Below are 57,671 nucleotides of genomic sequence, written 5' to 3'. Positions count from 1 at the left end.
TCAAGTGTTCATATATGGATTGTCCAACGGGAGTGCCGCTCACGCATAAATCCTCCATTTGACCAAAATTAGCTAGCACAAGTACGCCTATTGTGTATGTGCCATGGGAAAGGCCAATGAGGCGGGAGGAAGATCCGATACCACCTTTCAATCCATAACATACCATTCCTCGACCAGCTCCAATCGCCCCTTCTTCGAATGTGTCTGATGCTGTCTCAATCGCTTTATACACATCTTCATTAGTAACCGCAGATTCTCGAATATGATTAATGAGCATGTCATTGCATTCACCTACTACAGGATTCACTGTCCCTGTTGTTCTACCAATGGTTTGATTATGCTCTAATATGTATTTTGTAAGCCCCTCAGTAGCTGCTCCAACACTTAACGTGTTCGTTAATAAAATAGGAGTCTCGAGAGTTCCTAACTCGCTTAATTGAACAGTACCCACGGTTTTACCAAAACCATTAAGAACATATGAAGATGCAATTAGCTTCTCTTGAAACGTATTTCCCTGGTGAGGGATGATCGATGTAACGCCTGTTTTCCACGCTTGATCATCAATCGTTGCATGACCCACCGTTACACCGGCCACATCCGTTATACTATTGTTCTCACCAGCTTCTAAACGACCTATCTTTACTCCGTAATCACGGATCCTTTTTTTGTGATGCAAAGACTCACTTCCTTTACCATGCTTTCCTTACCCCTTCTTCATTTAGTAGTAAATTCCTTTATTTCTTGTTGCAGTTGGTTGTTCAAACTTTCCGGTGAAAGATAATTTGTTTAGCAGCTACAGCGAGTTCAATTTTACTCAAAGCTTCACAGTGAGATTCTTTCATGTTTTCTTCCGTTGAAACAGGAGGGGTCGTTAAAGGTTCTGCAAGGTCCCAATTGGTAAACCAATCTTCTGGGGAAGGGGGGTGGTGTTCTATTATTTCCCAGGCTATGTTTAAAGGTGGGCTGTAAATGCGGGCAGCACCTTTTCGCAATTGGCACCGTTCAAGTTTAATAGAAAGCTTTCCTGGAGGAGAGTCGCGAATAGTATGGAAGAGGTGTGGCCAATAATCTTTTCGTGATCCGGTGTGAGGGTGTTTCTGAGCCCAGTGAACAATGGAGCGTAACCGCTTAGAGTTGGAGAAAAGGGTTGCATAAAGCTTTTTTCCAAAATTGATACGACTTGATATGGAAGCGAATTGATGAACGGTATGTCCACCAAAGTGAATTTCGTTTTGTTTCTTCTTGTTGGCATATGGAAATAAGATTTGAGTTAAACCGAGCCATTCTTGTATTTTAAAATCTAAGGTATCTAAAACGGCTTGTTTAAAAAATGGGTTATGGATGACCCTTTTCTCAATATAGTGTTGTTCATTCATGATTAGTGCAGTAGACAAAGTGGAACGGTCTTGTTTCTCTAGAAATGAGTTCCATATAGGCTCCATAAATCGGGATACATTAAAGTGTGTTAGTAAATGAAATAGGGATTGATTATGTTGAATGCTGTAGTGATAGAGAAGGAGTTGAGGATAAGCATCTTGGAAGATTAGCCAATTTGCTCGTTCTAAAAGCCTGAAATAGTTCTTTTGTTCCTTCTCTGATAGAAGTTTAGACAACCATTCTCCCTTTAAGTCGGTCATACTCCATCCACTATTTCTTGAAACAAGATGAGCTAACAAAGCCCACTCGATTTCAGGATAGGCGTTATAAAATGATAAGTATTGATTCGTTCGGGTAATATTCGATTCATTGTGAGTTTGAGTAGAGGCAGTGATTTCGTCTATAATGTTCTGTTCAAATGCTGTTAAAGATTGAATGGAGTTGTGTAGCAGATCGTCTTTGATTGTCTTCATTTTTAGAGCATTCATCAAGTCTTTTGTAGAGGCTTTAGGTTGTTTTTTCCATATTGGATGCAAAGACATCTCCCCCTATAAACAGTTGCTATTCCATATGTATGGCAATTTTTAAAAAACATGAGTAAAACTAGTTTGTGAGACGAATGTACTATTTGATAGTCTAAAGTAGGATTTACAACAAATCTATATTTTGGTTTAATATGGATAACTTTATAACTCCGCTCCTGCTCTAGTAATAGATTCAGATAAACGTATTACTAGTTTTTATTTCACTTTAATGCAAACGCTTTCATTTTAGTTGCACTAAACTATCTTTTTCACTGTCTTAATCTTATAGATAGTGGATGTGAATGATTGTTTTAAATGAAAGCGTTTGCACAAAGGGCAGTTATAAGGAAATTCATTCATGAGGAAGGGGAGGCTTTATGAAGAAAGCTTTCAGAATAGGAATTGTAATGGTTTTGCTTCTAAGTATGGCACTAACACCAGGAGTTACATACGCTGTGAAAGATGCAGAAGGTCATTGGGGTGAATCAGGAAGTGAACGATGGAACTCACAAGGAGACCATCACTTAGTAACACGTGCAGAATTCTATCATATTTTGAATCACACCTTTCAATTTACGGAAACAGCTGATATTCCATTTAACGATGTGAAAGGGGACTGGAACGAGAGTGTAGTATCAAAAGCACTTGCGGCTGGTTATGTGGAGGATACAACAAAGCCTGCTCTTCGTCCGAATCAGCCCATTTCAAGAGAAGAATTTGTGAAAGTGATGGCGCATGTTCTCGAAATGCAAACAGAAGGAAAAGGTGAATCTGTTACGTTCAAAGATAAGAAACATATGAGTACAGCAACACGTGAAGCGGTTGGAGCAATGGTAGAAGTGGGATATATGAAAGGCGTTAACAAAAATAAGTTTCATCTTTCTAAAAAGGTATCAAAAGATCAGTTCATTGTCGTACTTAATCGCATCTTTGAAGAAGTATACAGTGAGCAGGGTACTTACGCAGATCAAACAATAGAAGGGAATCTATTGGTGGCTTCAAATGAACTTTCATTAAACAATATTACCGTCAAAGGAAATCTCTATCTCGCTCAAGGTGTCAATTTTCCAAATGGGGTAGTAGTAGAGGGAGACATCATTCGAGTGGGGCCAGGGGATTATGAAGAACAATCAGAAGTACCAGAAGGCACCCTTCGTATTCACTTCCAGAATGATCAGGAAACGTATGAAGACTTAGGTGTGTGGATATGGAACGATGTCGCTTCACCGACAGAAAATTGGCCTAAAGGAGCTCTTCCTTTTGAAGGAACAGACGAGTACGGCGCATACGTGGATATTAAATTAAAAGAAAATGCACAAAATGTTGGTTTCTTAGTTGTAAATCGGGTAAGTGGAGAGAAACAGCTAGAAGATCAGAGCGTACAACTTACAACGCCCGAAAAGAATGAGGTATGGGTGCAACAAGGAGGTAAAAAGGTGCTCCCTTATGAACCAATTGAACTTGAAGAAAATGAAGTTCGTATTCATTACGTTCGAGAAGATGATACGTATGATGATTTAGGTCTTTGGGTTTGGGAAGATGTTAAAGAGCCAAGTAAAGATTGGCCAATAGGCGCCTTATCATTTGATGGAGTGGATGAGTACGGGGCTTATGTAGACGTAACATTGAAAGAGGATGCAGAAAAGCTTGGGTTCCTTGTACTTAACAAGGAAACTGGAGACAAAGAGGCAGGAGACAAGGTGTTCTCCTTACTGGATCAATACAACCGTCTTTGGATAAAAGAAGGAGATGACACGGTTTATACCTCTCCGTATTGGGAAACTCCAACAGGACTTGTATCAGCTGAGGTACTCTCACAAAACAAGCTTCTGTTAAGTTATACAATGACGAAAGGGCTAACAGAAGATCAGTTAAAAGAAGCGATCACTATTGTGGATAAGGAAGGCAAGGAAGTAACGGTTGAAGGAGTTTCAATCGTTGATGAAACAACTGTAAAATTGGATGTTTCCATTACACCTGACATGGCACCATTCGAAGTTACGTTTGCTGGTCGTACGGTTTCAGCAGATGTAGGTTGGCGAATGATCGATGAACTTTATTCTTATGAAGGAGATGACCTTGGTGCTACGTATGAAAATGGTAATGCCACATTGAAACTGTGGGCACCAACGGCAAGTAACGTGGTTGCCACATTTTATGATAAAGAGAAATGGGATAAATCCATTGGCCAGATCCCTCTGACAAAAGGAGAAAAAGGCGTTTGGAAGGTAGATGCAAAAGCATCTGATTTAGGGGTAGAGGACCTTAGAGGTTACTATTACCAGTACGAGGTAACGAATAACGGAGAAACGAAAACCGTTTTGGACCCTTATGCCAAGTCTATGGCTCCGTTTACTGTAAATACGAAGGGAGAAGCGGGACCAGACGGGGACAAGACAGGGAAAGCGGCTATCGTTGATTTAAGTCAGACAAATCCTGAGAACTTTACCCATGCAGATATTCCAGGTTTCAAGAAGCGAGAAGATGCAGTGATATGGGAAGTTCATGTAAGAGACTTTACGTCTGACCCATCTATTTCAGGAGAGTTAAACAATCAATGGGGCACATTTAATTCCTTTAGTGAAAAGCTAGAGTATGTAAAGTCATTAGGTGTTACACACATTCAAATTCTGCCTGTAATGGCCTGGTATTACGGGGATGAAACAAGAATGGATGAGCGAGAGCTCGAATATTCTGCGGCGAATAATTCGTACAACTGGGGTTATGATCCTCATAACTACTTTTCGCCAGATGGGGCATATTCTGAAAACCCTGCAGACCCAGAACAAAGAGTGAAAGAGCTAAAGCAAATGATCCATGAAATTCATGAAGCAGATATGGGTGTCGTTTTAGATGTCGTATATACCCATATGGCAAAATCCGATTTTCTAAACGATATTGTTCCAGACTATTATTTCTATCAGGATAGCGATGGAAATTTCATTGGAGGATTTGGGAACAATCTAGCAGCTAATCATAAAATGGCTGAGAAGTTAATGGTTGATTCTGTGAAATATTGGTTTGACGAATATAAAATTGATGGAATGCGTTTTGATATGATGGGAGATGCCTATAACGAGTCGATCCAAAATGCTTATAATGCAGCTGCAGAAATTAACCCTGATGCTCTCTTCATCGGTGAAGGGTGGAGGACCTTTGGTGGTGCAAAAGCAGAACCCGCTTTAGAAGGGCAAGGTGCGGACCAAGACTGGATGGATGAAACAAATGACGTTGGAGTGTTCTCTGATGAGATGCGTAACGAATTGAAATCCGGATTTGGCTCAGAAGGAGAACCGCGTTTTATCACAGGTGGTGCTCGCTCAATCGATACAATCTTTAACAATATCAAAGGGCAGCCATCCAACACACCAGCAGATGATCCGGGTGATATGGTGCAATATATAGCAGCCCATGACAACCTGCCTCTATACGATGTTATCGCGCAGTCGATTCAAAAGGACCCAAGCGTTCCAGAGAATCATGAAGAGATTCATAAGCGCATTCGTCTAGGAAATACCATGGTATTGACTTCACAGGGTACCGCGTTCCTCCATGCTGGCCAAGAGTATGGAAGGACAAAACAGTGGTTTGGTGAAGGAGTACCTGAACAGAAGTATCATGAGTTTACAGATGAAGATGGGAATCCGTTTGGATACTTTATTCATGATTCCTATGATTCATCTGACGCCATTAACATGTTTAACTGGGACAAAGCTACAAACGAAGAAGATCATCCAGTAAGTACAACAACAAAAGATTTTACAGCTGGATTAGTTAAATTGCGTCAGTCTACAAACGCTTTTCGATTAGGTGAAATGGAACTGGTTAATGAAAATGTAACAAGGGTTGCTGCGCCTGAAATCCAGGATGAAGATTTAGTTGTGGCCTACAAAGCTCAATCAACAGATGGAACTGGATCCTATTATGTGTTTATTAATGCGGATAGCGAGACCCGTAATCTTACGTTGGATACAGACCTGACTAAAGGCACAGTTCTTGTCGACCATGATGAAGCTGGAACTCAAGAAGTACAAAGCCCGAGTGGATTTACATTAGCAAGTGACTCCATAACATTAGATCCTTTAACGACTGTTATTGTGAAAGTAGAAGAATAAAAAAGAAAGCCAACACCCTCGTGGTGTTGGCTTTTGTATTATTGGTTTAAAACATGGTTAATTGCCTTGGCTACGCCATCTTCTTTATTGGTCGCCGTGACCCACTGAGCCTCTTCTTTGACGATATCCTGAGCATTCCCCATAGCTACACCGTATCCAGCCTCGCGAATCATAGCCAGATCATTGACGCTGTCTCCGACTGCCATTACTTGATCCATCGTTAAATCTAACCAGCTTGTCACTTTTCGAAGCGCAGTAGCTTTGTTAATCCCTGCTGGGTTGACTTCAATATTCGTAGGACTTGAATTCGTAACTTCAAACGCGTCATTGTTCTCTAGTTCGCTTAGAATGGTTTCTCTAAGCTCTGGGTCCTCAAACTCAAACCCATATTTCAGCCATTGATAATCTTCAACTTCCTTTTCAAAGGGCTCATGACTGTTGAAGCGTCCTTCTACAGTGGAAGACCAGAAAAATGCGTTGTGCTTATTGGTCAGGTCCCACAGGTGTCGAACATCCTTACCACTTAAAGGGTTACGTTCCACAAGGTTGAAGCTTTCATCATAAATCTCACCGCCGTTAATTGTAATGAGATATGCTGATTCACCTAATGGTTCTATAACTTCCTTGCAATTGGGTAAGGAACGGCCCGTGCTAATTACAACGTGAATTCCTTTTTGTTTTGCTTTGTGAATAGCCTCTTTATTGGCTTCAGAAATTTCATGGTTAGGGCTTAACAAAGTCCCGTCCATATCTAATGCGATTAATTTGATGTCTTTATGTTCCAATGTAACGCCTCCTATCTTAGCCCCTTCATTTTAATATAAAACGATACAAAGGAGAACCTTGGGGTTAGTTTGGTTTCATAAAGCGGTAGTACTAAGCCTGAATTAGCTCTCCATCCCCCTGCCTCAATATAGGGGAATTTGTTATACTAGGTTGTAGATTAAAGAAAAGCCGTTGCTCTGTTTGAAGGGGGATGGCTCTTTTTATGGAACGAATAAAGAGGAGTGACCATGATGTCAGTCAGCCTTGATCAGTCTATCAGATTAGATGGTCAGTTTTATCAAACCTTAAAAAAAGAGAAAGAATACAAGTGGGAAACAACACAGTGTATTGAGAACACAGTGAAGAATTTAGTAAAAGAACGTACAAGCTCTAATCGTCCGGGTATGCTGCTTGGTAAGGTACAATCAGGAAAAACCCGTACGTTTCTAGGGATTATGGGGCTAGCTTATGATAACGGATATGATCTTGTTATCATCCTTACAAAAGGGACAAATGCATTAGCCAGACAAACGTATGTCCGAGTGCAACAGGAATTCGCTTCTCCCATCCAAGATGATCAAATGCGTGTATTTGATATTATGAGCTTACCTGATAACTTAAGGAAATGGGAGCGCCGCCAGAAGCTTGCGCTCATTGTTAAGAAAGAAACCAAAAATATGGATCGATTGAAACAGACTTTGTTTGAGAATTATCCTGATTTGTCTTCTAAGCGGATCCTTTTCATTGACGACGAGGCAGACTTTGCAAGTGTTGCCTATCAAAAGAATACAGAAGCTAATATTCAAGAGATGCGCGTTATTTCAGGGAAGATTGACGAGTTACGTGAAGTTCTCACATCAACTTCTTACTTGCAAGTAACGGCAACACCTTATTCTTTGTACCTACAACCAGAAGAGCGACGAATTCATGAGAATAAAGTGTTCCAACCTGTTCGCCCTGCTTTTACTGAGCTCGTGCCTGTTCATGATCAGTACGTAGGTGGAGAGATGTATTTCGAGAAGTCTAAAGATGACGATCACTTAGCATCTTACCTTTTTCATGAGGTAGACGACCGGGAGCTTGAAGTAATGAAGAAACTGGACAGGCGCAGAATAAAACTTAATGAGCTTCTCTATCAAAAAAACATTAACAATATCAGAGAAGCATTCGTTAACTTCATCGTGGGGAGTTCAATCCGTAGGTGGCAGCAACGAAAAAGCGGACTTCGTATGGAGAAATATTCATTTATGATTCATACGGAGAGGGGGAAAATGGCCCATGCCTGGCAAGAAGAATTGTTAAATCGGATGGATGCTCAACTTAAAGAAAGCGCTCAAAACGATGATCCCATTTTTCGGGATCTTATAGAAGCTTCTTATAAGGATCTCATTTGTTCTGTTTCTAAAGGGGAAGGTCCGAATCCCTCTTTCCAAGAAATATTTTACGAAGTTCGGAAGGCTGTATTAGAAGAACATGTGGTCAGTTCCGTTGTTAATTCAGAAAAGGATGTGAATGAGCTTCTTGATCATACAGGGCAGCTCCAACTAAGAGCTCCGATGAATGTGTTCATAGGAGGACAAATATTAGATCGTGGAATTACAATTGGAAACTTAATCGGCTTCTTCTATGGACGTAATCCAAAGTCTTTTCAACAAGATACCGTTCTTCAGCACTCACGTATGTATGGGGCTCGGCCAATTGAGGATGTGGCGGTAACTCGCTTTTACACGACTCGGAGTATTTACGACGTTATGGAGCGGATTCATGAATTTGATACAGAGCTTAGGGAGTCCTTTGAGCGAGGTGGACATGAGCAGGGGGTAGTGTTTATCCAGAAAGATTCGATGGAAGAGATCATACCATGTAGTCCTAATAAGATCCTTTTATCAAATATAAGAATGATGAAACCTCATAAACGTATGTTACCTATTGGATTCCAAACCGGCTACAAAACAAACATCCAAAAGACGGTCAATCACGTAACAAAACAGCTTGAGAAATGGCGTGTTTCTGCTGTTAAACACAAGGGAGAAGCGTTTCTCATACCAGTAGAAGCGGCGAGTGAGATTCTTGATCATATCCATCAGACGATTGAAATGGAACATGGGTATGAGTGGAATCTAGAAGATTATCAATCTATGCTTCATTACCTTTCTAATGAACACGAATCTACGGAAAAGGGGTATGTGTGGATTGTCATGCGTCAAGGTCGTCAAATTAAACGACTAGATCAGAACGGGCGCTTTGAGTCATCTCCAGATACTCCAGGAAATGGACAAGGAGAGCTTGCTGTAGCGCGTAATGTGGCTACACATGTCCCAGCTCTTATTCTTCTCCATCAGCAAGGAAAGAAAGAACAAGGATGGAGAGGAGCTCCGTTTTGGTGGCCTGTTCTTGTGGCACCAAAAGAGACAAAGACCGCCGTTTATGCAAGTAAAACCGTGTGAGGAAATGCTGTAACGAATTCGCCACACAATGCACACAACTTTGTCACCAGTATCTATTGAGATCCCCCCTCTTTCGGAATATGATTAAGGTAGAGTCAGTCATCTGACGACTGACAAATAAAATGGCTTATTCATAGAGTGTCGAGTTTTATATAAAGTGAGGAGGAATTCGTAATGCTTGTATTGAGTGCATTAAGTGCCATCATAGCTCCGTTTATCTTTTTAGTTTTACTCCGCATGTCAGCTGTAAAAGGAATGTTGTTTAGCGCCATTATTGTAATCCTTTTATCTTTTACAGTATGGGGAGTGGGGAGTAATGTTATCTTAGCTTCTATATTGCAAGGCACTCATAAAGCTTTAACGATTCTTCTCATTCTGTTCGGGGCCATCGTGCTCTTAGAAACGTTACGCGGGACAGGAGCTGTTACGCGCATAAATCAGGGGTTCCGAAATATTTCTAAAGATATGAGAGTTCAAGTAGTCATTGTGGCTTTCCTTTTTGGTTCTTTAATTGAAGGGGCCGCAGGGTTTGGCACACCAGCTGTAGTTACAGGTCCTTTAATGGTAGCCTTAGGATTTACACCGATGGCGGCGGCAGCGCTTGCTCTAATTGCCGACAGCTCAGCCGTATCCTTTGGGGCAGTAGGTACACCTGTTCAAGTTGGGCTTAGTAATGTGCCAGGCGCTGACCTCCATTTCTTTCAAACAATAGCCGTGAAAGTTACTCAAATTGATCTCTTAGGGGCAACCTTTGTTCCATTTATATTGATTCTCATATTAACCATTTTCTTTGGCAAGGGAAAAGGGTTTAAATCTTCCGTACCATTGTTACTATGGTCTTTAATGATTGGGTTAACGTATTCGATTTCAGCTCTTTTATATGCTACCTGGTTCGGTCATGAATTTGTATCCATATTAGCAGCATTGACAGGGTTAGTCGTTGCTACAGTAACTGCCAATAAAGGGATCTTGCTCCCGAAAGAAGAGTGGAAAGAAGCATTACAAGAAGATTTTGAAGAAGATGAAAATGCTTCTCCTATGAGTTTACTAACTGCCTGGGCTCCTTACCTAGTTGTTGTAGCACTATTATTGATTACACGCATTGTAACTCCAGTTAAACAATTTACGCTAAATGTTTTAGACCTTTCCTGGGAAGGTATCCTCGGATTTGAAGGGATCTCATCTGGATGGCAAGTCTTATATTCTCCTGGAACAGTTTTAGTAGTAGCAGCTTTAGTAGCTTTAGTCATTCAGAGAAAGTCTTTTTCAACATTTGCGAGCGCTTCAGTAAAAGCTGTTGGTTCAATCAAAAACGCTGGATTAGCTTTACTCTTTACATTAGCATTGGTGCAAGTTTTCACGAATTCCGGGATTAATGGCAATGAATTAGCAAGTATGCCTCAATACATCGCCAAGTCACTTGCTGGGGGATTTGGTTCCATGTGGATCTTTGTCGCTCCATACCTTGGAGAGCTTGGCTCATTCATTACAGGAAGCGCAACAGTTTCAAACCTAACCTTTGCACCAGTTCAGCACAGTATTGCAACGCAAACCAATATGGATAGTAATATTGTTCTTGCTGTGCAAGTGATGGGTTCTTCAGCCGGAAATATGATTTGCGTCCATAACGTAGTAGCAGCATCCGCAGTCGTAGGCCTGGCTGGTAAAGAAGGAGATATTATCCGAAAAACCCTAGGACCAGCACTTCTCTACGGTGCCTTAGCTGGATTAGGCGGGTTTATTCTTTTATCCTTATAACTGTTAAAGCGATCCTTACAAAAGGATCGCTTTTATTTGGCTCTAAGGAAGAGGCTCGATATTGAGATAAGGTCCGTTGCTATAAGAGTGCTAGGGCAGGCTTGGGGACCACTCGCTTTCCTGCGGGGAGCTGGGAAGCCTCCTCAATCGCTACGCGCTTTCCGGGGTCTCCCCTAGATTTTAAAGTGCAGGAGTGGTGCCTAGGACCGTACGGATAAGTCAGCTTTTTGGAAAAGGCGATTAGCCTTTGTAAAAAAGATGACTTATCTCGCTAGGTCCTCCACTCCGGAACTGGATAGGCTCCTTACCCCGCGGGAGTCTCGCAGTCCCCAAGCCTGCCCTGACGTTAATTAGGTGAACGGACCTGCTTATTATAGTTGCTTTTAAGCCCCCTCTCCCACAAATATGATTCGTTTCCGTCTCTCCCTATTTGGCAAAGGTGGGCCTGGAAATTGCGAGACTCCTGCGGGAGAAAGAGGTCGACGAGACCCCGCAGGGTGGTTTTCCCGAGGAGGCTCGACAGCTCGCCCGCGGAAAGCGAGTGATTTCCAGGCCCACCTTACGCTCCATTAAAGTTGACGGAAACCTCTTCTCAGCTTCGAGTCTTCAACAATCCAGCTCTATTCACACAAAGCCTTTCATCTCAATTAAAGAAATTTCAAGAAGTTATTGAAAACACTTCCATTTTCCATTACTATGTTTCTAAAGCAGGTCATCTGATGACCTGCTTTTTAATAAAATAAATTGAAAGCGCTTGCGTAATTTAAATCGATCAGGGGGAATGTGGGAGATGCTTATTTTGGCGGCACTGAGTGCCATTATTGCACCGTTTTTGTTTCTCGTTTTGCTACGTATGTCAGCAGTAAAAGGAATGTTTTTTAGTGCTATTATTGTCATTTTATTAGCTTTGACCGTTTGGGGAGTTGGGGGAGAAGTGATTATTGCTTCTATTCTCCAGGGGACACATAAGGCATTAACGATATTATTAATCTTATTTGGTGCCATTGTGTTACTAGATACTCTCCGAAACACAGGAGCGGTCAGTAGGATTAACAAGGGGTTTCGAAGTATATCTGGTGACATGAGAGTTCAAGTTGTCATTGTGGCTTTTTTATTTGGTTCTTTGATTGAAGGAGCTGCAGGGTTTGGAACTCCGGCTGCTGTGACGGGACCTTTAATGGTTGCGTTAGGATTTACACCTATGGCTGCTGCAGCATTGGCGCTTATTGCGGATAGCTCAGCTGTTTCATTTGGTGCAGTAGGGACGCCGGTTCAAGTTGGTTTAAGTAATATACCTGGTGCGAACCTATCATTCTATCAAGATGTGGGTGTTAAGATCACTATGATTGATCTGATGGGGGCCACATTTATTCCGTTTGTTCTCGTGTTTATCTTAACCTTTTTCTTTGGAAAGAAAAAAGGCTGGTCCAATGCTTTGTCTTACTTACCATGGACGCTTTTAGTAGGAGCGACCTATTCCTTATCAGCTCTTTTGTATGCCTCTCTTTTCGGACATGAATTCGTATCGATACTAGCATCGCTAACAGGATTAATAGTAGCAACAGTGACAGCTAAAAATGGAGTCTTATTACCAAAAGGGGAGTGGAAGGACGCTCTAGAAGGTGGCTTCGAGGAAGAGAAGGACCAGTCTAACATGGGTCTTCTTAGAGCGTGGTCTCCTTATGTAGTAGTGGTTCTTCTTCTATTAATCACGAGAATTATCCCTCAAGTGAAACAGTTTACGCTCAATGTCTTTGATCTATCTTGGGAAAATATACTGGGGTACGAGCAAATTTCCTCAGGGTGGCAAGTTCTTTATTCACCGGGCACGGTTCTCATTATAGCGGCTTTATTAGCTGTTGTAATTCAAAGAAAATCATTTAATAACTTCACAACTGCAGCTGCAAAATCCCTTGGCTCCATAAAAAGTGCAGGCCTTGCGTTACTATTTACTCTAGCTCTTGTACAAGTGTTTACAAACTCTGGGTTGAATGGGGAAGATCTTTTAAGCATGCCGCAGTACATTGCACAATCATTGGCAGGTGCTTTTGGCCCGATGTGGATCTTTGTGGCACCATTTTTAGGTGAATTAGGTGCCTTTATCACGGGGAGTGCAACAGTCTCAACCCTCACCTTCTCACCTGTTCAATATAGCATCGCAAATCAGACCGGCTTAAATACAGACGTTGTTCTTGCTGTCCAAGTCATTGGCGCAGCGGCAGGGAACATGATTTGTGTTCATAATGTAGTAGCAGCTACTGCGGTCGTAGGGTTGACCGGGAAAGAAGGAGACATTATCCGTAAAACACTCGGACCTGCCATCCTTTATGGGGTGTTAGCTGGAATAGGCGGATTTATCCTTCTCAACATTTTGTAAAAAAAGAATGGGTGTAATGATACCGGTTTCTTTCCAAATTCAAGGATTTCCATTAGAATAATGGTAGGTTTTACTTGAAGTTGGAGGATGACATCATGGAATACAAACAAATACGTGCTAGAAAAATATATGAAGAAGTTGCAGACTCGTTAATAGATATGTTGAGAACGGGAGATTTACAGCCCGGAGATCGATTGGATTCAGTAGAAAGCTTAGCTAAAAGCTTTCAAGTAGGTCGCTCTGCCATTCGTGAGGCTTTAAGCGCTTTAAGAGCCATGGGGCTTCTTGAGATGCGTCAAGGAGAAGGGACTTTCGTAAAGCAATTTGACCCTTCTAGGTTTTCAGTACCGGTTTCTGTTGCTTTCTTAATGAAGCAGGAAGACATTAAAGAATTACTAGAAGTACGTAAAATACTAGAAATAGGTGCTGTAGAATCAGCAGCTACACATTATACCAAAGAAGATCTCGATGCTATGCAACAAGCGCTAATTGCAATGGAGCAGGCAAAGGGTAACGGTGATTTAGGCGAAGAGGCGGATCTAGAGTTTCATTTAGCGATCGCTCATGCTACACATAACCAGATGTTAATTAATTTAATGAACAGTGTTTCAGAGATTATGATGGAAACGATGCGAGAAACGCGTCGATTATGGCTTCACTCTGAGCAAAAGACAACAACACTGCTTGAGGAACACCGCAAGATCATGGAAGCCATTCAAAACCGAGATAAAGAGCATGCAAAATCACTTATGTTTGAGCATCTCACGAAAGTTGAGCAAGCCTTAAATCAATTTATAAACAAATAGAATGTCTAATACAATGGCTTCTTTTGGGTGAAAGAGGCTTTGGTGTTACCTAGTCATCAGATGACCTGCTTAATTGAGGCGGGCCAATCACCAGGAGGTAATGAAAGATGAAGGTTTCGTTATTTATCACGTGTTTATGCGATGTAATGGCCTCGGATGTAGGAAAGGATACAGTGGAGATTTTAGAACGGTTTGGTTGTGAGGTGGATTTCCCAGAGTCACAAACCTGTTGTGGCCAGCCTGCCTACAATAGCGGTTATGTGACGAAAGCTAAAGAATCCATGAAGCAAATGATGAAAGCGTTTAAAGAATCTGAATATGTAGTGAGCCCTTCTGGTTCATGTGTAGCAATGCTTCATGAGTATGCTCACTTGTTCAAAGATGATTCAGAGTGGAGGGAAGTAGCACAAGAATTAGCTGATAAATCTTATGAACTAACGCAATTTTTAGTAGATGTATTAGGGGTTGAAGACGTAGGTGCTACTTTCCCCGGGAAGGTTACTTACCATCGCTCATGCCACATGACCAGACTTTTAGGTGTCACAGAAGCGCCGTTTAAGTTATTGAAGAATGTAAAAGGACTTGAGCTTATTGATTTGCCTTTATGTGAAGATTGCTGTGGATTTGGAGGAACCTTTGCGGTTAAACATTCAAGTATTTCAGAACAAATGGTTAAAGAAAAAACAGAGCACGTGGTTGAAACAGGGGCAGATTACGTTATAGGTGGAGATATGGGGTGCTTGATGAATATCGGAGGACGTCTAAGCCGTGATGATCGTCAGGTTACAGCTCTTCATATTACGAAAATCCTAAATAGTCATTAAGGAAGGAGGAAGATGTATGGGGATTAAGATTGGAAATGCACCATTTAGGGATCGGGTTCAAGAAGGAATTGAAAATGACTTTATGCGAGGCGCCGTTTCCTCCGCTCAAGGTCGGTTTCGAAGTGGGAGACTAAAGGCAGCTGAAGAGTTAGGGGATTGGGAAGACTGGCGTACGCTAGGGGAAGAAATTCGCTCTCATACGCTTCAGAATCTGGACTTTTATTTAGAGCAATTAAGTGAGCAAGTTTCAAAACGCGGTGGGAAAGTATTCTTTGCGCAAACAGCTGAAGAAGCGAATGAATATATTCAAAACGTTGTTAAGAAAAAAGAAGCGAAGAAGATTGTAAAATCAAAATCAATGGTGACAGAAGAGATCGGTTTAAATGAAACGCTTGAGAGAGCCGGTGCTGAGGTGGTAGAGACGGACTTAGGCGAGTGGATCTTGCAAATGGATGAAGACCCTCCATCTCATATCGTTACTCCTGCCCTCCATAAGAATAAAGAACAAATTCGAGAGACCTTTGCTAGTAAAAAAGGGTATAAAAATTCCGACCTTCCAGAAGAACTTGCAACCTTTGCTCGTGAACAACTGCGAAAAGAATTCTTATCAGCTGATGTGGGAATTACAGGCTGTAACTTTGCTGTTGCCGAGTCAGGGGCTGTTACGTTTGTGACGAATGAAGGAAATGCAAGACTTGTTACAGCTCTCCCTGAAACGCAAATCTCTGTTATGGGGATGGAGCGCCTTGTTCCAACTTGGGAAGAACTAGATGTCATGGTGAGCTTGTTAACGAGAGCTGCTGTCGGTCAAAAACTAACAAGCTATGTAACTTCTATAACAGGTACGAAGCAGGAAGATGAAGTAGATGGTCCGGAAGATTATCACCTTGTCATCGTTGATAATGGGCGATCAAGGATTTTAGGAACGGAATTTCAGTCTGCTTTACACTGCATTCGTTGTGCGGCTTGTATTAATGTGTGCCCCGTTTACCGGCATGTTGGAGGGCATTCTTATGGATCCGTTTACCCTGGACCAATTGGTGCTGTATTAACGCCATTACTAGATGGATACGAGGACCATAAAGACTTGCCATATGCTTCTACTCTGTGTGCTGCTTGTACAGAAGCCTGTCCAGTTAAGATTCCATTGCATGAACACTTAGTCAGGCACAGGGAGATTATTGTAGAGAAAGAAAAGAAATCACCTAAATCAGAAAGAATGATGATGGACGGTTTTGCAAAATGGGGGTCTCACCCGGCCGCCTACAAACTAAGTACGAAAATGGCAAGAAAAGCGTTAAAGCCATGGACGAAGGACGATGTCATTCAAGATGGTCCGGGGCCGTTAAAGGGATGGACAGATGTTCGTGACTTCCCTGCGCCAAGTGAGCAGACGTTCCGTGCATGGTTTAAAACGAGACAAAAGGGAGGCCGTTCCTAATGAGCATTCAAAACCGCGAATCGTTCTTAAATAATGTGGCAGATCAACTTGGGAGAAAAAGACGTTCTAAAGGAGTCACCCGTCCTCAATATAGTGTTGAACCGCAGTGGAGGGTATTTGAAGGTGCGACTCAAGATGAACTGGTAGATAAGCTTGAGGATCAGTGTCGCGTAATCCATACCCATTTTAAGCGTTCAACGATGGATACCTTAACGGAAGTCATTTCTCAATCGATTGAAGAAAATGATGGCCATGCTGTTGTAGCAGCTGACGATCAAAGAAATGACGAGTACGGGCTCACTTCTTTTTACGAAAACCTACATGATGAAGGGGTTGCTTTCCATTTATGGGACCCATCTAGTGGCCGAGAGAATGTTCATTTTGCCGAACGAGCGGATGTTGGGATTACATTCAGTGATGTAACACTTGCTGAGTCAGGAACGGTTACCCTTTTTAACCACCAGGGGAACGGGCGATCCATCAGTCTCCTACCGAGAACTTATATAGCTATTATACCTAAGAGTACGCTTGTACCCCGTATGTCTCAAGCTGTGAGACATATTCATAAGGCCCATGCCGATGGTGTAGATGTCTCATCTTGTGTAAGTTTTATCACCGGACCGAGTAACAGTGCAGATATTGAGATGAACCTGATTGTAGGTGTACATGGACCAGTAAAAGCCACTTATATTGTGGTTGAAGATATGTGAGATCGCACAAACGAAAGGGGACCTCAATATGATCAGCGTAGATGCACGGGAGAAGCTTAAATCGATAGTAGGGAACGAAAATTATCAAGATTCAAATGAAATGAAATTGGTGTACTCATACGATGCTACACCAAACTTTCAATCGCTTCCTGATGCGATTGTCAGCCCTAAAAATACGAAAGAAGTCAGTGAACTGCTTAAAACGTGTAATGAATACCAGATACCAATCGTGCCGAGAGGGTCAGGAACCAATCTTGCTGCTGGGACGTGCCCGACAAACGGAGGGATTGTTGTTCTGTTTAATCATATGAAAGACATTGTTGAGATCGACGAGGATAACTTAACCGTTACTGTTCAACCTGGTGTCATTACATTAGATATGGTGAATGCTGTTGAAGAAAAGGGCTTTTTCTACCCTCCGGATCCAAGTTCGATGAAGATCTCAACAATCGGCGGGAACCTCATGGAGAACTCTGGCGGCTTGAGAGGTTTGAAATATGGTGTAACACGTGACTATGTATTAGGTCTTGAAGTTGTGCTTCCGAACGGCGATGTTGTTCAAACAGGTGGAAAGCTAGCAAAAGACGTAGCGGGTTATGATTTAACTAGACTCTTCATTGGGTCTGAAGGAACGCTTGGTATTATTACAGAGGCGACTTTAAAACTTATTCCAATGCCAGAAGCGAAGAAAACTGTTTTAGCTGTGTATGAGGACCTCGAATCTGCTGCGAGATCCGTTTCAAAAATTATCTCAGATAAAATCATTCCAACTACGCTCGAGTTTATGGACCAATCCACTATTAGAGTAGTCGAAGATTTTGCGAAAGTAGGACTTCCTGTAGAAGCAGAAGCTGTTCTCCTTATTGAGCAAGATGGTCCTATAGAAGTAGTAGAGCGTGATATGGCTCATATTGAGAAGGTTTGTAAAGATATGAATGCGATTAGTGTACAAGTCGCTCAATCTGAGGAGGAAGCAGATGCGCTTCGGACGGCACGCCGGTCTGCATTATCTGCTTTAGCCAGGTTAAGGCCTACTACAATCTTAGAAGATGCCACAGTGCCACGATCTGAAATAGCCAAGATGGTACATGCCATTAAAGAGATTGAGGAAAAGCACAATGTAACGATTTGTACATTTGGGCATGCGGGGGACGGGAATTTACACCCCACGTGCCTGACAGATGCAAGGGACCACGATGAATTAAAACGAGTTGAGCAAGCTTTTGAAGATATATTCGTAGAAGCGATTAAGCTTGGCGGAACGATTACAGGTGAACATGGGGTTGGCGAAATGAAATCTCCTTACCTTGAGCTTAAATTAGGAGAAGCTGGTGTGAATGCTATGAAAGGTATAAAGCAGGCTTTTGATCCTAATAACATAATGAACCCAGGTAAGATCTTTGCGAAGGATGAACGAAAGCGAGTCGTGATAGGATGACCACAAAGGAAAAGCGTAAACAAAATGTTCAACAGTCGTTTGAAGAACGTATGGAATATGATGAACTGCTGAATTGTATGCGATGTGGCTTTTGCTTGCCAAGCTGTCCGACCTATCTTGAAACCAACCGTAATGAAGCAGCATCGCCCAGGGGACGAATTGCCCTTATAAAGGGAGTTGTTGACGGGGTTATTGAGCCTGATCAAGATTTTGAAGACCAGCTTAATATGTGTCTTGGGTGTCGGGCGTGTGAGCCAGTCTGCCCATCAGGTGTAAACTATGGACACATTTTAGAAGAAGCGCGGGACATTTTAGAATCGAACAAGAAGCGGACGGCTCCGGAGAAGGCAGTTCGCTGGTTTGCTTTTGATAAGTTATTCCCTCATCATCAGAATATGGTTCGGGTCAATAGTTTACTATGGTTCTATCAGTCTAGTGGAATTCAATCTGTTGTTCGAAAAAGTGGGGTTATGAAACTATTCCCTGAAAACATGCAAACAATGGAGAAAGTTCTTCCACCTATTCCTAAGCCAAGTGAGTTAAAGTCCCGTCCGACACATCTTAATGCAGAAGCGGAACAGAAGGCGCGAGTGGCCTTCTTCTCCGGTTGTTTAATGGATACAATGTTTATGAAGACAAACGATGCAACGCTCTCTTTATTACAAAAAGCAGGTTGTGAGATAGTAGTACCAGAAAACCAGGCTTGTTGCGGTGCATTGCACGGCCACAGCGGCGAAAAGGACTCGGCCAAGGCGTTAGCAAAACGGAATATAGAAGCGTTCGAATCACTCGAAGTGGACTACATTATCTTAAATGCCGGAGGATGCGGGGCGTTCTTAGTAGATTATGGACATTTGTTAAAGGATGAGCCTCAGTGGGCAGAGCGGGCAAAGGCCTTCTCTGAAAAGATTAAAGATATCTCTGAAGTCTTAGTAGAGATGGATTTTCATAAGAAAGACTTAAGGCTACCAAACCGCATAGCCACCTATCAGGATTCTTGCCATTTACGAAATGTAATGAGGACACATACAGCACCACGTAAGCTATTGTCTTCTATTGAAGGGGTAGAGTTTGTTGAACTAAAAGAAGCCGATCATTGCTGCGGATCAGCAGGCATATACAATTTAGTTCAGGAAGAGATGTCCATGCAAATCCTGGACCATAAAATGGAGAAAGTACGCGACATATCCCCTCAAGTAATCGTGACAGCGAATCCAGGCTGCCTATTGCAAATGAAAATGGGCATAGAACGAGAGGGGTTAGGAGACCAAATGGAAGCCGTCCACTTAGTCGACCTCCTCCTTGAAGCGGTGCAGTAGTATTTGGAAAATGCCGTTGCCGTATTGGGCTAGAGCTTGCTGTGGGACAACTCGCTTTCCTGCGGGGAGCTGGTAAGCCTCCTCCTTCGCTGGCGCTCAGTCCGGGGTCTTACCTAGGCTCCTCACCCCGCGGGAGTCTCGTCGTCCCACAGCAAGCTCTGACGTTAGAGTAGTGAACGGCAATGCTTTAAATATAACAGATCTCCCTCTTTATATTGTATGGGAGAGCTTCTCAAATTTATGTCTTCTCAGTTGGATGCTTATACCAAGGGAACTAGTCAGGTGAGTGAGTCACCTGGCTTTTTCATATTGATTTTAGCTGTTGCTTCTCTTGCCCGTAATCGGATAAACTTTAGACACGTGTATACCACCAGAAAGGGGGAGGCGTATGGAAGAGAGAAGTACTCAGCAGGAAATGGTTGAACTCTGTTTATTCATCGGTAGGATTATGCTCCAAAACGGGGCGGAAACATATAGAGTTGAAGATACGATGACAAGAATTGCAGCGTCATACGGGAAAGAAGATGCCCAAAGCTTTGTGACACCGACAGGTATTGTGTTTTCTTTAAGTCGAACGGAACCGTCGAAACTTGTTCGAGTTTCAGATCGGACGACGAATTTACATAAAGTGACGCAGGCTAATAGCATTTCAAGAAACATAACAGGTGGGGATTTAACGCTTAGAGAGGCATACAAACAGCTGGATGAAATTGATACCTCTGGTTCTTATTACTCGATGGGAACACAAATTGCAGCAGCTTCACTGGCTAGTGGTTGCTTTTCAATAATGTTCCAGGGGAATTGGTATGATTTCCTGCCAGCTTGTATATCGGGTGGAATTGGTTTTATCGTGTTGTTGCTATTACATCAACTATTTGAAATTAAGTTCTTCGCTGAATTCTTGGCTTCATTGTTTATTGGTACCCTTGCGTTTACATTTATGTCATTTGGCATTGGGAATGAAACGGATAAGGTTATTATAGGTTCTGTAATGCCCCTTGTTCCTGGACTTCTTATCACGAATGCTGTGCGAGATCTAATGGCAGGTCATTTAATTTCAGGTCTCTCAAAAGGGGCTGAAGCATTTTTAACGGCTTTTGCCATTGGGGGAGGCGTAGCGATTGCCTTTTCAATTTTTTAAAGATGGAGTTGGACGCTGATGATTATGGAACAATTTATATTAAGCTTTATTGCCTCCGCAGCCTTTGGGGTCATATTTCAAGCGCCCAAAAGCACACTGTTGAAATGTGGACTAGTCGGCTCCTTAGGGTGGGTCATCTATATGTTGTTTATACAAGCAAACATTGATGCCGTGACAGGAACGTTTGTTGCATCCTTTGTTATCGCGATGATTAGTCAGTTCTTCGCGAGAAGGTATAAAACGCCTGTTGTTGTGTTTAGCGTGGCGGGTATAATTCCTTTAGTACCTGGGGGGCTAGCCTATGATGCCATGCGCAACTTTGTCCAAAACGATTACGGAGAAGCTCTTCCAATCGCGGCGAAAGTATTTATGATCTCGGGTGCGATTGCAATCGGTCTTGTTCTTTCTGAAGTGATGAACCAAATTTCAAAAAAGGTGAGAAAACGGAAACTGTGGAGGTGAGGGAATGCCTGAAGGTCCGGAGATTAGACGGGCAGCTGATGAGGTAGAGAAAGCTCTTCAAACTTCTAAGGTCTTAGAAGTCTCATTTGCATTTGAGGCGCTTCGAGATTATGAATCCTTATTCGCTAATAGTGAAGTGGTACGTGTAGAAACAAAAGGTAAAGCGATGTTAATCCGTTTTAACAACGGATATACGATTTACTCTCATAATCAACTTTACGGGAAGTGGTATGTTCGTAAATCTTATAACTACCCCAAAACAAATCGTCAGCTAAGATTGGCCATTCATAATGAAAAGAAATCGGCTCTGCTTTATAGTGCATCAGACATCGAAGTACTTAGAGATGAAGAGGTTGACTTTCATCCGTTCATATCCAAAGTTGGTCCAGATCTTTTAAATGAACACGTTACGGTAAAGGACTTAACAGAACGCTTTACCTCTAACCGTTTTTGTAAAAGGAAGTGGACTTCTTTGTTGTTGGATCAAGCTTTTTTGGCGGGGATCGGAAATTATTTAAGGAGTGAGATTCTCTTTGTGGCAGGAATCCACCCTGAACTACGGCCCATAGATTGTACAACTCACCAAATAGAGAAAGCCGCTGAAGCCGTCATTACTTTAATGAATCGATCCTATAAAACGGGCGGTATTACAGTTGATCCACACCTTGCAGAGCGTTTAAAAGCCAAAGGCGAGAAACGTTCCCAGTATCGACATTTTGTCTTTAATAGAGAAGGAAAACCTTGTCGGGTTGATGGGACAGAAATTAGAAAGATTACAGCCGCATCAAGGCGCTGCTACTATTGCCCAACTTGTCAGGCGAAGATGATATAAAAAGCGTTACTAGAAATCACCTTTCTAAAGTAACGCTTTTTATCATGCTAATGTTTAGCCTTCTTAGGTGTTCTTTATATTACATGAGCTTGAGGTGCAGTAAAAACTCCTACTATAAAAGGTAGGAGTTACGCATTTACATAATAAATCCGGTAATGAGAAAGAGTACAGAGGCAACGCCGGCTGCAGTGAGAGCGTAAGGGAGCTGTGTATTGATGTGGCTCATATGATCACAATCAGCTCCTACTGATGACATAATACTAGTGTCAGATATTGGAGATGTGTGGTCTCCAAGTGCCCCACCTGATAGGACAGCGGCTGCTGCTAAGATTGGGTCGCCACCTGTAGCAAGCATTAAGGATACACCTATTGGCATCATGATCGCCCATGTTCCAAAGGATGTTCCCATAGAGAAAGCGACAAATCCAGACAAAATAAACAATGAAACGGGGACCATTGATGAAGGAACTACCCCTCCAGCAACTTCTTCAATAAACGCAGCAGCACCTGTTCCTTCTGGAGCAGTGGCGCGCATAATATCCCCTAATGTAACGGCAAGAATAATAATAATTCCACCGAGGATTACCGTTTTACTGCCTTCAAATAACTCATTTAAAAACGTAATCGGTGACATCTTCTTCGTGAGCGTATACTGAAAGAACGCTGTTAGGATACCTAGAGAAAAACTGATTAACAACATTTTATTTCCGTCTAGTGGCAACTTCTCTATATCGATAAAGTATGGAAGCGTGTAGTTCCATAAACCAAGGAATACTAGAGTACCGATCGTAACTCCTAGTGGAAGAACCATATCCATAGGAGATGCATGGTCTGTGGCTTCCGTGCTGGCAGCCATTTCAGCCTGTGCTGGCTTTTGCTTAGGCATTTCAGATTGAGCTTGCTGAGCTCGTTCTTCTGCTTTCTTCATTGGACCAAAGTCTTTGATTTTCCCAGAAGCAAACAGGAATACCATGATTAGGATAACGATATTATAGAAGTTGAAGGGAATCGTTTTGGCGATTCCTAATATCGGATCATCTACACTAGGGATATTATCGACCATTAAAGCTCCCATGAATGCAACCCAACCTGAAATAGGGACAAGCACGTTAATAGGAGAAGAAGTAGAATCTAAGAAAAAAGCTAGTTTCTCTCGTGAAATTTTCATACGGTCATAGATTGGCTTAAATACGGTCCCCGTTGCTAATGAGCTAAAATAAGCACTTGTGAAAAGAGAGCTGCCCATAACAGCAGTAGAGACTTGAGCGCCTTTCTTACCTTTAACCTTTGTAGCAATCCAATTCCCAAAGGCGTAGGCTCCGCCTGATTTATTTAATACTCCAATAAATGCACCAAGCAGGAAGACAACGAGAATTAACTCTGCTCTTCCAGCTCCTTTCACGATGCCCATCCCTCTAATTCCTTCCTCAGGGTTAGCGGGATGGCCTGCGATTGCGCCAAACAGGTTAACGATTGAGTAAAAAATAGAGTGAAATACACCGTTTGCTTGTATATCAATCATTACAGTACCTACTAAGATCCCGGAAAGTAGAGACGGGATCACGCGTTTTGACCAAATGGCTAGCGTAAGGGCAACAATGGATGGTAGTAATGATAAGATTCCGAAATGTTCCATAGTCGTCAGGCTCCTTCTTGATGTTTAAATTTTTATAATTGCATGATAATTTGTATTGTAACGAGGGTTTGTTAGGTGAAGAAAGAGAAAAAAATGAAAAAATCCCTCAGGCTAAGTGGATGGAGCTTAGCCTGAGGGATTTTTTGTGTTTTTGAATGATAGGGCGATTTGTTTGTTAGTGAAAGTTAGGTTTGATTGGGTGGGGAGGTTTTAGTCGAACTTCCTCTTTTCCTAGGCACCCCGCCTGCGCTTTTCTGGATCTAGCTCCGGCGGGGAGGGCCTAGCGTGATAAGCAATCTACTTCCAGTCTGCTACGCAGACTTGCAGCAGCTTGCTTATGCGTACGGCCCTGGGCACCCCGCCTGCGCTTTTCTAGTGTCTAGCTCCGGCTCCTAGCCCCTAGCGTCATAAGCAATCTACTTCCAGTCTGCTACGCAGACTTGCAGCAGCTTGCTTATGCGTACGGGGCTGAACAGTCGCCTGCGCTTTTCATAGTGTATACCACTGATACAGTTTCTTCGGTCTTCCAATTTTTTGGTGGCTTACGACTTGTTTTACTTTGCCTTCTTCTAGTAAGTGCATGACGTATCGGTAGACGGTTGGGTAGGCTAGGTCTACTTTTTTTGATATTTCGTCTACGGAGGTGGCTTCGTTTTGTTTCTTTAGGTATTCTTCTACGTACGATAGGGTTCCTTTGCTGATGCCTTTTGTACTGTAGATGTTGTCGTTTTGGTTCTGGCTTTCTTTAATATTTGAGAGCTGGACATGGAGTTGGATTCTTGAGATCATGTCCGGTGCTTTTACGGGTTTTAGGGCAAAGTCAGTGGCGCCTTCTTTTAGGAATTGATCGGCAATTTCCTGTCGTTCGTCTACTGTTAGTACCAGAATAGGGATAGATGGGTTCGTTTTGCGTATTTCTTTAACGGTTTGGAGGCCGTCCATCTCTGGCATATGGTAATCTACCAAAATTAAGTCAAAGGAACCTTTATTAAAGAGGTCTAAACCTTGTTTTCCGTTTTCTGCTGTTTGTGAGTCCCAGCCTGCATGATTGCAGATTTCTTGTAACATATAGCGAAGGGATGAATCGTCATCAATGATTAGAATGTTCATAGCTTACACGCTCCTTTGGCAATTGAATCCAGAATAAAGTTCCTTGATTTTTATCACTTTCGATATGTAAGGTGGCATCGTGTTCGGCTACGACGTTTTTGACAAACGTCAGCCCAAAACCAGGGTGGCTCTTTGTGCTAAACCCAGGCTTCCAGATCTTCTGCTGCTCTTTTTTGGGAATTCCATTTCCATTATCCTCAACGCCCAGCCAAATCTCTTCACCATATTTTTCCGTTCTTATAATAACATGGGCGTCGGGAACCCCTTCTACAGCATCACAGGCATTATCAATTAAATTGACCATGGCACGAGTCATCCGAATTTTGTTCACTAGCACTTCAGTATGTTCATTAGCATTTAATTCAAACTCAAACGAAATGTCAGCGTAGCTTAATTTGTTAGCTCTTATATATTCAATTAGTCGCTTCATGCTACACCAGTTTTTCTTCTCATCATACAAAATCTCAGATACCATATTACTGGTAGATTGGATAGATTCAGAGATTTTGTCTGTATAATCGAGGATCTCTTGGTTTTTCGTTTTCATTTGTATTAATGAATTTAGTCCCTCGATGAGAGCAAGAGGGGTTTTTAAATCATGGACCAAATGGAGGGCTTCTCGTCCGGATCTTGATTCAATCATTTCTCCTCTAGCACGGTTTAGATCCTGTTTGATCTTCCACTTTTGAGCGGACACAGCTAAGTAAACAGCAAGCATTACTGCATTGATGACAAAGATGGAACACAGAACGATACTATAAAAAGAAAGAGTCGCTCCGAATTCAAGGGAAACGGCAATGTCTTTAAGTTCTGAAGATATAGCGCCGCCTCCAAAGCCAAATGGTGTTAAAAACGTAACGGTATCTAGCCATTGATAGCCAAATAATAACTGAGCTAGAACGAACGATTTGAGAACCGGCCTTAGCTGATCGCGGCTCAACATATGCATTAGAACGATAGACATTAAAATTAAAAAGGCAGGACCACCGAAGTGATAATTAATAGCGCTATATGCATTAATAGAGGCATACACAAGCGGAATCACAACAAAGGGAACCGCAACTTTTAACCAGGGTTTTTCGAACTTTCTACCAAGTATATCCCCTAATAATAAAGCTCCAAGATAATGAGGCAACGCACGAATTGTGTTTAACATAACAAGTGTAAAAGCCGTCATCATAAGCGTACTTCCGGACGGATCTTCGTTCAATTTCTCCATCGCAGAAGAAAGGCCAACCATATCAATACTTAACCACAAGGGCATCGTAATACCCATCAAGATAAGAGCAATCGTTGTCCAAATACTCCATGATGTAAGCACAGAATCCTTCATAATTAACTCCAATCTTTAACATAATTGGTCATTCAACCTTTCACTTATTTTACTATAAGATTCTGTATTTTAAATATGTTTTGTGAATTCCAATATGAAAAAATAGCACTTATTGTATAAGTCCTTTAAAACTAACTCGAAGATGAGGGAGTGTTTCCGTTAGCTTATTTAAGTGTAAGATGGATCGGCAAATCACTCAATTACTGCATCCCCACACGACGGGGCGAACTTCCTCTTTCTGTTGGGGGATGCTCCTCAATTGCTACTCGCGTTCCGGGGTCTCCCCTAACTCTCAATAACATAACGGCCCTACTCCAAATAACATGTCTCAACTTTGCGTCTTCAACAAAGCAAGATTTGAAAGGGATCAAGAACGGGTATATGCGTTAAGAGGAAAAATGTAGGCGATTAAATTATAAAGGAGAGGGATTAATTATGCGTTGGGGCATTTTAGGAACAGCTAATATTGCGAAGAAAGCTTTGATACCGGCTATAGAGCGAGCAGATGGGGCTGAAGTTGTAGCTGTAGCAAGTAGCAGTGGCAAAGAAAAGGAAGTAGCAAAGCATTTTGATATTCCAAAAGCTTATAGTAGTTATCAGCAATTATTGAATGATGATCAAGTTGAGGCCGTATATATACCCTTGCCGAACCACCTTCATAAAGAATGGGTCTTAAAGGCTGCTCAAGCTGGAAAGCATATCTTATGTGAGAAGCCTGCTGCTTTAAGCTATCGTGACGCGGAAGAAATGATCCAAACATGTCAGAACCATAATGTGATTCTTTTAGAGGCATTTATGTATCAATTCCATCCTCAACACGAGCGTGTGAAAGAGATTATTGCATCAGGCGAAATTGGAGATGTGGAATTAATGAAGGCAAGCTTCTCCTTTAGTTTTGACAAGAGTCAATACAACATTCGTCTCGATCCTGAAAAAGGGGGAGGGGCCCTTTGGGATGTAGGTTGTTATGGTACTCATTCTGCTCTTCATTTGTTGGGGAGTAAACCAGATCATGTGCAGTCTATATCAAATGTCGATGAAGACCATGAGGTAGATCTAGCTTCGCTTGTTACAATGAAACTTGAGAATGGAGTCTTGGTTCAAGTTGACTGTAGTTTCAATACACCATTGCGGAATGAGTATGAGATTATTGGAACGAAAGGTAGAATTACTGTTCCACATGCTTATCGTCCAGACGCGAATGAACATAAAGGGATCATTCGTATAGCCACTAAGGATGGAGAACGAGAAGTTGTAGAAGAAGGAGATCAGTATGCCCTTCAAATAGAAGCATTTGAAAGAATTGTCGAGAACCATGAACCAATCGATGCATTGCAATTTAAAACGCTCGAAAACATTAAACTCATTGATTCCATCTACCAAAGTCAAAACGGAACGGTCCGAATCTAAAAGGTGCCAGACACCCTTTAGTTAGTTAAAGGGTGTCTGGCACGCTTTACTATGATGAAGCGCTTTCCTCGCATTTTTGGGGGAAAGGAGGTACGATGAAGGAGTAGTATATACATATTTGGAGGAGTTAAATCTATGAATCGTATTCAACTTGCTGAAGATTTATCAGTTTCTCAGATTGTCCATGGACATTGGAGATTGGCTGATTGGAATTATTCAAATGAAGAAGTAGTCGAACTGGTTGAACAATGTTTAGACCTTGGCATTACGACATTTGATCACGCTGATATTTATGGAAGTTATACATGTGAGCCATTATTCGGACAAGCGCTCGCCCTTAAACCTGAGCTGCGTGAGAGGATGGAGCTTGTTACAAAGTGTGGGATTGTTTTAGAATCTGAGAACCGTCCAGAGCATCAATCGCATCACTATGACACGAGCAAAGCTCACATTTTGAAGTCTGTTGAGAACTCGTTGCAAGCTTTTGGAACTGATTATATCGATCTGTTACTTATTCATCGACCAGATCCGTTAATGGATCCAAAAGAAGTGGCAGAAGCTTTTCACGAATTAAAAGACGCTGGTAAAGTGCGGCATTTTGGAGTATCAAATTTCAAACAACATCAATTGGCCATGCTTGAGTCTTACTTAGATGTAGAACTTGTTACAAACCAGATTGAACTATCTCCATACAACCTCGAGAATGTTCATGATGGAACCCTCGATACTTGTATGGAAAAACGATTGGCCCCAATGGCTTGGTCGCCTCTTGGTGGTGGGGATGTATTCACTAGTGATAGTGAGAGAGCGATTCGGTTACGTACTACTCTTGATAAAGTGGCCGGTGAGATTGGGGCTGAAGGAATTGATCAGGTTATGTATGCCTGGTTACTAGCTCATCCAGCAAAAATCATTCCTATTGTAGGATCAGGTAAAATAGAGCGTATTAAGTCAACTGTAGCTGCTCTAGATCTTACGCTCACGAAAGACCAATGGTTTGAGATATACACAAGCTCTCAAGGCTATGATATCCCATAAATCATAAAGAAAGCTGTCCCTTTATAGGGACAGCTTTTCATTTGAAGACAAGGTACTCTCTTTTAAATTTATCCTTCTACTTTCTTTGATCTAATAACCATCTGACCAAAAATGATACAAGATATAACCATGAGTACCAGTATAAACAAGAATGTATTCTGGAAAGATGCCATGGAATACTGCACGTCTCCGAGTTCTAAGAAGAAACCGGCCAGTACAGGTCCGGAGGCTGATCCAACAAACTGTACAAGTTGTTTAAGACCAATGCCTGATCCAATCAAGGTAGAAGGTAGAAAGTGAGATATTTCATTCGTAGAACTAGATGATAGACTTGAGAATCCAAAGCTTGTAAACATATAGCCAATCATAATCATATATTCATTTACAGGTGATAAGAAATAGAAGATGACCACAGATCCTGTGAGAAGCACATGAGCGAGAAGCATCACCCTTATGTTTCCGTATCGATCTATTAGACGTCCTACATATACAGCTGCAAGAGCTGAAAGGAAAGCTCCAGGGAAGATGATCAGTCCTACTGTTGTCGGGCTTTTGTCATATACATTTTTCAGCATTAAAGGCATTAAGACGAGGATTGCAAAATGAGTGGTAAATCCTAAATAACTCATATAGACAATCAATCGGTAGGGTTTATTTCGAATTAATTTAGGCTGAATAAATGGAGCATTATTCTTATTTAAATGCCACCACAACATCCCTGCTAACATCAAACCAACTGCCAGGTAGTACCACGTTATGGTAGATATAAATAAAAGCAAAGCAGTAACCGATAATCCTGTTAAAACCGCCCCTATTTTATCGAAATGACCAGGTTGAGAAGACTCTTCTGGTAATCGTTTATTTAAAACAGGTAACAAGAGAATAACGAGTAACGTAAATACGAACAAGAAATTCCAGTTTAAGTAATCCGTAATTGCCCCACCGAAAACAGGACCAAGACCGAATCCTAGAGAAGAAGCAGAAGCAATAAAAGCCATGGCACGTCCTCTGTGATGCCCTGGAACAAAACGTCCGGCATATACATAGGAAAGTCCTGGTATTGCAGCTGCTCCGGCAGCTTGAAAGAGTCTGGCAATCATGAGCCAGATGAAATTTTGTGTAAAGTATCCAAAAACGGATGCGGATGCAAAGAGCACAACACCAATCATAAGTAATCGTTTAAGTGGAACATAGTCACTTAAGCGAGTATAAGTGATCGTAAAGATTGCTAGAACGATGGAATACCCTGATACAATCCAAGCACCTTGTGAAGGAGAGAGACTGAAATCACTTAGCACATTTGGCAGGGCTACGTTGAACATGGTTGTGTTCATGACTACAAGCCAAACGGCAATGCTAAGAATGATAATCGTTTTAAAATATCCTTGTTTGAAAAGAGGGGTTGATTCCTTTTTCATATGTTTCCTCCTGCTGAGATTTACTATTTCGATACTCGAAGTACTGTAACATAAATGAATGATATTTAAAATGAATATGCGTAATAGAGAGTTTCGGTCTGAATGATGCAACTATATTTATCCGGAGTGGTTCTTTATGCTCAAGGATTGGTTTAAGGAGAGGGTTCAAAGTTAATTGTATGAGTAATTCATGCTAATTTAATAGTAATGCATGAAAACCAATGAAGAGATGTGTGTAGTATGACTGTCGAATCGATTATAATGAGTTTCTTTATCTATTTAATTCCTGTCTTATTTCTGTTTTATATGGCGATTGAAGTCTTTCTTCGTAATGTTCAGAGTAAGATACACCGCTTGGCCAGTTTAATCGTGCTAGGATACATGTTGTTGTTTTTAGAAGAATATATACGCCACTTGCTTCCCATCCACTACAGTGCACCATTAGCAATACTTTGGTATGGAAACGTTGGTGCTCTCTTGATAAGTTTCGGATTCCACTTCGTAGCTGAAGTGACCTCCTTCAAACATCGAATACCCGTCCGCTTACGACCATATATTTATTATGTACCTGTTGTATTTGTGATTTTATCGGTATTTTCATTGAGTCATATGTTCAATAGCCTTAACTTCGTTCAGCAAGGGATCTGGAAACTTCCAACACATAATACGTTTTATTATTTAGCTATTACAATAGGGAATCTGTTAACGCTCATTTTCATTTATATAATTTTTAAGCAAAGAAAAGTGATTGAATCGTTAGAACGTAAACGTATAATGGATATCTTATTGTACTCATTTATATTTGTATTACTTTGGAATATCGTATTTGGTTATATTGATTTCGGGAAGTGGTTACCTCCTCGTCCATACATTTTCTCAGGTGTGGTCTGGTGTTTCATGTTAAGGATGGCGATGGTCAAATATGACTTTCTATCTTCTTACTCGAAACGTTATGAAATTCTATTTAACTTAAATCCTAACGCTATTATATTAGTTGATAGCAAAGGAGTCATAAAGGAAGCAAACCCAACAGCTCAATACTTATTAGAAGATGTGAATATTCGTAACCGGAATGTGTTTGAGGCTTACCAGACTACCCATCAAGAAGAATGGATTGATCTCTATCATAGAATATTTGAAAAACGACAGCCTGTTCGGGAATTTGAAGCAGAAATTGAGAGCGTAAGAGACGGTAAAACCCGTCACTTACTAATTGATGGAGACTTCTTATTTGTGGACCAGCAGCCGTATTTCATGATCATTATACGGAATATTACCTCTGAGAAGCAGAAGGCGGAGCAGGTTTCCTTCCTAGCTTATCACGATTCCTTAACTCAATTGCCCAATCGAAGGTCTTTTTATCAATCATTAGAAGAGCGAATTCAATCAAGTACTACACGAAATGTTGCTATTATGCTCTTTGATCTAGACTCATTTAAACAAGTTAATGACCTTTACGGACACACTGTGGGAGATGATTTTTTAAAACATGTGGCTAAAGTAGTAACCGCCTTCACCCATGGTAAAGGGTTTGTTGCCAGATTAGGTGGAGACGAGTTTGTCATTTGTTTAGACGATATTCCTTCCGCTGATTTTGTAAAAAGAGAGGCGCAGTTACTGCTTAGCCGATTTCATGAAAGTCCTTTTTGTAAAAAGGGGATCGAGATTCCTATTCAAGCAAGTATTGGAATCAGTTTATACCCAGAACATGGGGTTGTAGCAGATGAACTGGTGAAGAGGGCTGATCAGTCCCTTTATAAAGTAAAGAACAAAGGAAAGAATAATTTCCATTTCAATGGAACCGATTCTAAATCCTCGTGATATACTACTATCAAAAGGTTTAGTAAAGGACGAGTATATGAGAATCTTCAAGCGTACGTATGAGGGGATAATGATTCTGCTCGTTATAGCAACCATTATGACGTTATGGAGCGATCGCCCCTACGACTCTGCCATCAACTGGGTCGTTTGGGGAATATTCATGACGGATTTCATGGTTCGGTTAGTGTTAGCGGAGAATAAATGGAAGTTTGTTAAACAAAACCCTTTTTTAGTGGTGGCGGTTATCCCTTTTGACCAATTCTTTCAAATGGCACGTATTGTTCGTATTATTTACTTATTTCGTATTAAAACCATTACGAAATATTATATTGCACCCATTATTAATAAGCTGACGTATAGATCTAAGGTATTTATATTCGGATTATTTTTAATGATTTTGCTGGCGGAGTCGGTTACGTTGTGGGTGCTAGAGGAAGGAATGATCTCCTTCTCTGAAGCCGTTCTGATGATAGGCAGGCAACTGATGTTTTTCGGACATCAAAGCGGATTCCCATTAAGGACTGAATCGGTTGTCATGCTTGTGTGTACATCTATAATGGGCGTTGTGCTTCACGGGTTAGCATTGCAATGGGCAATTGAGAGAGGAGAAAAGCTTCTCAAACGACGAAAGAAGAAATTAAAATCTTACCAAGATGTTCAGGGAGGATCTAACTAAATAAAGGATGAAGAAGGGTCTGATAGTGTCCGGTTGCAGACCTTTTTTTAGTACTTGAACGTTTATTTATAGATCCTTTCTGCGCAGAGATGTTTGAATATTATGTAAAAGGAAAAGGTGGGTACATCATGCGTATTATTCTTTCCTACATAAAGGTTTATAAAGGTTCTGCTGTCATTGCTCTCCTTCTCATGCTATTGGAGTTAGTGGTTGAGCTCCTTCAGCCTTTAATAATGGGGATTATTATTGACCGCGGGGTTCTGAGGCAAGACCTTTCAGCTGTCGCTGGATGGGGGGGGCTTTTGCTTGGGTTATCTCTTCTTGCTTTTATAGCAGGCATTACCAACTCATTTTTCGCAGCAAATGTCAGTCAAGGAGTAGCGCGTGACGTGAGAGAGGCGATGTTTAAGAGGATACAATACTTCATACCTGCTCAGCTTCAGAAGTTCTCGCTGTCTACATTACTTACAAGAATGACGAGCGATGTTACGCAACTGCAAAGTCTTTTATTTATGGCTATGAGAATTATGTTGCGCGCTCCATTATTTATATTGTTTGGGCTTGTCATGGCAATCATAGTTGAACCGAGTTTAGCTACTGTTTTGCTGTTGGCCGTTCCTCTTTTACTTGGATGTATGGTTATAGTGATGGTGAAAGGGGTTAAGCGATTCCGGTCTGTTCAAACGAATTTGGACCAAGTCAATCATCGTTTAAGAGAGAATTTATTTAATATGAGGTTGGTAAAAGCCTATGATCGCGGAGAGTTTGAACAGAAACAATTTGAAGAAGCAAACGGACCATTACAGGTAGCAAATACAAAGGCACTCCGTCTTATGGAAACCACGATGCCAATGATTATGTTTGGAATGAACATGAGTTTAATTGCAATCTTGTGGGTAGGGTCTTATCAATTAAATGGAGGAGGTACACAGCCTGGAGAAGTCGTCTCTGTGCTGAATTACGGAATGAGAATTATGTTCTCATTTGGAGTGTTCTCATTCTTAATTATGCTTTTCTCACGTGGAAGAGCATCCATCTCACGTATTGTGTCTATATTAGAAGAATATGAAGGAAACGATCGAAATCAAGATGGATCTTCATATCAGTCGGGAGCGGTTGCGTTTAATCATGTTTCTTTTAATTACCCTACACGAAGTGCATATCCAGCTTTAGAGGATATAAGTTTCACAGTACCCCGAGGGAAAATGCTGGGGATCCTTGGCGAAACGGGATCGGGTAAAACGACACTCGCACAGCTCATTCCTCGTCTCTATCAGCCTGTGAGAGGAACGATTTCTTTTGGTGGTATTGATAGCCAGGATATCAGAGTAGAAGACTTGCGAGAAAAAATAGGAGTTGTACCTCAGGAGGCTCACCTTTTTTCCGGAACCATACGAGAAAACCTACTATGGGGCAACAAAGAAGCAACAATGGAAGACTTGATTCAATCGACAAAGGATGCGGGGATTTACGAATTTATCAAAGAGCTTCCAGATGGATTTGAGACGACTATTGGGCAGAAGGGTGTAAATTTCTCCGGAGGGCAAAAGCAACGAATCTGTATAGCACGTGCGCTTATGAAGCGTCCTGACATCTTAGTATTAGATGACAGCACGAGTGCATTAGATGCTAAGACAGAGTCCGACATACTCAACAAGTTAACAGACCTCCCTTACACCGTATTCATTATTGCCCAGAAAATAAGTTCGGTAAAAGAAGCTGACCAGCTCCTTCTTCTTCATGAAGGAAAAATGCAAGGGGTTGGAAATCACAAAGAGTTACTTGCTAGCAATGAGTTTTATCAAACCCTTTATCAATCTCAGCAAAAGAAGGGGGAGGTTCATTATGTCGAGAACTCCTAAATCTCATCCTCATTCTAGAATTGGACAGAAACCTCCGAAAATTAATGATCTAAAAGCTACATTAAAGAAGGTGTGGAAGTATGTAGACAGACAAAGAAATCTTTTCATTCTTGTAATGGTAATGGTATTGATTAGTTCTGCTCTCTCATTAGTAGGCCCTTACGTATTAGGGGTAACAGTCGATCGTGTCATTGAAAAAGTGGAAACGACAACGCTAATACAATTATTTGTCGGATTAGCAGCCATCTATATCTTTCAGATGGTGACCCTCATTTTACAAAATTATTGGATGATTGGCATTTCACAACATACGGTGTATACAATGAGAAATCATTTATTTGCCCATTTGCAGAAGTTATCTCTTTCTTATTTCCAAAAACAACAACATGGAGAATTAATGAGCCGTCTCACCAACGATATGGAAAATGTCAGCAGAACTCTTAATTCATCCATTATTCAATTTACGACCAGTATCTTAACGCTTGTAGGAACCATAGGTATGATGGTTTGGTTGAGTCCGGTTTTAACCCTTTTAACATTAACTATTGTACCTATCCTAATCGTGGGAATGAAGTGGATTACGAAACGCACGAGTGTTTACTTTAAGGACCAACAAAAGCATCTGGGGGATCTGAATGGGTATATTGAAGAGTCATTAAGCGGTCACGCCATCATAAAGCTGTTCTCACGAGAGAAAGAAACAATTGTTCAATTTAATGAGAAAAACGAGCAGTTAAAAACAGCCGGATATTGGGCACAGACCTATACTGGATTTATTCCAAAGCTTATGAACATGCTGAATAATGTAAGTTTCGCTATTATCGTAGGAGCTGGTGGATATTTAGCGGTCCAAGGGTCTATATCCGTGGGGGTCATTGTTACATTTACAACCTACTCAAGACAATTCACTCGCCCTTTAAACGATTTAGCCAACCAGTTTAATATGATTCTTTCGGCTGTTGCTGGTGCTGAACGTGTCTTCCAGGTGATGGATGAGGAGCCTGAAAAAACGGAAAAGAAAGAAGATCGCTTACAAGCGGTAAAAGGAGATGTGCGGTTTGAGTCTGTGTCATTTGCTTACGAAACGAATCAAGCAACTCTTAAAGGAATAACACTTCATGCTAATCCAGGAGAAACAGTCGCATTAGTTGGGCCAACAGGAGCCGGCAAAACCACTATTATTTCTTTGCTGCTTCGCTTTTATGATCCTGATAGCGGGAGGGTCCTTATTGACGGAAAGGATACTAAACAGGTGAAAAGGGAAAGTTTACGCGAGCAAATGGCCGTTGTGCTTCAGGACTCCTTCTTATTTGAAAAGTCTATCCGGGAGAACATACGGTATGGGAGACTTGGAGCGACGGATGAAGAGGTAGAACAAGCTGCTCGAGATGCAAACGCCCATTCTTTTATTCGGAAGCTTCCAGATGGATACGATACGGTTTTACAATCTTCTGGATCAAGCATCAGTCAGGGACAGAGACAACTGCTTTCAATTGCCAGAGCTATGATTAAGGATCCCGCTATTCTGGTTTTAGATGAAGCGACAAGCAGTATAGACACGTTGACAGAAATGAAAATTAATGACGCTTTAAAGAAATTAATGAAAGGGCGCACTAGTTTTGTCATAGCCCACCGGTTGCATACGATCTATCAAGCAGATCAAATTATAGTCCTTCAGAATGGTTCTATTATTGAACGAGGGAACCACGATGAGTTGGTGGCTCAGAATGGATTTTACCGTGGTCTTGTAGATGTTCAATTTGGTCAACAGGCAGTTGACTGAGGAGAATAAGGAAGGTTTGAAACGGCTATGTTAATGGTTGTATTAGAAACCATTTTAGCTTTCTTATAATATACGGAATAACGATGTTTTAAGCACATTTAACAAAAGGGGGAGTTTCCTTTGTCTCCAAATAATGAATGGGAGCGGGAACAAGAACGAGTTGATGAAGTTGTTCAAGAAATTGAGCAGAAAATAGAAGATATAAATGATCGAGCAGGGGATGTAAAGGAAGAAGTTATAGGGCTGCGGGAGACATTTTGGGAAGACGTGACAGTTAATATTGATGAGCCTGATGACATCATGGAAACGTACAACAGCCTCAGGCAACAAGCTGAATTGCTTGGGGAGCGGGAACGTAGCCATAAACACGTGTATGATCAGATGAAGACTTTAAGGAGGATGGAGCACTCGCCTTATTTTGGGCGTGTTGATTTCACGGAAGACAATGAGCAGGAAACCGATCAAGTATATATAGGAATCTCCTCTTTAATGGATCGTAATGATGAGAACTTCCTTGTTTATGATTGGAGAGCTCCTATATCAAGTCTTTACTATGACTATTCTCCAGGACCAGCTGAATATGAAACACCTGAAGGAACGATTGAGGGAAATATGGATGTAAAACGCCAGTACATCATTCGTCAGGGCCAGATTAAAGGGATGTTTGATACAGGAATAACAATTGGTGATGAACTTCTTCAAGAAGTGCTTGGGAACCGAGCCAATACACAAATGAAAAGTATTGTCGCTACCATTCAAAAGGAGCAAAATCAGATTATCCGATATGACAGACGTCCCTATTTAGTCGTGCAAGGAGTTGCTGGAAGTGGGAAGACATCGGCAGCGCTTCAGCGTGTGGCTTATTTACTTTATCAATATCGAACAAAGATTACAGCAGATCAGATGATGTTATTCTCTCCTAATCCTATGTTTAACAGCTACGTGGCCAATGTCCTGCCTGAATTAGGAGAGGAAAACATTGAACAAACAACCTTTCAGGAATATATGGCATATCGGTTGGAATCCAGACTGAACTTTGAAGATGCTTATGATCAACTTGAATACTTGCTTACTGCAGAACAAAATGATGCATACAACACACGACTAGAGGGTGTCCAATATAAGGCGACTTTACAGTTTAAAACCGACGTTGATCAGTATGCAGAATCTCTGTCTGAAGATGGATTGGTTTTCAAAAATATAAAGTTTAGGGGAGCAACGATTGTTTCAAAAGAGAACATACATGATTACTTTTATAACTTGGACTCCTTTATATCAATGCCAAATCGACTGGAAATGGTGGCAGAATGGCTAATTAAACAGGTGGAAGCCTTTGAGAAGAAGGAACGCTCTAAAGAATGGGTTGAGGAAGAAATAGAGCTATTAGGAAAAGAAGAGCTTTTAAAAATCCATCAGAAGTTACAAGCAGGATATAGGGGGAATTCAGAAACCTTCGACGATGCTATTCAAGAGAAAAAAATACTTTCAAAAGCAATCGTAAAAAAATATACGAAACCCATAAAGAGAAAAATTAATGAATTAAAATTCCTCAATATGAAAGCAATCTATACATCATTCTTTCATTCTGAAATAGGGCTTTCCGAGAAGGCAGCAAAGGAAACAAGAGAGAATATTGAAAGTGGAAACTTGTTTTATGAAGACGTCACCCCATTTTTATATCTAGAAGATCTAATTAAAGGGACGCACGTCTATACCCATATTCGTTACTTATTCATTGATGAAGCACAGGATTATTCACCATTCCAGTTTGCCTTTCTTAAAAAACTCTTTCCTTATAGCCGTATGACAGTACTGGGGGATTACAATCAGGCTATATACGCCCATACCCTCCATGCTCCAACGCTTCTTTCGGAAGAGCTTTACGAAGAAGAGCGCGCCGAATATATGACGCTCCTAAGAAGTTACCGGTCTACGCGTCAAATTATTGAGTTTACCAAAGGGATGATTCCAGGTGGTGAAGCTATTGAACCATTTAACCGGGAAGGCTCACTGCCGTCTGTTATACGTACAGATAATCAAGAAGACCAGCAGGATACTTTAATAAAAGAGTTGTATCGCCTTGGGGAAAAGAAGTATGACACCATCGCAATTATTTGTAAAACAGCTGAAGAAACCCGTGAAGCTTATGAATTACTAGCGTCATGTGACATTCCTGTCCGCCTTATGGATAAAGATACGTACACGTTTACGAAAGGGATTCTCGTTATTCCCGTTTATTTAGCGAAAGGAATTGAATTTGATGCAGTGGTTCTCTATAATGCGTCAGATAAAAACTATCAGTTTCAACTGGACCGGAAATTATTTTACACAGCTTGTACGAGAGCCATGCACGAACTAATCTTGATGGCGATGGATGAACCAAGTCGATTTATTCGAGAGATTCCTTCAGACTATTATACGTATAAGTAAAAAATAGGCCCCATCACTTCATAACGCTCCCTCGAGAGGTTTTTGCTACCTCAATAAAAAGCGCTGAAGTGATTGGGGTTATTTTTGCGTTTCATGTGAGACTGTGAAGTTCTCGTTCATATAGTCGCACAGTTCTAAGAATGCTTCCTTATCGTTGTGGTCAATCGCTTGATCAATAAGTCTCATAGCATTTTGACGTTCTAATTCATAAATCACATCACCTGATTTCTCTAATGTTACAGGCAGCTGCTTTGTTAAATAACGATGGGCTATAGAGTGAACGTGTGTTAAGAATTCCGGTATATCTAATAGTTCTGCAATGGAAATCTGAATCATATGTTTCCCTTTTTGGAAAACGAGGATATCTTTCTCGTTTTCAATGCGTTTTGTTTTTCGATTTACAACGATTTCTCTACCTTCAACAGGGACAAATTGATAAACGTCACCATCAATGTGAATAGTGAAATACTGATAAGCTAGCATAATTCGGATGTTTCGTGTTTCTTGTTTAACATAAAAGGGCTTCAGAGTCTTAATCGATAACATATTCGTCACACCTCTCTAAGGATTGATTACACGAAGCTCATGTTCACCGACAAAAGATAGAGAAGGGGCCCCTAACTTTATATTATCTGAATATTCTAATATATTGTATGCGGGAATCTGAGGTTTAGTTATACCAAATGAAGAAGAATTTTGTACAATTTTGCAGACTAGGCATCTGACATCATGAGAATTACATAAATCGCTCGATTCCTTTCTTGTATGTGACGAGGCTATGATTGCCTGCTATGGATTCTGTTTGAATAGAGAATGAGCTTTGAGATTTCACATGAGCATAATACCAAACTTGTTTCGTAATTGGGCAATAGATGATGGTCGGAGGTACTTTAGTGACAATGTCATGGACATTCACGAAGCGGATACTAATTGGCACGTGTTTACGATATTGAATCGTGAATTCTTTATCCCCAACTCGGGGACTGGCGTAGTTATACATGACGATTTGATTGAAGGGGGTGTGTATGGCTGCATCAAGGGCATGAAGGGTGGCCAATGCTGCACCTAGACTGTGACCGGTTATATATAGGGTCTTATGAGGTGAAACCTTCTTATATGCTTCAAAAATGGCATCTCGGCAGGAATCATAAACAGTTAAGAACCCAGTATGAACGAGACCGGCGTCCTCAAGGTAGGGAAATGGCGTTTGATATACGCGCGCGTCCGCAATCCAGTCGGGTTCTGACTGCGTCCCGCGAAATGCAATGACAACAGCGTCATCACTTTCAATAATAAAGCCGAACCATTCCATCTCTTGTATGGAGGCTGCTTTGAAAGATTCAACTAATGTAAACCCCTTTGGAATAGCAAATAACCCTTTCTGTTTGTATTGCTCGTACGTAATCTCACACATTTCTAATAAAAATAGAGCTAACGGTTTGTGAAAAAAAGGAAGTTTGTTCACCTTGTTCAAAAGCCTCCCATATCAAGCGTTTTAGTATCATATGGGGACCAGTTCAACTTGGTGCAACCGCTAAATAGGTTTAAAAAGTGAAGAAAACGTCAATTGAAGACAGTACAAGTCAAATTTTTCATGGAGGGATCAAGGAATGCCAGCAAAAGAACAAGAATTAAAAGATGTATACATGACTAAAAGCGGCGAATCGATCCGATTTGCTCATGGAACGTATGTAATTACACAGGTAGATGGAAAGAAACACTGTGACTTAACGTTAAATAACGTAGAGCAATATGAAATGTTTGAAGATCGAAAAGACGAGAGTAAAGATGTCGAAGTTACGTTCACAACCCAAGAAGGTGAGAAGTTTGATGGTAAGCTTGACGTAAAAACCGTCAATCGCCACAATGAACAACGCAATGTCGTTGAGTTAGAAAGCAAAGAAGAACTTGCCCAGCAATCATAAATGATAAAGACCCCCCTTGAGTTGATGAACTCGAGGGGGTCTTTTACTTATACCTAAAGAGGGCTGAAGGAGTGACGAAAGCGATGTCGGAATGACGTAACCGCAGATCGAAGCAACATTGACCACAAAAAGCATGAAAACCTCAGAACTCACCATGAGTTCTGAGGTTTTGTTGTTCCAATTTACTTTTGAATAAACATCTGTGTCCAATAAATACCCATTTCTCCGCCTTCAGCAATACCGATACCAATGTGAGTCACGTTTTTGTTTAAAATGTTTTTACGGTGACCTGCGCTGTTCATCCATTGTTGCACAACTTTTTCAGGAGTTTGCTGGCCAGCTGCGATGTTCTCAGCTGCTGTTTTATAATCTACCCCAAAGTTTTGCATCATTTCAAACGGACTGCCATAGCGAGGAGAGTTGTGAGAGAAGTAATCATTCTTCACCATGTCCTCAGATTTTTTCTGTGCAACCCCTCGTAGTTCAGCATCTGCTTTTAGAGCTGGAAGGCCTTGCTTTTTACGTTCTTTATTCGTTAGTTCAACAACTTTAGCTTTAAATTCACTATCAGCTTTATCTGCTTGCTCTTTTTGTTCCTGAGCTTGTTGTTTTTGTTGTTGCGTTTGATTATTTTGATTTGGTGTTTGGTTTTGGTCAGGCTGTGAGTATTGTGTTTGACCATTGCCATCGCCTTTACCTTGACGATATTCACGGCGCTTTTCTCCGTCTTGCATATACTGTTCAAATTGATCTGGTACAAACTTTTCTACGTTTTCACGCATGCCATTCATATCCCCGCCAGGGATGGTGTATTGGCGCATTTCTCCTTCAACATTAAAGCGGCCATTGCCATCATTGGCGCTATATGAATCACCATTTCCCTGATTCTCAAATGTTAGGCGCTCTACATTAGAGTTGTTTGCATCATTTAAGCTTTCCTCATTATCTGTATTATTACAAGCTCCTAAAACCCCTAAAGAAAGAACAGCGGTTAGGGCGTAAACAAATTTCTTCTGCATATTTATGACCTCCCTGATTTATAGGCTCTTATGTCCCATTTGTAGTATTTGCAGGGCTCAGTTTGATATGCTCCTGAGGCCATGACAATAAGAGGGAAGTCTGGGAAGCTCAAGCAACAAAAAAAGGACGAAATCGTGTATGATTTCGTCCTTTTCAAGTGTCCTTATAATGTTTAAAAGCGGAACAGATCACCAGAAAGATATCTTTCCCCGGTATCCGGTGCAATGACTACGACCGCTTCATCTGTTTGTTTACGCTTTGCAACTTCTATCGCGGCATAAACCGCTGCCCCAGCTGAAGGACCAACTAAAATGCCTTCTTCACGGGCAAGACGTCGAGTCACGTCATAAGCTTGCTCGTCGGTTATTTTGAAAATTTCGTCGTATATTTCTTGATTTAAAATTTCAGGGATAAACCCAGGGCTTGTTCCCACTAATTTGTGTTTCCCTGGCTTTCCTCCTGAAAGAACGGGCGATCCTTCTGGTTCCACAACGTGAACAGATAAGTTCGGATAATGTTCCTTCAGAGGTTCTCCTGTACCTGTTACAGTTCCGCCCGTGCCGGCTGTAGCTACGAAAGCGGATAGGGGTTTACCGATCTCATCCATTGCTTCAATAATTTCACGAGCCGTTGTATTTCGGTGAGCATTTGGGTTAGCGATATTCTTAAACTGCATCGGAATAAATGATCCCTCAATTTCTTCTGCTAACTCTTCAGCACGGCGAATAGCACCTGGCATCTTGTCTGATCCAGGGGTTAATTCGACTTCAGCACCGTATGCCTTTAATAAATTAATTCGCTCTTGCGACATGGTATCTGGCATAACCAAGATTGCCCGGTAGCCACGGGCTGCTGCATTCATAGCGATCCCGATTCCTGTGTTCCCGCTCGTTGGCTCAATAATAGTAGAACCTTGTTTCAAGTAGCCAGCATTCTCAGCTTCGACCATCATATTATACGCGGCACGGTCTTTGACGCTACCGCTTGGGTTAAACATCTCTAGCTTCACATAAACATCGGCACTTCCTTCTGGTACAATTCGATTTAATTTGACTAAAGGAGTTTCTCCGATTAAATCAGCAATATTGTTTACGACACGCATGATGTCACTTCCTTTATTCTGAGCATTTTACTCTATTTTAACATATCCACTAGGGTATTCTCATGTTTTAGAATTGATATCTCCAGAAATCCACATCTGAATAATAGGGATGGAAAGTTATCCACATGTGGATAGTTGAAAGTAATCGGATTTTGACGAAGTTCATGAAGCAATTTTTACACTACATTGATTCTTTCTCCATAAAGCATTTCTATACTTATAGTAACAAAAACTTTTCTGAGTACAGGGAAGGCAAGGAGGAAGAATAATGAGAGTTGCTTTCTTTACGGATACCTTTACTCCTCAGGTGAATGGCGTCGCAAAAACCCTTCAACGCTTTGTGAATTATCTTGATGATCAAGATGTTGAGTATATCGTTTTTGCACCAGGTGGAGATCACCAAACTTTAAATATGGAGCAAATAAAAGGTTTTAAGAGCGTCCCTTTTTATCTTTATCCTGAATGTCGATTATCATTACCGAACCTGTCTACTATTCGTAAACAATTAGAATCATTTCAGCCTGATCTTATTCACATTGCTACACCGTTTAATATTGGCTTTGCAGGGCTTTATTATGGAAAGAAGTTAGGTATTCCCATGGTCGGCTCCTACCACACAAACTTTGATCGTTATTTAGAATATTACGATTTAAACATTTTATCAAAGTGGGTCTGGAAATACATGAGATGGTTCCATGCTCCTTTCAGGCAGACGTTTGTTCCTTCAGAAGAGACAAAAAGAGACTTAATCCAACGAGGCTTCCGAAATATAAGTATATGGAGTCGGGGAGTAGACTGTCAGCTCTTTCATCCTAATTACGATCACAGAGTTGTTCGAGAAATGTATCACATAGATGAACCGTATATATTGACTTATGTAGGGAGACTTGCGCCAGAGAAAGATCTCGATGTGTTTCTTAAAATTGCCGATTCTCTTCCTCCATCTCTCAAGGAACAAGTTCATTGGCTTGTTGCAGGCGATGGACCAATGGATTCTGAGTTAAAAGCAGCAGCACCAAAAAATATGACGTTCACTGGTTATGTAGAAGGGGAGCATCTTGCGCGCATTTATGCAACTTCGACACTGATGGTGTTTCCATCTAGAACAGAAACGTTTGGAAATGTTGTCCTTGAATCTATGGCTGCAGGAACACCCGTTATTGGAGCTAGGGCAGGCGGTGTTCAGGGAATCATTACGCAAGATGAGACAGGAAAATTATGTACCCCTGGACATGTAGATGAGTTTATTGAAGCTATAACCGATTTACTTTGTAGAGAAAAGGTTGTAAAGGAAATGGGGGTCCGCGCGCGTCTGTACGCTAAAGGCTGTTCATGGACGTCGATTTTTGAAGATTTATTGCTTCAATATGAAATGGCGATTGACGACACTATTATGTCTTATGCTTAAATAGGGAAAGTGAGGAGGAGAAGATATGAAGAAGATAGCGGTAGTGGGAACAGGCTATGTTGGTCTTGTAACTGGAGTTGGTTTGTCTCATATTGGTCACGAGGTAACGTGTTTAGATATAGATCCTGTAAAGATTGATCTATTACAGAAAGGGCGCTCGCCAATATACGAAGAATCTCTTGAACCAATGATTCAAGAAAATCAAAAGCAGAAAAGACTTTCGTTCACCTCTGAATATGAAGATATCCAGGATGCGGAGATCGTTTTAATTGCCGTTGGCACACCACAGCAACAAGACGGATCAGCTAACCTTACGTATATATTTCAGGCAGCAGAACGCATCGCAAAGACAATCAATCACGACGTAACAGTAGTTGTGAAAAGTACGGTTCCAGTAGGGACGTGCCAACGTTTAAGAAACTATATACAAGACAGAACCCCTTTTTCTATCAGAATGGTCTCTAATCCTGAATTTTTACGGGAAGGCAATGCCCTAAAAGATTTATTTGAAGGCGATCGCATCGTAATAGGCTCTGGCAATCCAGAAGCCACTCAACAGGTCATGGAAATGTATTCTCCTTTTGACATCCCTATGATGACAACGGATTTAGCTAGCGCTGAACTGATTAAATATGCTTCAAATGCATTTTTAGCGACGAAAATAAGTTTTATTAATGAAATCTCATCAATTTGTGAAAAAGTCGGGGCAAATGTAGAAGCTGTCGCTAAAGGGATGGGGATGGATCGTCGGATTGGGTCATCTTTCCTCCAAGCTGGAATTGGGTATGGTGGATCATGTTTTCCAAAAGATACAAAAGCCCTTGTCCAAATGGCTGGTAATGTGGAACACCAATTTGATTTATTGGAGTCCGTTATACACGTGAATAACAAGCAACAAAATAAGTTGGTCGATCAAATGAAGGAGCGTTGTGGAAGCTTAGTTGGAAAGCGCATTACCATTCTTGGTTTGGCATTTAAGCCAGGGACAGATGATTTAAGAGAAGCGCCATCTCTGGTGATTATAGACCGTCTTTTACGAGAAGGAGCTTTAATTACAGCTTATGATCCTGCTGCTATGCCTAGAGCAAAAGAACTTTTTCCTGCTGTTACGTTTGCCTCTAACGTGAAGGAAGCTTTGATGGGGGCTGAACTAGCCGCCATAGTCACTGAGTGGGAGGAAATTAAAGAGCTTCCATTATCCCATTATGAGGAGTCGATGGAAGAAGCTATTCTGTTCGATGGTCGAAACTGTTACTCTCTTGAAGAGGTAATGGAACACAATATGGAGTATTATTCAGTCGGACGTCCGGCAATAGGACATACAAAAAGCGCCACCCTTACGCATAAAGCATAAAAGGGTGGCACTTGCTAAGGTAGTACGATATTAGCCATATCGGCTTACAGTAGAAGGTTGTCTTTGCATAATAAGGGCGAGGCTTAAACCGCTTAGTAACAGGAGTATGGTTGTTGTAAAGAAAACAGAGGTAAATCCGTAAGTCCCTGCTAGTAAACCGCCAAGTGCCGGACCAATGATGTTTCCTAAAAAGCGGAGGCTTGTGCTGTAACCAAGCACTTCTCCTTGAATGGAAACAGGGGCTACCTGACGAATATAGGCTGTTCGAACAGGGATAATACCTCCAATAGTAATCCCCAGTAGAAACCGTAAAATCATAAGCTGCCAAATGTTCGTTACAAAGGCTCCGGGTAAATAAATAATACCTGAAGCAAGGAGTAGGAAGACGAGAATCTTCTCATATCCTACAGAATCAGCTATCTTTCCCCATCTTCTTGCCATAAGTAAATTCCCGACCCCCGCTGCAGAGAAAGCGATCCCTGAGAAGAAGGCTAAATTAGCTGTGCCATGAATTTCACTTACGAACAACGCAAGAATGGGCTGAATGCTGAAGTGCGCAATTTGTACAAACATAGAGACGATCATGACGGTAACGAGTATAGGATTTAAGAGAATATGGCGTATAACCTCTTTTCGTGAATACGTCTCTTGTTTCTCATCTTCTGTTTCTATGCGGAACTCTCTGACCCCTAGCAATACGAAGACCGCAGCGATAAACAATGTGATAGAGGTGAGCTGAAATGTGCTAGAGAATCCATAAGAATCTGCTAGCACTCCTCCAAACAACGGCCCCATTAAACTACCGGTTACGTTTCCTGTTTGCAGGGTACCAAGCGCTTGTCCCGACAATTCCCTGGGAGTTTGCGTTGAGATAAGGGCTTGTGAGGTTGAGATAAATCCTGTGAATACACCCATACATAATCGTAAAATGAATAGTTGGAACACAGATGTCACAAATCCCATTAGTAGGACGCTTCCAGCCAAACCTGCCCCCGATAGGACGAGAATCGTTTTCCGCCCGTAGCGATCTCCAACCCTTCCCCAAATGGGGGAGAATAAAAAAGCGGTAAAGAACGTCACTCCAAATGTTAATCCAGACCAACGTTGTACATATGCTTCTGAGAAGTTTCCGAATGATTCAATATAAAGAGATAAGAACGGCATAACCATTGTCATGCTACCAGCAATAAAAAAGTTAGCAAACCACATAATCATTAAGTTCTGTTTCGATATCTTTTCTTGATTGTGAATTTTTTACCCTTCTTTCGTTCCGGACGATATTTCGACTTCCTAAATATCATACCAGACAGAAGGATAAATAGAAAATTTTGAGATTTATTTAACAATTAATAGGCTAGTCCAACGGAACGATAAATGTGATCGTGTTTCACTACAGATTCCAACAGAAAATGGGCTACGTCTGACCGGGATATACGTTTTCCGCCGATTGGTACGCCTGTTGATTCCGTTCGGTATTCCCCTGTACGTGTTCCATCGTCTAAGCGTAAAGGTCTGGCAACGGTCCATGCTTTACCGCTTTGTTTTAATAATTCAACTGATCGTTTATGGTCGGCTAATACATTTTTTAAGATCTTTGAAGCCATAAATCCTGTGAATCCTGGTATTTCATCTTCTATTCCAGCAGACGCTGTATAAGCGATTCGTTCGATTCCATTTTCATTCATGCCATCTACTATATTAGACGTCATCTCAGACAAAGTAGTGGTCTTTTTCAAACCATCTGTCCCTAGTGTAGATATAACAGCATCATGCCCTTTCATGGCTTGAATGACGAATTCACGATCTAAGCCATTTCCTTTAATGATATGAAGATGAGGGTGTTGAATCGAGAGTTTCGAAGGGGTTCTGGCAAAAGCCGTGACACGGTGTCCTTCCTCGAGTGCCAGTTTAATTACTTCTTTGCCTGTTCCACCTGAAGCACCAAATACGATTATATTCATGATTACTCCACCTGCTTTCTAATAAATAGCTATGACTGTATTATACCAAGATTTGGAGGGGGAGGTGGAAGAATAATAGGTGCAACTCTAATGGGTGATTGAAAAAGGAGGACATTCTTATATAAGAATGTCCTCCTTTTTTTATGAACGTTATTTTTTCCGGTTAAATAAATCTGCAAATAATTCCATGAAGGCTTCTGCAATCTCAATGGATTGAAAGGCTAACAAACTTGTAGCGGTCAGTGAAAATAGTCCGATCAGAACAAATCTCATCGTGAGGATTGTATGCAACCATGCCATAGGTATTCCTCCTTCATTTCGTACTATATTGAATGTCCTCACTAATAGTGGAGGTGCTATTCGTCTACTTTTGGCATTTGAATAGGAATGGTATTTTCATCTTTATTCTTTTGGATTCGGATCTCTAGCAATCCGTTCTTGTAGGAGGAAGTCACTTCATCTGGTGTGAAATGAAATGGAATTCGTATGGTTCGCTTGTAGTGGCCTTGAAACCGTTCTTTATGCAATGTTTGCTGTTCTGAGGCTTGGTAGGCTGTTGGGACATGGCCCTCTAGTATTAGATTCGTTCCGTTTTGTTTCAAGGTTAGGTGCTCTGACGAGGCAAGGCCTGGTAGGTCCGCGATGACAACAAGATGACTTTCTGCATCGTACAAATCATAGGCTGGACCTCGCTTTGGTATGACATGATGCATGTCGTCCCAAAAATCCTGACCTAACACTTGGTCGATGGTTTTCGAAAACTTTTCCCAGTTAACCTGAGATTGTTTTTCCTTCAAAGGACATCACCTCTTCTACCCAATTATATGAGGGAGTGGTGTGGTTTCATGAATGTAATTTTTTTTGGCTTCAAGAGGCTTTTTGTAAAGGATGTTCCGTTCTTCGGTTTGTTCAAAATATTATTAAAAATAAACAACTTGTTTACTCAGTAACTAAGGGGGTAAAGGAATAGGACACCAAAACTTCCCATCGACTCATCTACATAACACCAAGATGAAATAATTAGGAGAGGAGTAATCATTTGAGTAAACCACTAACACAAAAAGTCTCACCAGTATTTTGGATTACGATTGCTATAGTAGCCGCAGCAGTTACCTGGGGGGTTATTGTCCCTGATAATCTAAAAGCAGTTACATTATCAATTAGAGATTATTTATCCATTCATTTTGGTTGGTACTATTTAATTGTTGTAGCGCTCTTTGTACTATTTTGTATCTTTATGATTATTAGTCCTTACGGAAAAATGAAGCTAGGAAAACCAGATGATGAGCCTGAGTATAGTATGCCGACATGGTTTGCCATGTTGTTTAGTGCAGGAATGGGAATCGGACTTGTCTTCTGGGGCGTGGCAGAACCTATATCACACTATATAAAAAATGCACCTACAGCCGAAACAGGAACACCGGAGGCCTTAAATGAATCCCTGAAGTTTGTTTACTTTCACTGGGGAGTTCACGCTTGGGCTATATATGCAACTGTAGCTATGACGTTGGCCTATTTTAAATTCCGCCGTGGTGCACCAGGTCTTGTAAGTGCTACATTAACACCTATCTTAGGAGAAAAGGCAAAAGGGCCAATCGGAAAATTAATCGATGTTATTGCGATATTTGCTACGGTTGTAGGCGTGGCGACAACACTAGGATTTGGTGCCGCCCAGATTAATGGAGGTCTTAATTTCTTATTAAATACACCAGATGAATTCTGGGTACAGCTTGTTATTATTGGTGTCGTTACAGTGTTGTTTATGATCTCTGCATATACAGGGCTTAGTAAAGGAATTAAATATTTAAGTAACACAAATTTAGTGCTAGCTCTCTTATTATTTGGATTTGTCCTTGTTGTAGGACCTACGTTAAACATTATGAATGTCTTTACAGATACCATTGGCTCCTATATTAAAGACGTGGGGAATATGAGCTTTAGACTTTCACCCAATAATGATGCGGAACACACTTGGATTCAAGACTGGACGGTTTTCTATTGGGCATGGTGGATTGCTTGGTCTCCGTTTGTAGGAATCTTTATCGCCCGAGTTTCGAAAGGACGTACGATTCGAGAATTTCTAATCGGCGTACTTGTCGTTCCTTCCCTTGTTAGTTTTCTATGGTTTGCAACGTTTGGTATGTCAGCCATTAACCTTGAACAAACAGGTGCAGCAGATATTGCTGGGTTAGCAACTGAGCAAGCCTTGTTTGGAACATTGATGGAATATCCATTAGGAACGATTACATCCATTATTGCTTTATGTTTAATTGGAACTTTCTTTGTCACTTCAGCCGACTCAGCTACATTTGTACTTGGTATGCAAAGCACGAAGGGGTCTTTAAATCCTCCGAAAACAGTTAAGTTTAGCTGGGGAATTGCTCAATCTGCGACTGCTGCTATTTTACTCTACACAGGTGGGCTACAAGGCTTGCAGAATGCCTTAATCTCAGCGGCCTTTCCATTTTCGATGATTATGATTATGATGGCTTACTCGTTTTATAAAGCTATAACAGAAGATTACCATGCGATGAAGAAAGAGACATCTTCTTCATCAAGTTCAAATCAATCCGCTAAAACGGGTTCATAAACGTAAAAAAGGCTGCCATCTAGGCAGCCTTTTTTTACTATACATTGAGCTTGGGTTAAGCTCATTCCTATTCATTTGAGGTAAAACCGCTCACAATTCTATTACTTAATTAGTTTTTTCAACCATGAGCTCTGGCTAAATCCAAATGTTTCATGTGGAACCGTTAGTTCAAAAGCAAGCTGGTCTTTTTTTAAATTGAATGTAGATGCACGGAGGCCTAGTTCATATCCTGGATTAATCTGGGTAACGGCCACATAAACATTTTCTTCATCTGGGTTTACAATAATCCACTCAGGCATTGGGTAGTTATCTTTTATATAATCTAAAACCTTTTTGTTTGGCAGGTGTAGACGGCCGAGTGTAATGGACTTCTGCTGAAGGATCAGATCTCCGTTTTTTTGTACAATGGGATCAAATTTCATTGTTAAAGGCAATTCTTTATCAAAAGCCACAATCGTTCCTGTTAACTCCACATCATCTTCTAGAGAGACTGTATAATCAATCGATTGTTTATCTGATATTTCCGCCAAATAACTATTAATGATTTGATTCAAATTGTCCTTACTTGACATCACTGTAAATTCAGCCCGCTTATCGCTAAAAGGCATGGACTTTGGAACTGATACAGATGAGGTTGGTAAATAAACAAGTAATAGAAGCCATAGAATGACTCCAGCATTAATGATCGCTAAGATAAAAAATAGCCACTTCCACTTATTGTTGATTTTCATTGCTTCAAACATATGACATCTCCAATCTAACTGATGTCTTTAAATTTCTTCTCCATTCTGGCGCACAATCTCGTCCTTTAAATGAGAGAGGATCCGTTCAGCCATTAGTCTGTATCCTCTTAAATTTGGATGAAAGTTATCTTCGTAATAAAGGTCTTCAGTAGAACCACTAAACAAATCTTTAATTGGAATGTAGTTCACATTCGCATATCGGTCGACAACATCTTTACTGATACGATTCCAATCGTAAACAATTTGGTCGAGCTCAGGGATATCGCTGAAATACTGTTCGAACGGATTAAACAAACCTACAAGATAAATATGGGCATCCTTATTTTGAGAACGTATCGTTTGAAAAATAGAAGATAATCGATCCTCGTATTGAGGAAGTTCACTCTCGAAATCTTCATAACCAAGAGAGGTGAAGTTGTTTTTGACAACTTTCATAATATCATTTGCCCCGATTGTAATGACGATCACATCGGCTTCTTGAAGGGAGGAGGAGATCTCCTCTTCTTTTAGTCGGTCTAGTAACTGATCTGTACGATTACCTCGCTTACCGAAGTTCTTAATCTGAAAATCCTGATTGTTTTCTTGCAGTGTTTCTTCAATAATCCCTACGTAACCACCATTTCCTGAGGAATCACCTACACCTTGAGTAAGTGAATCTCCGATGGCCACGATATTTATGTTATCTTCCACAAAGATTTCCTTCGCACCTTCTAAAACGGTAGAAACCGCTTCTTTAAGTTCCTCAGTGATGGTTTTCTCTTCCTCTGAATTTTCGCCTTCCGCTTCCTGAGTAAGGAACTCTTGAGGCTTTTCACCATTAAGAGAGGAATCACTAACTTTTGATTCGTTACCAACCCAATAGAAGAGAATGATAAGGAAAATGAATAAGAATAAAACTGTTAATGCAATTCGTTTCATGTCGATCACACCTGACAATTATCAATTGTACCGTATCATAACACGCATTCCCCATTCTATATAGTGTAAATCGGCTATATATTACCTATATTATATGAGAAATGATTCATCTTTTTACATACCTTTTCGAATCAATTTGAAAAAATTTGCGGTTAACTAGCACATTCACATAAAAAAAGGGTATATCTCTTTATATACAACCAAATAAGTCGATCTAATCGTAACTCATTAAAAAAATAGGAAAGATTCGTTGGAATTATCCTAAAAATACAAAAATGAGGGATTGTCCAGTATTTGGTTCTTGTTAGAAGAGCTTATATAATAAACGTCATATCCAAAATAAAACAGTAGAGGTGACCCAATAATATGTGCGGCATATTCGCCACAACAGGACATGTAGAAACGAATAAGATGAAAGAAATTCTAGAGAGTATGAAACATAGAGGACCAGACGAAGGAAAACAAGTTCCTTTAGAAGGTTTCCATATAGGACACCAGCGCTTATCTATTATTGGTTTAGAAGATGGTATTCAGCCCATATCTAACGAAGAGCAGTCAAAATGGATAGTGTGTAATGGTGAAATTTATAATTATCTAGAATTGAAAGGTGAATTAGAACAGCATACCTCATTTTTAACCCATTCTGATAGTGAAGTTGCGTTAAAATTAATTGAAACAGAAGGGGTAAAGAGTATAGCAAAGCTTGATGGTATGTTTGCATTCGTCATAGTTGATGAGCTCACTGATACATTCGTTGCCGCAAGAGATACATTAGGAATTAAGCCTTTATATTACGGGCGAGATGATGAAGGGAATTATGTGTTCTCTTCAGAATTAAAAACATTATATCTTATTACTGATGACGTGCAGGAATTTCCTCCTGGAACTTATTATACGCCAGAAACCGGATTTGTGAGATATAGACAGATCAAACATCCAGACCAACCCGCACAAACAACACGTCGTGAAATGACTACAGTAATCAGAGAAAAGCTTGAACAAGCAATAGAGAAAAGGCTTTTAGCAGATGTGGAGGTTGGCGTGCTATTAAGTGGTGGATTGGATAGCAGCTTAATATCAGCGATTGCTGCAAAGAAGGCTAAAGAACAGGGAAAAACGGTAAAATCCTTTTGCGTCGGCTCTGCTGGAAGTGAAGATATCGAGCGTGCTCGTGATGTAGCTGAAGCAATAGGTTCTGATCATTATGAATACATATATACACAAGAAGAATTAATAGAGGCCATCCCTCATGTCATATATGCTTTGGAATCATATGAACCTTCTTTAGTAAGAAGTGCCATCCCGAATTACTTTGTTTCAAAGCTTGCCTCCGAGCATGTTAAGGTTATTCTCTCAGGAGAGGGAGCTGACGAGATTTTTGCGGGCTATGAGTATATGAAGCAATTCCAAACGACTGAATCCCTGAATGAAGAGATTATTCGAATCATCAATACCCTTCATAATATTAATTTACAACGTGGGGACAGAATGAGCATGGCACACTCCATTGAACTCCGTGTTCCGTTCCTGGATTTAGAATTAATTGAAACGGCTTTACAAATTCCATCTGAACAAAAGCTTCATACGGAAGAACAAATGGAGAAAACCATTTTGAGAGAATCATTTGATGGAGTATTGCCGGACCAAGTATTGTGGAGGAAAAAGGAAGAATTCTCAGCTGGTAGTGGTGCATTAGATTTGCTTGAAGCCTATGCCAATGAAACGATCTCTGATGCAGAGTTAGCTCGTATGAACGAAACAGCTCCAGTTGATATTCGCAGTAAACAAGAAGCGCTGTTTTATCGTTATTTCATTGAGTACTTCCCGGAACAATCAGCTCTCAAAACCGTAGGTAAATGGGCTACTGCATAACGGATTTTCTAAAGTATACCTAGTTATTCGGATATATGTTTTATACGCTTCAAGGTTGGGAACATATAGGTATAACCCAACACAAAAAAAGGAGCGATAATACATGAGAGAATACACAGTAGCACCCAACAAAGACGCAACAGAATGGTATGTAAAAGTGGAGGACGTAGCTCCTACCGACAAGTATGAAAAGAAAGATAAGGCTATTGAGAAAGCAGAAGAAATGGCCCAAGAACACAAACCAAGTAAGTTGTACATTCTTGATAAATATCATGAGATCGAAGAAGAGCGCTCATTCTAAGCTCTACCGTTATCTCGTAAAAAAGAAGCTGCCATATGGCAGCTTCTTTTTTGTGTGGTTCTGTTAAAGTTTAATGTTGTTATTCTTTATAACAAGCCTGTTCAAGAATAGGTCAGGATTGTAGAAGACTCTAAGCTGAGACACTCTATTGTGTGGGGGACCGTTACGTTTATTGAGAGATAGGGGTGTCTGGGGAACGACTCGCTTTCCGCGGGCGAGCTGTCGAGCCTCCTCGTTCGCTTGCGCTCTCTGTGGGGTCTCGTCGACCTCTTTCTCCCGCAGGAGTCTCCCCGTTCCCCAGACACCCCTTATCAGAAGTTGTATAACGTCCCCTTAGCTCGAGTAAGGGGGGGGCTTCAACACTTCACCCCTTATGTAGCGTAGCTTCCGTTACCCTATATATGGAAAAGGTGGTCGGGAAATTGCGAGACTCCTGCGGCAGTAGGAGCCTAGGGGAGACCCCACAGAGAGCGTAGCGAACGAGGAGGCTTCCCAGCTCGCCGCGGAAAGCCGAGTGATTTCCCGAACCACCTTACTCTCAATTACAGCAAACGGAAGCATTTCCTCAGCTTAGAGTCTTCCACATAAGGGGCTTATATGGAACAAAGTCCACAGAGGCTTTGTCTTAAGACTCTTATGTGCAAGGCCGATTGTATTACTCATCTAATCTTTTTAGTGGCTTGTCAGCGGGACCTTCTAGGACCGTTCCATCATAGGAGAAGCGTGAGCCATGACATGGGCAATCCCACGACTTTTCTTCTGCATTCCACTCAACTTCACATCCGAGGTGTGTACATGTGGTATCGACAACATGTACGTTTCCGGATTCGTCTTTATAAGCACCGGCTTTTTGAGCATTATGAATGATCGTTGATCCCTCTCCAGGATGTAGATCATCTACAGAGTTTGTATTAAAACTGACTTTACCTTTTAGAAATTGTGAAGCCACATTCGTATTCTGGGTTAAGAAGTGCTTTATACTAGGATCAGCATAAAACCGTGTAGGGGTAAACAGATCCTCATATGGATTCTTTTTCTCTTGAATCAGATCTTTAAGCAACAGGGCAGCGGCAGTCCCGCTTGTCATTCCCCATTTTCGATACCCAGTGGCGACAAAGATATTAGAATGACGGGAAGTTAAATGGCCGATATATGGAACTTTATCCATTGTGATTAAGTCTTGCGCTCCCCACTGCTGTACCGTTCCAGATAGATTGAAATGCCTTCTTCCGAAATTCTCTAAAGCTTCGAAATGTTGTTTTGAAGAATCGCTCTGACCCGTTTTGTGACTTTCTCCACCTAATAATACATAATTTTGGCCTTTAAAGGAGGTCGTTCGTATAGAGCGCTTTGGTTGATCTGCGCTTAAATACATTCCCTCTAAAGATTGATCCGTTTTAGCTGCTACAATATAAGAACGCTCAGCGTACATACGACTAAAAAAGAAGCCTTTACCGTCGTAAAAAGGAAAGTGTGAAGCTGAAACGATCGATTTACAAGTTACCTTTGCGCCGTTTTTTGTAACAATTTTAGGATCGGTCCCTTCTTCTACATCCGTTGCTACAGTCTGTTCAAAGATATGAACATTTTCTTTCATCATATCTCTAACTAAGTGTTGTAAGTAGGAGAGGGGATTGAATTGCGCTTGATTACGCATGACAATTCCCTTCTTTATAGAGAGATCAATTGGAAGGCGATCAATGATCTCCCCTTCTATACGTAGCGTTTCATAGGCTTTCGCTTCTTGTTCAATCTTTTGATTGTTTGCCTCGCTAATTCCGTATATATAAGCATCTTCTGTTGTGAATTGGCACTTGATCTCTTCCTTCTCTACCAAGTCCTGAATAAATTCTAGTGCTTCCTGATTAGCGCGGTAATACTTCCTTGCTTGTTCCACTCCAAAGTGGTGAATGAGCTCATCATAAATGAGGTCATGTTGCGCAGAAACTTTAGCAGTGGTATGGCCTGTCGTTCCGTGTAAAATTCGATCAGCATCTAGTAAAGCTACGCTCATTCCCTCTTTAGAAAGCAAGTAAGCAAGGGTAACGCCAGTAATGCCTGCTCCAACAATTCCGACATCCACTTGAATATCTTCTTTAAGCGATTCAAATTCAGGCAAATCCGTTTGCTTCATCCATAGGGTTTCTTCATTAGCTAAACGGGCATTTTGTTTACGTGTCATCATGCTCCTCCTTGGCATTTGTTCTATTCATTACTATGCCGAGGAGGGAGGTGAAGTATACGAAGAAGACTGCAGCAAGGACGATAAAATTGACTTTGTTCAATGTAAATCGCAACATATTAAAAAACAAATTCGTATGTAACTAAAAAGACCACTGATCAGGAAGACAAATCAGTGGTCTTTTGGGTCGTTTGGAGTTATGAACCGACCACAAGAGCCTGAGGCTTCCCGATAAAGTACCCTTGCGCTATATCAATTCCGATTTCTTTAGCTAAGTTAAGGTCATCTTCTGTCTCAATTCCTTCTAATACGACCGTTGTATCCTCTTTAAAATATTCAGTGAAAAGGGAGACTAGTTTTTGCTTCTTATCACTTGTAGCTAATTCCGTAGCAAAATAACGATCAAGCTTCAAGTACTCTGGTTCTATTTCAACTGCTTTTTTTAATGACGTAGCCCCTTGTCCAAAATCATCGATCGCAAATTGGATCCCCATTTCCCGTAACATTTTAATACGAATAGGAAGGAGGGGAGACTCCCACATAGCTTCCTCTTCCTTCGCTTCATTCATCTCTAAAACGATAGATGGAGCAGGAGACGAAGGGACCTCTAGAATGGAATGCATAAATCGAATGAAATTGGGGTGAAGAAGGGTAGACATGAACATATTTAGAAATAGTTTTTGATCGTTTAGTTGATTAGAATAATGCGTGAAAGCTTTCTCAATCGACATGGTATCAAGTTTGTAGAGAATGTTAGATTGCATAGCAATTTTAAAAAGTGTTTCAGGATTGGATTGAATAGTAGAGCGTAACAGAGCTTCATATCCATAAATAGCATCATCGGCCAGGTGATGAAGGGGCTGATAATTGTGAAATAAACGGTTTTTCTGTAAAAGTTCAAAAATATTCATAAAATCCCCCGTATTCAAATGGTTGTGATGGATCGCGTTCTATTAATCTATTATTAAGGTGAAACGAAATCACGAATATCAATACATGTTCATGCCAAGACTTTTGAAGCTAAAAAAACCCCATTGAATAAAATCAATGCGGCCGGTTGCGCTACTAGCTCGACCAACCATAAGCGCCCAAATACAGATTGGTTTCAAAGCTTCCTATCGTATTATGTAGAAACTAGTACTATTATCATAGCAATATTTACTTAGCAAATAAAGGTTAATAATTTAAATTTTTACACAATTTAAAGGCAAGCTTCCTATTTTTTATGTGCAAGGTGTACGAATAACAGGCTAAGAAACCATTTAACGATTGGTCCTTAGCCTCATTTCGTTTTACCACAATAAATTGAGAAGACGGTCATTTATGAGATTTGTGTTAATAGGGCAAGCTTCAGCGTCACGACCATATTGCCAACCCCATACATTTGATTTGCAAGAAAGTTTAGCAGGTGTATATTTCGGTGCTTTACGTGCTCTTGTAAC

46 protein-coding genes and 1 riboswitch (2 of these 47 only partly in view) are annotated in these 57,671 nt (G+C 41.0%); of the genes, 26 read left to right on the top strand and 20 right to left on the bottom strand.

The window, feature by feature from the left end:
- Together N780_RS04145 and N780_RS04140 are read right to left on the bottom strand one after the other, a co-directional pair.
- Nucleotides 1-676, bottom strand: partial view of a DmpA family aminopeptidase gene (locus N780_RS04145; protein ID WP_036780379.1) — the 5' portion only. The gene continues 392 nt to the left of window position 1, outside the view; 676 of the gene's 1,068 nt are visible here — the first part of the coding sequence; the start codon lies at nucleotides 674-676; its stop codon lies beyond the left edge, outside the window.
- Nucleotides 677-758: 82 nt separating this feature from the next.
- On the bottom strand, nucleotides 759-1,913 hold the full coding sequence (locus N780_RS04140) for a DUF2515 family protein (RefSeq protein WP_052114878.1): 1,155 nt from the start codon (nucleotides 1,911-1,913) through the stop codon (nucleotides 759-761).
- Between the two features lie 365 nt (nucleotides 1,914-2,278).
- Between N780_RS04140 and N780_RS04135 the strand changes: the two genes are divergently transcribed.
- Nucleotides 2,279-6,016: a pullulanase gene (locus N780_RS04135; RefSeq protein ID WP_052114877.1), complete on the top strand. Its 3,738-nt coding sequence runs from the start codon at nucleotides 2,279-2,281 to the stop codon at nucleotides 6,014-6,016.
- A gap of 38 nt (nucleotides 6,017-6,054) precedes the next feature.
- On the opposite strand, the gene N780_RS04130 is transcribed toward N780_RS04135, so the two are convergent.
- The gene (locus N780_RS04130) at nucleotides 6,055-6,801 is read right to left on the bottom strand and encodes a Cof-type HAD-IIB family hydrolase (protein WP_036780377.1); all 747 of its coding nucleotides are present in this window, start codon (nucleotides 6,799-6,801) and stop codon (nucleotides 6,055-6,057) included.
- A gap of 228 nt (nucleotides 6,802-7,029) precedes the next feature.
- Between N780_RS04130 and N780_RS04125 the strand changes: the two genes are divergently transcribed.
- From N780_RS04125 to nei, 12 genes are all read left to right on the top strand, one after another.
- Nucleotides 7,030-9,228: a Z1 domain-containing protein gene (locus N780_RS04125; RefSeq protein ID WP_332307800.1), complete on the top strand. Its 2,199-nt coding sequence runs from the start codon at nucleotides 7,030-7,032 to the stop codon at nucleotides 9,226-9,228.
- 174 nt (nucleotides 9,229-9,402) lie between these two features.
- Entirely contained in the window at nucleotides 9,403-10,986 is a 1,584-nt protein-coding gene (locus N780_RS04120) for an L-lactate permease (protein WP_036780375.1), read from the top strand.
- A 790-nt stretch (nucleotides 10,987-11,776) separates the two neighbouring features.
- Nucleotides 11,777-13,363 (top strand): L-lactate permease, encoded by a 1,587-nt coding sequence (locus N780_RS04115; RefSeq protein ID WP_036780373.1) that lies wholly within the window; start codon nucleotides 11,777-11,779, stop codon nucleotides 13,361-13,363.
- Between the two features lie 95 nt (nucleotides 13,364-13,458).
- Entirely contained in the window at nucleotides 13,459-14,169 is a 711-nt protein-coding gene (locus N780_RS04110; protein ID WP_036780371.1) for a FadR/GntR family transcriptional regulator, read from the top strand.
- A 107-nt stretch (nucleotides 14,170-14,276) separates the two neighbouring features.
- Nucleotides 14,277-14,993 carry a (Fe-S)-binding protein gene (locus N780_RS04105; protein ID WP_036780369.1) on the top strand — a complete coding sequence of 239 codons (717 nt, stop codon included), beginning with the start codon at nucleotides 14,277-14,279 and terminating at the stop codon, nucleotides 14,991-14,993.
- 16 nt (nucleotides 14,994-15,009) lie between these two features.
- Nucleotides 15,010-16,434, top strand: coding sequence for a LutB/LldF family L-lactate oxidation iron-sulfur protein (locus N780_RS04100; RefSeq protein ID WP_036780367.1), 1,425 nt, complete (start codon nucleotides 15,010-15,012; stop codon nucleotides 16,432-16,434).
- Nucleotides 16,434-17,144 carry a LutC/YkgG family protein gene (locus N780_RS04095; RefSeq protein WP_036780365.1) on the top strand — a complete coding sequence of 237 codons (711 nt, stop codon included), beginning with the start codon at nucleotides 16,434-16,436 and terminating at the stop codon, nucleotides 17,142-17,144. The genes N780_RS04100 and N780_RS04095 overlap by 1 nt, the downstream gene beginning before the upstream one ends.
- 28 nt (nucleotides 17,145-17,172) lie before the next feature.
- The gene (gene glcD, locus N780_RS04090) at nucleotides 17,173-18,582 is read left to right on the top strand and encodes a glycolate oxidase subunit GlcD (RefSeq protein ID WP_036780362.1); all 1,410 of its coding nucleotides are present in this window, start codon (nucleotides 17,173-17,175) and stop codon (nucleotides 18,580-18,582) included.
- Nucleotides 18,579-19,901, top strand: coding sequence for a (Fe-S)-binding protein (locus N780_RS04085; protein WP_036780361.1), 1,323 nt, complete (start codon nucleotides 18,579-18,581; stop codon nucleotides 19,899-19,901). The genes glcD and N780_RS04085 overlap by 4 nt, the downstream gene beginning before the upstream one ends.
- A 388-nt stretch (nucleotides 19,902-20,289) precedes the next feature.
- The gene (locus N780_RS04080; protein ID WP_036780359.1) at nucleotides 20,290-21,042 is read left to right on the top strand and encodes a threonine/serine exporter family protein; all 753 of its coding nucleotides are present in this window, start codon (nucleotides 20,290-20,292) and stop codon (nucleotides 21,040-21,042) included.
- A gap of 18 nt (nucleotides 21,043-21,060) precedes the next feature.
- A complete protein-coding gene (locus N780_RS04075; protein ID WP_036780357.1) occupies nucleotides 21,061-21,504 on the top strand; it encodes a threonine/serine exporter family protein in 444 nt (147 codons plus the stop codon).
- Nucleotides 21,505-21,508: 4 nt separating this feature from the next.
- Entirely contained in the window at nucleotides 21,509-22,336 is an 828-nt protein-coding gene (nei, locus tag N780_RS04070; RefSeq protein ID WP_036780355.1) for an endonuclease VIII, read from the top strand.
- 136 nt (nucleotides 22,337-22,472) lie between these two features.
- On the opposite strand, the gene N780_RS04065 is transcribed toward nei, so the two are convergent.
- The 3 genes from N780_RS04065 to N780_RS04055 form a co-directional block, all read right to left on the bottom strand.
- Nucleotides 22,473-23,972, bottom strand: a complete 1,500-nt coding sequence (locus N780_RS04065; protein WP_036780353.1) for a Na+/H+ antiporter NhaC family protein — start codon at nucleotides 23,970-23,972, stop codon at nucleotides 22,473-22,475.
- A 489-nt stretch (nucleotides 23,973-24,461) separates the two neighbouring features.
- The gene (locus N780_RS04060; RefSeq protein WP_036780351.1) at nucleotides 24,462-25,082 is read right to left on the bottom strand and encodes a response regulator; all 621 of its coding nucleotides are present in this window, start codon (nucleotides 25,080-25,082) and stop codon (nucleotides 24,462-24,464) included.
- Nucleotides 25,063-26,415 carry a sensor histidine kinase gene (locus tag N780_RS04055; RefSeq protein ID WP_036780348.1) on the bottom strand — a complete coding sequence of 451 codons (1,353 nt, stop codon included), beginning with the start codon at nucleotides 26,413-26,415 and terminating at the stop codon, nucleotides 25,063-25,065. The genes N780_RS04060 and N780_RS04055 overlap by 20 nt, the downstream gene beginning before the upstream one ends.
- A gap of 435 nt (nucleotides 26,416-26,850) precedes the next feature.
- Here N780_RS04055 and N780_RS04050 point away from each other — a divergent pair, with 435 nt between their 5' ends.
- Both N780_RS04050 and N780_RS04045 read left to right on the top strand, forming a co-directional pair.
- The gene (locus N780_RS04050; RefSeq protein ID WP_036780346.1) at nucleotides 26,851-27,825 is read left to right on the top strand and encodes a Gfo/Idh/MocA family protein; all 975 of its coding nucleotides are present in this window, start codon (nucleotides 26,851-26,853) and stop codon (nucleotides 27,823-27,825) included.
- A 135-nt stretch (nucleotides 27,826-27,960) separates the two neighbouring features.
- Nucleotides 27,961-28,863, top strand: a complete 903-nt coding sequence (locus tag N780_RS04045; protein WP_036780343.1) for an aldo/keto reductase — start codon at nucleotides 27,961-27,963, stop codon at nucleotides 28,861-28,863.
- Nucleotides 28,864-28,931: 68 nt separating this feature from the next.
- Here the strand turns inward: N780_RS04045 and N780_RS04040 are convergent, their stop codons facing one another.
- Nucleotides 28,932-30,281, bottom strand: coding sequence for an MFS transporter (locus N780_RS04040; RefSeq protein WP_036780341.1), 1,350 nt, complete (start codon nucleotides 30,279-30,281; stop codon nucleotides 28,932-28,934).
- 240 nt (nucleotides 30,282-30,521) lie between these two features.
- Between N780_RS04040 and N780_RS04035 the strand changes: the two genes are divergently transcribed.
- From N780_RS04035 to helD, 5 genes are all read left to right on the top strand, one after another.
- Nucleotides 30,522-32,102 (top strand): diguanylate cyclase domain-containing protein, encoded by a 1,581-nt coding sequence (locus tag N780_RS04035; RefSeq protein WP_036780339.1) that lies wholly within the window; start codon nucleotides 30,522-30,524, stop codon nucleotides 32,100-32,102.
- A gap of 37 nt (nucleotides 32,103-32,139) precedes the next feature.
- Complete coding sequence (locus N780_RS04030; protein ID WP_036780756.1) at nucleotides 32,140-32,778, top strand: hypothetical protein; 639 nt, start codon at nucleotides 32,140-32,142, stop codon at nucleotides 32,776-32,778.
- 128 nt (nucleotides 32,779-32,906) lie between these two features.
- Nucleotides 32,907-34,640 (top strand): ABC transporter ATP-binding protein, encoded by a 1,734-nt coding sequence (locus tag N780_RS04025; RefSeq protein ID WP_036780337.1) that lies wholly within the window; start codon nucleotides 32,907-32,909, stop codon nucleotides 34,638-34,640.
- On the top strand, nucleotides 34,624-36,423 hold the full coding sequence (locus tag N780_RS04020) for an ABC transporter ATP-binding protein (protein ID WP_036780335.1): 1,800 nt from the start codon (nucleotides 34,624-34,626) through the stop codon (nucleotides 36,421-36,423). Before N780_RS04025 ends, N780_RS04020 begins: the two co-directional genes overlap by 17 nt.
- A 120-nt stretch (nucleotides 36,424-36,543) precedes the next feature.
- Nucleotides 36,544-38,853, top strand: a complete 2,310-nt coding sequence (helD, locus tag N780_RS04015; RefSeq protein ID WP_036780333.1) for an RNA polymerase recycling motor HelD — start codon at nucleotides 36,544-36,546, stop codon at nucleotides 38,851-38,853.
- A 78-nt stretch (nucleotides 38,854-38,931) separates the two neighbouring features.
- Here the strand turns inward: helD and N780_RS04010 are convergent, their stop codons facing one another.
- Nucleotides 38,932-39,399: an IDEAL domain-containing protein gene (locus N780_RS04010; RefSeq protein WP_036780330.1), complete on the bottom strand. Its 468-nt coding sequence runs from the start codon at nucleotides 39,397-39,399 to the stop codon at nucleotides 38,932-38,934.
- A 190-nt stretch (nucleotides 39,400-39,589) separates the two neighbouring features.
- The gene (locus N780_RS04005) at nucleotides 39,590-40,267 is read right to left on the bottom strand and encodes a lipase family protein (protein WP_052114893.1); all 678 of its coding nucleotides are present in this window, start codon (nucleotides 40,265-40,267) and stop codon (nucleotides 39,590-39,592) included.
- A gap of 196 nt (nucleotides 40,268-40,463) precedes the next feature.
- Here N780_RS04005 and N780_RS04000 point away from each other — a divergent pair, with 196 nt between their 5' ends.
- Nucleotides 40,464-40,778, top strand: coding sequence for a hypothetical protein (locus tag N780_RS04000; protein ID WP_036780322.1), 315 nt, complete (start codon nucleotides 40,464-40,466; stop codon nucleotides 40,776-40,778).
- A 182-nt stretch (nucleotides 40,779-40,960) separates the two neighbouring features.
- Here the strand turns inward: N780_RS04000 and N780_RS03995 are convergent, their stop codons facing one another.
- Both N780_RS03995 and cysK read right to left on the bottom strand, forming a co-directional pair.
- Nucleotides 40,961-41,797, bottom strand: a complete 837-nt coding sequence (locus N780_RS03995) for a CAP domain-containing protein (protein WP_036780320.1) — start codon at nucleotides 41,795-41,797, stop codon at nucleotides 40,961-40,963.
- 173 nt (nucleotides 41,798-41,970) lie between these two features.
- On the bottom strand, nucleotides 41,971-42,900 hold the full coding sequence (cysK, locus tag N780_RS03990; RefSeq protein ID WP_036780317.1) for a cysteine synthase A: 930 nt from the start codon (nucleotides 42,898-42,900) through the stop codon (nucleotides 41,971-41,973).
- 268 nt (nucleotides 42,901-43,168) lie between these two features.
- On the opposite strand from cysK, the gene N780_RS03985 reads away from it, so the two are divergent.
- A complete protein-coding gene (locus tag N780_RS03985; protein ID WP_036780314.1) occupies nucleotides 43,169-44,308 on the top strand; it encodes a glycosyltransferase family 4 protein in 1,140 nt (379 codons plus the stop codon).
- A 25-nt stretch (nucleotides 44,309-44,333) separates the two neighbouring features.
- Complete coding sequence (locus tag N780_RS03980) at nucleotides 44,334-45,662, top strand: UDP-glucose dehydrogenase family protein (RefSeq protein ID WP_036780311.1); 1,329 nt, start codon at nucleotides 44,334-44,336, stop codon at nucleotides 45,660-45,662.
- 30 nt (nucleotides 45,663-45,692) lie between these two features.
- Here the strand turns inward: N780_RS03980 and N780_RS03975 are convergent, their stop codons facing one another.
- From N780_RS03975 to N780_RS03965, 4 genes are all read right to left on the bottom strand, one after another.
- A complete protein-coding gene (locus N780_RS03975) occupies nucleotides 45,693-46,877 on the bottom strand; it encodes an MFS transporter (RefSeq protein WP_036780309.1) in 1,185 nt (394 codons plus the stop codon).
- Nucleotides 46,878-47,008: 131 nt separating this feature from the next.
- Entirely contained in the window at nucleotides 47,009-47,623 is a 615-nt protein-coding gene (locus tag N780_RS03970) for an NAD(P)-dependent oxidoreductase (protein ID WP_036780306.1), read from the bottom strand.
- A 150-nt stretch (nucleotides 47,624-47,773) separates the two neighbouring features.
- The gene (locus N780_RS20025) at nucleotides 47,774-47,923 is read right to left on the bottom strand and encodes a hypothetical protein (RefSeq protein WP_198135829.1); all 150 of its coding nucleotides are present in this window, start codon (nucleotides 47,921-47,923) and stop codon (nucleotides 47,774-47,776) included.
- A 56-nt stretch (nucleotides 47,924-47,979) separates the two neighbouring features.
- Nucleotides 47,980-48,420 (bottom strand): Hsp20/alpha crystallin family protein, encoded by a 441-nt coding sequence (locus N780_RS03965; RefSeq protein WP_036780303.1) that lies wholly within the window; start codon nucleotides 48,418-48,420, stop codon nucleotides 47,980-47,982.
- 242 nt (nucleotides 48,421-48,662) lie between these two features.
- On the opposite strand from N780_RS03965, the gene N780_RS03960 reads away from it, so the two are divergent.
- Nucleotides 48,663-50,213 (top strand): glycine betaine uptake BCCT transporter, encoded by a 1,551-nt coding sequence (locus N780_RS03960; protein WP_052114875.1) that lies wholly within the window; start codon nucleotides 48,663-48,665, stop codon nucleotides 50,211-50,213.
- 101 nt (nucleotides 50,214-50,314) lie between these two features.
- On the opposite strand, the gene N780_RS03955 is transcribed toward N780_RS03960, so the two are convergent.
- A complete protein-coding gene (locus tag N780_RS03955) occupies nucleotides 50,315-50,956 on the bottom strand; it encodes a YpmS family protein (protein ID WP_036780301.1) in 642 nt (213 codons plus the stop codon).
- Nucleotides 50,957-50,983: 27 nt separating this feature from the next.
- Entirely contained in the window at nucleotides 50,984-51,874 is an 891-nt protein-coding gene (locus tag N780_RS03950) for an SGNH/GDSL hydrolase family protein (RefSeq protein ID WP_036780298.1), read from the bottom strand.
- Nucleotides 51,875-52,240: 366 nt separating this feature from the next.
- On the opposite strand from N780_RS03950, the gene asnB reads away from it, so the two are divergent.
- Complete coding sequence (gene asnB / locus N780_RS03945) at nucleotides 52,241-53,746, top strand: asparagine synthase B (protein ID WP_036780296.1); 1,506 nt, start codon at nucleotides 52,241-52,243, stop codon at nucleotides 53,744-53,746.
- Nucleotides 53,747-53,849: 103 nt separating this feature from the next.
- Nucleotides 53,850-54,047 carry a DUF2188 domain-containing protein gene (locus N780_RS03940; protein ID WP_036780294.1) on the top strand — a complete coding sequence of 66 codons (198 nt, stop codon included), beginning with the start codon at nucleotides 53,850-53,852 and terminating at the stop codon, nucleotides 54,045-54,047.
- A 655-nt stretch (nucleotides 54,048-54,702) separates the two neighbouring features.
- On the opposite strand, the gene N780_RS03935 is transcribed toward N780_RS03940, so the two are convergent.
- From N780_RS03935 to N780_RS03925, 3 genes are all read right to left on the bottom strand, one after another.
- Nucleotides 54,703-56,229 carry an FAD-dependent oxidoreductase gene (locus N780_RS03935; RefSeq protein ID WP_084599323.1) on the bottom strand — a complete coding sequence of 509 codons (1,527 nt, stop codon included), beginning with the start codon at nucleotides 56,227-56,229 and terminating at the stop codon, nucleotides 54,703-54,705.
- Nucleotides 56,230-56,426: 197 nt separating this feature from the next.
- Entirely contained in the window at nucleotides 56,427-57,140 is a 714-nt protein-coding gene (locus N780_RS03930; RefSeq protein ID WP_036780293.1) for an EAL domain-containing protein, read from the bottom strand.
- A gap of 131 nt (nucleotides 57,141-57,271) precedes the next feature.
- A riboswitch (cyclic di-GMP riboswitch) is annotated at nucleotides 57,272-57,353 on the bottom strand.
- Nucleotides 57,354-57,521: 168 nt separating this feature from the next.
- On the bottom strand, nucleotides 57,522-57,671 hold the 3' end of the coding sequence (locus N780_RS03925; RefSeq protein WP_036780291.1) for a glycoside hydrolase domain-containing protein. 498 nt of this gene lie beyond the right edge of the window; 150 of the gene's 648 nt are visible here — the last part of the coding sequence; its start codon lies beyond the right edge, outside the window; the stop codon is at nucleotides 57,522-57,524.

This window comes from Pontibacillus chungwhensis BH030062 (assembly GCF_000770675.1).
Classification (GTDB): Bacteria; Bacillota; Bacilli; order Bacillales; family BH030062; genus Pontibacillus; species Pontibacillus chungwhensis.
The sequence above is the reverse complement of the archived record's forward strand: the minus strand, read 5'-3'. Positions and strand labels throughout refer to the sequence as shown.

Bases quoted from the DNA above. Each gene is read 5' to 3' on its own strand.
- N780_RS04135 (WP_052114877.1), top strand. From the start codon at position 2,279: ATGAAGAAAGCTTTCAGAATAGGAATTGTAATGGTTTTGCTTCTAAGT.
- N780_RS04100 (WP_036780367.1), top strand. From the start codon at position 15,010: ATGGGGATTAAGATTGGAAATGCACCATTTAGGGATCGGGTTCAAGAA.
- cysK (WP_036780317.1), bottom strand. From the start codon at position 42,900: ATGCGTGTCGTAAACAATATTGCTGATTTAATCGGAGAAACTCCTTTA.
- N780_RS04040 (WP_036780341.1), bottom strand. From the start codon at position 30,281: ATGAAAAAGGAATCAACCCCTCTTTTCAAACAAGGATATTTTAAAACG.
- asnB (WP_036780296.1), top strand. From the start codon at position 52,241: ATGTGCGGCATATTCGCCACAACAGGACATGTAGAAACGAATAAGATG.
- N780_RS03970 (WP_036780306.1), bottom strand. From the start codon at position 47,623: ATGAATATAATCGTATTTGGTGCTTCAGGTGGAACAGGCAAAGAAGTA.
- N780_RS04030 (WP_036780756.1), top strand. From the start codon at position 32,140: ATGAGAATCTTCAAGCGTACGTATGAGGGGATAATGATTCTGCTCGTT.
- glcD (WP_036780362.1), top strand. From the start codon at position 17,173: ATGATCAGCGTAGATGCACGGGAGAAGCTTAAATCGATAGTAGGGAAC.
- N780_RS04000 (WP_036780322.1), top strand. From the start codon at position 40,464: ATGCCAGCAAAAGAACAAGAATTAAAAGATGTATACATGACTAAAAGC.
- N780_RS03955 (WP_036780301.1), bottom strand. From the start codon at position 50,956: ATGTTTGAAGCAATGAAAATCAACAATAAGTGGAAGTGGCTATTTTTT.
- N780_RS03940 (WP_036780294.1), top strand. From the start codon at position 53,850: ATGAGAGAATACACAGTAGCACCCAACAAAGACGCAACAGAATGGTAT.
- N780_RS04095 (WP_036780365.1), top strand. From the start codon at position 16,434: ATGAGCATTCAAAACCGCGAATCGTTCTTAAATAATGTGGCAGATCAA.
- N780_RS04110 (WP_036780371.1), top strand. From the start codon at position 13,459: ATGGAATACAAACAAATACGTGCTAGAAAAATATATGAAGAAGTTGCA.
- N780_RS03975 (WP_036780309.1), bottom strand. From the start codon at position 46,877: ATGATTATGTGGTTTGCTAACTTTTTTATTGCTGGTAGCATGACAATG.
- N780_RS03985 (WP_036780314.1), top strand. From the start codon at position 43,169: ATGAGAGTTGCTTTCTTTACGGATACCTTTACTCCTCAGGTGAATGGC.
- N780_RS03950 (WP_036780298.1), bottom strand. From the start codon at position 51,874: ATGAAACGAATTGCATTAACAGTTTTATTCTTATTCATTTTCCTTATC.
- N780_RS04060 (WP_036780351.1), bottom strand. From the start codon at position 25,082: ATGAACATTCTAATCATTGATGACGATTCATCCCTTCGCTATATGTTA.
- N780_RS04065 (WP_036780353.1), bottom strand. From the start codon at position 23,972: ATGGAACATTTCGGAATCTTATCATTACTACCATCCATTGTTGCCCTT.
- N780_RS04120 (WP_036780375.1), top strand. From the start codon at position 9,403: ATGCTTGTATTGAGTGCATTAAGTGCCATCATAGCTCCGTTTATCTTT.
- N780_RS04020 (WP_036780335.1), top strand. From the start codon at position 34,624: ATGTCGAGAACTCCTAAATCTCATCCTCATTCTAGAATTGGACAGAAA.
- N780_RS04080 (WP_036780359.1), top strand. From the start codon at position 20,290: ATGGAAGAGAGAAGTACTCAGCAGGAAATGGTTGAACTCTGTTTATTC.
- N780_RS03980 (WP_036780311.1), top strand. From the start codon at position 44,334: ATGAAGAAGATAGCGGTAGTGGGAACAGGCTATGTTGGTCTTGTAACT.
- N780_RS03930 (WP_036780293.1), bottom strand. From the start codon at position 57,140: ATGAATATTTTTGAACTTTTACAGAAAAACCGTTTATTTCACAATTAT.
- N780_RS04075 (WP_036780357.1), top strand. From the start codon at position 21,061: ATGATTATGGAACAATTTATATTAAGCTTTATTGCCTCCGCAGCCTTT.
- N780_RS04045 (WP_036780343.1), top strand. From the start codon at position 27,961: ATGAATCGTATTCAACTTGCTGAAGATTTATCAGTTTCTCAGATTGTC.
- N780_RS04125 (WP_332307800.1), top strand. From the start codon at position 7,030: ATGATGTCAGTCAGCCTTGATCAGTCTATCAGATTAGATGGTCAGTTT.
- N780_RS04105 (WP_036780369.1), top strand. From the start codon at position 14,277: ATGAAGGTTTCGTTATTTATCACGTGTTTATGCGATGTAATGGCCTCG.
- N780_RS04055 (WP_036780348.1), bottom strand. From the start codon at position 26,415: ATGAAGGATTCTGTGCTTACATCATGGAGTATTTGGACAACGATTGCT.
- N780_RS04010 (WP_036780330.1), bottom strand. From the start codon at position 39,399: ATGTTATCGATTAAGACTCTGAAGCCCTTTTATGTTAAACAAGAAACA.
- N780_RS04115 (WP_036780373.1), top strand. From the start codon at position 11,777: ATGCTTATTTTGGCGGCACTGAGTGCCATTATTGCACCGTTTTTGTTT.
- N780_RS03995 (WP_036780320.1), bottom strand. From the start codon at position 41,797: ATGCAGAAGAAATTTGTTTACGCCCTAACCGCTGTTCTTTCTTTAGGG.
- N780_RS20025 (WP_198135829.1), bottom strand. From the start codon at position 47,923: ATGGCATGGTTGCATACAATCCTCACGATGAGATTTGTTCTGATCGGA.
- N780_RS04005 (WP_052114893.1), bottom strand. From the start codon at position 40,267: ATGTGTGAGATTACGTACGAGCAATACAAACAGAAAGGGTTATTTGCT.
- N780_RS04050 (WP_036780346.1), top strand. From the start codon at position 26,851: ATGCGTTGGGGCATTTTAGGAACAGCTAATATTGCGAAGAAAGCTTTG.
- N780_RS03935 (WP_084599323.1), bottom strand. From the start codon at position 56,229: ATGACACGTAAACAAAATGCCCGTTTAGCTAATGAAGAAACCCTATGG.
- N780_RS04085 (WP_036780361.1), top strand. From the start codon at position 18,579: ATGACCACAAAGGAAAAGCGTAAACAAAATGTTCAACAGTCGTTTGAA.
- N780_RS04025 (WP_036780337.1), top strand. From the start codon at position 32,907: ATGCGTATTATTCTTTCCTACATAAAGGTTTATAAAGGTTCTGCTGTC.
- N780_RS04035 (WP_036780339.1), top strand. From the start codon at position 30,522: ATGACTGTCGAATCGATTATAATGAGTTTCTTTATCTATTTAATTCCT.
- nei (WP_036780355.1), top strand. From the start codon at position 21,509: ATGCCTGAAGGTCCGGAGATTAGACGGGCAGCTGATGAGGTAGAGAAA.